Origin of the sequence: Pseudomonas sp. Irchel s3a18, assembly GCF_900187535.1 — a bacterium.
Taxonomy (GTDB): domain Bacteria; phylum Pseudomonadota; class Gammaproteobacteria; order Pseudomonadales; family Pseudomonadaceae; genus Aquipseudomonas.
This window is the reverse complement of record NZ_FYDV01000006.1, coordinates 1-57671: the sequence shown is the minus strand read 5'-3', so window position 1 is coordinate 57671 and position 57671 is coordinate 1. Positions and strand designations below refer to the sequence as shown.

Sequence of the window (57671 nt, the reverse complement as noted above, 5' to 3'; positions counted from 1 at the left end):
GCATGTTCATGTCCTTCGTTGCAGCACGCGCAGCATCATGCCGCCTGGCATCTCGCCTGCCATGCAGTGATTGGCGTCCATATCGGTGTAATAGCGACTGATATCGTTCAGCCAGTCCTTTAGCTGGATGATGGCCTCGACAGACGCATCGCGGTTGCAGACACCGATAATGTCGCTGGTAGGAAACAGCTTCTCCGCACAGAGCAGCGCGGATATACCATCTGCCACCACCAGCCAGGCAGCGTGTACGGCTTCGTCCTGAAGTGCTCGCTCGTTGAGGAAACGCAGACGCCGTATATATTTCCGTTCGCTGTGATGCAGGGTCAGCAGATCGCCCAGCGGAAGCCGATGGTCAGCGGACGCGAAGCCCGCCGTATAAAATTTCTGCATATAGGTGGAGTCACGCGCGGCCCCCTGTCCGACCAGCACCAGACCGTCATAGGACCGGCGAAGGTTTGCCTCCAAGATAGGGCCGACGCAGCCTGGCAGACTGCTGTACGCGGAGGGCTCCAGCGCCTTCCCGTCCGGAGGCAGCTGCGGTAAAGGACAATTGCGCAACTGCCAGCCGATGGCATTGTCCCGCATGATGTAGCGGCTGCAGGCCCCGTTCGGGTTTGGGATGCTTTTGCCCTTGCGTTTGATGACCGGCCGGTGTGTGGCGATCTCGAGAACAATAATATCCAAGTCGCCATCGTAGGCAACAAAACGCCAACGGGTATCGTCAACGGTATTACGCACATCCCACGAGAGCTCCTCTGAAGAGTTCTCGCGGTGCATATGGACTGCCACACGCTCACGGCAAGCCCGCGATAGAAGATCGAAGTGCGTATCCACGTGGTTTGATGTCGTGCGTTCAAGGTCGCGCCGCAACGCGCCCAGCGCGATGATACCTGCAGCCTCCGAGTCGCACGGCATCGACAACAGGCCGATCCGACGAGCACTACTGACACTCAGGCGCCATCGGTAACCCAGACCAAGCGCGGCAGCTGCCCATGTAGGGACAGCGTCATGTACCGTATGCGCTTCAAAATACTGCATCCAAGCATCCTGAGGTTCTCTAGCATCCTAAGCAGCTGTGATAGCTCCATCCAGTCACATCAATGGGAATTCACCACCACGCGTTCTATAAGCTGCGCCATCATCAGCTTTTTCTCACGTAAACACGAGATCCCTGGGAACTATTGTCACCGGCGTACCGCTTGAATCCAATCTACACGGCGCACAGGAGCAGCCAGGCGACACCGGGTCCGCAGTGCACCGCACCTAGCTTCCAATCTTTACCCTTAAAATGGCTTAACCCCGACTACGATGTCTCTTTGCAGGACCTCGCCCATATGCTTTCTATCTACAAGGATCGCCGACTCCGCCCTCCCATACGCCCACTCCACACGCAAAATCAAAGTAGGGGGACAAATGGGGGGACGAAAATACACAAAAACATAATATCTATAGTAATCAAATAGTTAACAAATCTATAAAGCCGCCCACAAGCCGAATTCTATCTGCCAGTGCGTTCATCGATTGAGCAGTGCTCAAGTAACCTGTTTCGGTATCGTTCATGCAGACCAGCCCCAATGGGCTATGTTCAAGCCCAATCTCCTGGTACGCGGCCCAAAACACCTCTTGGTGTTCGTCGTCGCAGCTGTCCGCATACGCCTCGTTTATCTGCGGCACGCAGTCAAATTGTAGCGGTCAACTAATCCCGGACACGACGTTAAGTTTTTCTTCCACCCTTGTAGGGGCCAACCCATCGTTGAATTGATGGGGACGTATCCAGTTGTACTGACGCATCAAGAAATGACTGATATCGCGTTGGGCCTCTTGAGCAGTTCTGTAGCCCACGGTCGGTATCCATTCGGCTTTCAAGCTGCGGAACACGCGCTCCATAACCATGCGCACTCAGCCCCTGCATCCGCACTGGTCTCAGGTTCGAATCCCACACGATCGAGACAAGGGTCGTAATCAAACCAATTTAGCCACTACGTTACTGACTGGGACATGACATGAAGAATGGTATTCCAAATGGTATTCCACAAGAAAAAACAAACTGAAAATATTATTTAAAATCATAATCTTATATTATGAGTTCAGATTACCCAGGCACCAAACAGTAGTCTAGACCTGTCTCAGACAGTCTACGAAACACCCCAAGAAGCCCGCCCTGTGCGGGCTTTCTTGTTTCTGGCCGCATCTCCTTATCTACGCCTATAAACACTGCCCGTGTATCCCGCCGTGTACCTCTCAAAAAATTGAGTTGTAAACCCACTGTCGGCGTCCATCACCCCCGCATCTCTCCTGGACTCCCCCCCAATCGCTGCCTGAAGGCAGTGGCCATATGCGCTTGGGAGGAGAATCCGCAGGCTTGGGCGATGTCCGCCAAGCGGTCCATCGAGCCGCGCAACATGAGCCGGGCCCGGAGCAGGCGTCTGTCGATCAGGTAACTGTGCGGGCTCTTGCCCGTTGCGGCTTTGAACGCGCGCATGAAGTATCCTTCGGACAATCCCAGCAACCCCGCCATTGCCTGCACACTCAGTGGCCCGTCGAGCCCGGCGTCAACGAACTCATCAAGCAGGCGCAGGCGTTTGGCGGTCATGGAGCCCCGGGGCAGCGTCGGCATCGCTTCGCCTCCCTTCACCCGCTCAGCCAATGCCAGTGCCCAAGCCTCCCAGTCGTCTTCCACCGAGGCCCGCAACAGTGCTCCGCGCATTCGCTGCGCAAGGATAATCGCCGGCCGGTCGATGAGGTTGTTGAAAGCACGATCCCCCATTAAGGGCGTGCCATCGGTTCGGATGACCCGTAGATATTCACCGCCCTCGGGCGACTCGGAAAACACGTCACACCCGGCGGGTACGAATGCCAGGCCGTTGGGCGTGGCATTGAATGGGCGCACCCGGTCGCTGCCAATGGCGTGTATGCCTCGCTGGCTGTCGAAGGCAAAGCCAATGGCCGCCTGGGTCGCTACGTATCGGCTTTCGTAGGCGGCGCTGGGTAGCAATTCGATCGCCCACGGCCCTGCTTCGGCTCGACGGACCGGTTCGTGCAGGAGCGGTGACGGTAAGCAGCTTCGGCGATTCATGAACACCATACTACTGAAGGGCAACCACAAAGATCAGGTCAGTTTTCTGAAAGCCAGCGGCCCGTGTCGCTGCCTAGACTGGGCAAAACCTCAGGGAGAATGCCCATGCACAACGTGACCCGCGACGACATCGAAGACGCTGCCCGCCAGGTGTATCAAGTAATGCCAGCCACCGCCCAGTACGCGTGGCCCCTGCTGGCCGAGCGGTTGGGCTGCACCGTTTGGGTGAAACACGAAAACCATACCCCGACAGGCGCCTTCAAGGTGCGCGGCGGCATTACGTTCATGCACTGGCTCAAGCGCACACACCCAACCACGGTGGGCATCGTTACTGCAACCCGCGGTAATCATGGTCAGAGCCTAGCCCTGGCTGCCCGGGCGCAGGGCCTGAGGGCGTTGATTGTGGTGCCGGTGGGCAATTCCGTAGAAAAGAACAACGCCATGCGCGGCTTTGGCGGCGAGGTCGTCGAGTTTGGCCGGGATTTCGACGAGGCCCGTGAAGAGGCCGCGCGCCTGGCCGAGACACAAGGCCTCTATCTGGTACCGCCCTACCATCGTGAATTGGTCAAGGGTGTCGCCACTTATGCGCTGGAACTGTTCAATGCGGCGCCGAACCTGGACAGTGTCTACGTCCCCATCGGCTGCGGGTCGGGGATTTGCGGGGTAATCGCGGCCCGCGACGCGCTGGGCCTGAAGACCCAGGTGATCGGCGTAGTGTCCACCGAAGCTGAGGCCGCGAAGTTATCGTTCGACGCTGGCGAACTACGGGAAACCGCTTCGGCAAATACCTTTGCCGACGGCCTGGCAGTGCGTAAACCGGTCCCCGAAGCCTTTGCCTGTTATGCCGCAGGCGCGGCACGGATCGTATCGGTCAGCGAAGAAGAGATTGCCGAGGCCATGCGCGTGTATTACACCGACACCCACAACCTGGTCGAGGGTGCGGGAGCTGCGGCACTTGCAGCGCTGATGCAAGAACGTGAAGCGATGGAGGGGAAAAGGGTCGGGGTCATTTTGTCCGGCGGGAATATCGACCGGCCGGTGTATGCGAGGGTGATAACGTGAACCCCTGTCGCATTTTGACGACCGGTTGCTCCACGCAGTGATCCGGCTTTGCGGCTCAGAAGCTCCGTGTCGTGCGCCTCCCCCTCGCCCTGTCGCGTGCGCGCTGCGATCCGTTGGAAGGGGGGGCTCTCCCGGACATCATCCCGATACAAGCCCCTTATTACCTGCCGCATTTGCTGCTGGCGGTACCCGCATTCGATGCTACATTCGATTCGCTGACGCAACGACTGGTCTGATAAGTCGACCTGACAAACATCAATGGATGACAGTCCAGTCTCCAGCGCTCGATGCTGGCGATCTAACCGCATGGATGCCTTTATGAAAATCAAAGCACTGACCCTCGCCTTTATCCTCACGCTCACGACTGGCTGCGCCAACTACAACGCGCGCAGTACCGGCGAAGGCCAGGACACCAGCACCGTCGGCAGGATTGCCTGTGACGCCGAACCCGCCAACCAGCTGGGCTGTTATGTGAAGCAATCGAAAGAGTGGAATTGGGGCGGCCTGCAGTTTGGCCTGGGCGCCAAGAAGTAAGGCGTTTCCAGTCCCGATACAGCTTTACCGCTGTTCACCCCCCAAGCCCCAAAAAAAAGAGCCCCATGCTCGCGATGAACGTTAACAATGACGCGCATTTTTGCATCAACGCATCGCTCTTGGGTTCATCGCAAGCACGCTCACGCCTACATCGGTGCCAGTGACTCAACACTTCTTCGCCTGATCCTGCGCCTGTGCCCACACGCGCTCTTCCTGCTCGCGCAGCTCGGGGGTGAACTCGGCGCCGAAATCCTCGGCTTCGAATACCTGGCGAATCTCGATTTCGGCCTCGGTACCAGGCATCGGGTTGGGGCAGCGCTTGACCCACTCGATGGCTTCCTCTTTCGATTTCGCCTGCCACAGCCAGTAGCCGGCGATCAGTTCCTTGGTCTCGGCGAACGGGCCATCGGTGACCAGGCGCTGGGCACCCGAGAAGCGCACCCGGGCCCCTTTGCTGCTGGGGTGCAGGCCCTCACCGGCGAGCAGGATGCCGGCCTTGACCAGTTCTTCGTTGTAGTTGCCCATCGCAGTCAACAGTTCCTGGCTCGGCATCTTGCCGGCTTCGGAATCCTGGCTGGCCTTCACAATGATCATGAATCGCATGGTGGTTTCTCCATTGGGTTGAGGGACTTACCTCTTGGTCGAATGACGGGGTTTGAAATCGACAGTCGCCATGAGAAAACTGACGTATCAGTGCCGGCTTTTTCCTGACACCGGTCCTTTCACTTGAGTCATGCCCCCTCAAGACACCACACCCTCATCTTGAATGACCTAATGTGTTGGCACCTGCTGGACCTGGTCCGGCCCCTGGAACTGCCTGACGGCTGGATCGGGGCAGTTGCATGCGCTCGGAAGCCGACTTTGCGGTCGATCACTTGCCCCAGGCCTCTATATGCCAGCAGTTCATCAATTGTTCAGAATTGCCCTCATATACTTTTTCGCAGCCCACCTCCCCCGCCCGCCCCCTTTCGGTAGCCTGATGCCCATGTCACGCCCCGCGCCGCTCTTGTTCCTGCTCGCAGCACTGCTGTTCTTCTTCGCCCTCGGCAATCACCAATTGCAAGGTTCCACCGAAGCCCGGGTGGCCGGTATCGCCATGCAGATGCACCTGGATAACGACTGGGTAACGCCGCGCCTGCTGGGGCAACCCTTTCTGGAAAAGCCGCCCCTGAGCCTGTGGCTGGACGCCGGGGCGATTCGTGCGTTTGGGGGCACGCCCTGGGCGGTTCGGTTGGCATCGGCCTTTGCCGGGCTGTTCAGCGTGATGCTGCTGTACGCCATGCTGCGCCGGTGGGGACGGCCGACGAACCTTGCCCTGGTCGCGGGGATCATGCTGGCAACCATGGCCAGCTACTGGGGTAACGTACGCGGGGTCGGTGAAGATGCCCTGCTGAGTCTCGGTGTCACCCTGGCGTTGCTGGCGTTCTACCAGGCGCATAAGCAACAGACGGGACAGCAACCCGCCACGGGTAGCTGGTTGCTGTTTGCCCTCGGCATTGCCATTGCCACGTTGAGCAAGGGCGTGCTCGGCCTGGCAATGCCGGGCGTGGTGATCTTCGCCTACCTGCTGACCGAGAGCCTGATCGACAAGCGCTTCACGCTGACAAGCTGGACACGACCGGCGCTGGTGACCGTGCTCGGTTTGATCCCCTTGCTGATCTGGCTTGTCCTGCTGTATCAGCGCGGCGGCTCACAGGCCTTGGCCGAAGTGTTGCTGACCAACAGCCTCGGTCGCTTCAATGGCTCGTTCGTCGAGGCCGGGCACTATGAGCCGTTTCATTACTACCTGGCCAAACTGCCGGAAGCGTTCCTGCCATGGAACATCCTGGTCTACCTGGGGCTGTGGCACTTTCGCAAACACCTGGCGAACAACCGCTACCTGTTGTTCTTTACCCTGTGGTTGCTGGCCCAGTTCGTGATGCTGACCCTGGCCTCCAGCAAACGCACCGTGTACCTGATGTCGCTGACACCGGCAGCAGCGGTCATCGCGGCGGAGTATGCCGCGGTGCTGTATGAGCGCCTGCGCCAACACACGGAGGCGTCAGGCCTGCTCGGGAAGCTGGCGCGTCATCGCCGTGCATGGGCAATCGGCCTGATCAGCCTGATCGTCATGGCGTATCTGTCTGCCGCCCAATGGGCCGCCCCGCGTGCCGACCGCACACTGTCGTTCCTGCCGTTGATCGAGCAGATCCAGGCGATGCAAGCCATGGGGCAGGACGTGGCGCTGTACCAGGCCAACGAACGGACAGCCGGGGCGAGCGTGTTCTACACCCAGGGCTTGCTCAAGAATTTGCAGACCGAGGAGCAACTGTCCACCTTCCTCGCGGCGTCCCCCACTCATGTGGCACTGATCGCCAGCGAGCGTGAGCCCGGCCCGCCCTTGAAGGTGCTGAAGACCATGAGGGTGAGCCGGCAGGCGTATTACTTCGTGGCGCAGTAAAATGAAAAAAATGCCGCCGAACTCAGCCCGACACCTGCACCTCGGTACCACCGACCCCGGCTGTCACCTTCTGCCGCACCGGCACATCCAGCCGCACGCGACCGTAAAACGCCAATGCCGTCAGCAAACAGGTGAGCCAGACAAAGATCCCCGCCCAGAAGGTGTGGGACATGTAGTGCCAACCCTGCAATACCCGCGTGGTACCAAAGATGAAGCCCAGCAGCAGCGAGCCCCACAGGATGGCTTTTGAATAGCGCCACTGGTAACGACGCGCCACGAAATACAGCGCAAGCAGGGTGAAACCACCGGAGGCATGCCCCCCCGGCCAGCAACGGCCGTCGCCCGCCGCCTTGAACAGCTGGAAGTTGTTGAACCACTCCATGTGGGCGATTTTTCCACCGTAGAGCGTGGTTTCAATCGGACAGTACACGCTGGTGTGCGCCTTGAGGAAGTGAATCACGCCTGTGCAAAGGGCGAATGCCAGCACCACGAACCAGAAATCCCGACGATGGTCAGTGGTAAACCGCAACACCGACGCTACCTTGGACCGCTCCAGAAAACCGCCCAGGCGCGGGTGTTTCTGCGGGTTGAAGCGCGGCCAGACAAACGACAGCAACGCCCCGATCAAGGCGACTTCGGCAGTCCAGTCCGGAATCACGCGCGTCCACTTGTGGGTGATTTTTTCAAAGAGTCGAATGTGGTCGATCGGGAACGTCTGGGTCAGCGGATCAAAGAACAGATTGCTGAAGGCAATGTCGATGTGGGTCATGTCGAACATCACAAATACCGCCGCGGCGCAGAGCAGCGGGATACCAAGGCTCACCCAATAGAATCGGTGACGCACAAAAGTCTGCATCGTTCGTCTCGTCTGCACGTTTATCGATTACTGCGAGAACATCGAGCGCCAGTCAGTGGCGTCGAGGAACCCCAGGAGGTGCGCCTTGGCGTTGCCCTTGGCGGTGGATAAAAACAGCGCCGTCCCATAACCGAAGCTTGCGCCCGGCACGTTCAGCTCTTTTTCCAGCTCCGCCATGCACTCACTGTGGGTGACCAGCACCAGGTTACGTCCCGCCACCTTGTGGGCCAGTGCATCCCGTAGCAGGGTGCCCTTGCAGTTGAACAGCCAGTCCTGGCCGCTCGTGACCGAGTTGAACATGTAGCTGGACGTCTGTACCGCACGGGTCACGGGGCTGTTGTAGAGGTCCGTGCGGGACAGCCCCAAGCGCTCGAATTGTGCCCCCAACCCCACCGCCACACCCCGCCCACGGTCGGTGATGCCATCCGGGGCGTTCAGGCAAGTGGCCCTGGAATGATCACAACGTTCAACATGCCGTACCAACACAATCATCTCGCCAGCCGCCCAGTCAGCCTTCAGCCGCGTCAGGTCCGAGGCATTGTCCTGCGCCAGGTCCGGAACCGGTGCCGGCCGCAGCAGGTAAACCGCCGACAGCAGCACACACAGCCCCAGCAACAGCGCGATGACGGTGTTTTTGTAGCGCCTGATCTCCGTCAGCCCATGCGGGAGACTGGCACCCACCGACTCGATTCTTGACCTCACGACCCAACCGCCCCTGTGGCATTGCCTGCCAGATGAATGCATGTGTCGGCCTGATGCCGACGATGGCAGGACAATAGCGATGGGCAAGTCGGAGGCAGGTGAAATGAATGTAAAAAAAACCTGAGCACTGAGATTTTTCATCAGTGCCCGCTGACTGTTGGCAATCTGCTCATCTGCAATTTCTCGTAACGAAAACAGGTTCAGCTATCTCGCTGACTGCCGATACAGGACTTCTATACCCCTTGCTGGCTCCCAAAAAAAATAATCTTCCAGCCAACTGACGATCAAGAAGCGCAACGTTCCTGGAGGAATTTTCGATGAATAGCTGGTTTGCCAATATCAGCGTCAACCTGAAGCTGGGCCTGGGTTTCGGCCTGGTGCTGGCCCTTACCTGCATCCTTGCCCTGACCGGCTGGACCAGCCTGGGCGGGCTGATCGACCGCAGCAACTGGATGAGCGACATCACCCAGCTCAACGCGAGCCTGACCAAACTGCGCATTACCCGTTTGCAATACATGCTGGCCAACGGCGACGAGACCGTGGCGCAGACCGTGCAAACCTCCCTCGATGGCTTCAAGGCCCAGCAGCAGTCCCTGCTGTCGAGCTTCAAGAGCCCGGAAAACCTCAAGCTGCTCAGGGAACAAAGCGCCGTCATCGACGCCTACCAGCAATCCCTGAACAAGATGCGCAACGCCTACCGCACCGCCAACGCGGCGCGTCAGGCCATGGCTGAGAGCGCCGAAAGCGCCAACACCCTGATCAACGACATCAATACCCGCGTGCGGCAGATGCCACTGAGCGATGAGCGTTTCGAACAGTTCCAGGTCATCACCGAGGCCAAGGAGCAGTTCTTGCTCGCCCGTTACGAAGTACGGGGCTACACCGCCGACAGCAACCCGGCCACTGAGCAAAAGGCTGCGGTACAACTGGACGCGGCCATTGCCAGCCTCAAGGCACTGAACAGCCACTTCGCCGACACTCAGCCAGACGCCTTGCGCCAGCTCGAACGCGTACTGACCAACTACCGCAGTGCGTTACAGGCCTATAAGGCTGCCAACAGTGAGGCCGTCCAGGCTCGTCAGGAAATGACCGTCCAGGGCAGCGACATCGTCAGCCGTAGCGACGCGCTGTATCAGATCCAGCTGGATCGCCGCGACACCGAAAGCGCCCGTGCGCGCACCCTGCAACTGATCAGCACCCTGTTGGCATTGCTGGTGGGTGTGCTGGCGGCGGTGGTCATCACCCGGCAGATCACCCGTCCGCTACGCGAAACCCTGGCGGTGGTCGAGCGCATCGCCAGCGGCGACCTGACCCAGGACGTACGCGTGACTCGCCGCGACGAACTCGGCGTGCTGCAACAAGGCATCGCCCGCATGGGAGTGACCCTGCGCGACCTGATCAGCGGCATTCGCGACGGCGTAACCCAGATCGCCAGCGCCGCAGAAGAACTGTCCGCCGTCACCGAAGAAACCAGCGCCGGGGTCAACAGCCAGAAAGTGGAAACCGATCAGGTAGCCACCGCGATGCACGAAATGACCGCCACCGTGCAGGAAGTCGCGCGCAACGCCGAGCAAGCCTCGCAAGCGGCCGCCGCGGCAGACAGTGAAGCCCGTGACGGCGACAAGGTGGTCAACGAAGCGATCACCCAGATCGAACGCCTGGCCAGCGAGGTGGTGCGTTCCACCGAAGCCATGACCGTGCTGCAACAGGAAAGCGACAAGATCGGCAGCGTCATGGACGTGATCAAGGCGGTGGCCGAGCAGACCAACCTGCTGGCGCTCAACGCCGCCATTGAAGCGGCGCGCGCCGGTGAAGCCGGTCGTGGCTTTGCCGTGGTGGCTGACGAAGTCCGTGGCCTGGCCCAGCGCACGCAGAAGTCCACCGAGGAGATCGAAGGCCTGGTTGCCGCGCTGCAGAACGGTACCCAGCAAGTGGCGACCGTGATGAACAACAGCCGCAGTCTCACCGACAGCAGCGTCGCGCTGACCCGCAAGGCCGGCGCGTCACTGGAGAACATCACCCGCACGGTGTCGAACATTCAGTCGATGAACCAGCAGATCGCCGCCGCAGCCGAGCAGCAAAGTGCGGTGGCCGAAGAGATCAGCCGCAGCATCATCAACGTGCGCGACGTCTCCGAACAGACCGCCGCCGCCAGCGATGAAACCGCGGCGTCCAGCGTTGAACTGGCGCGCCTGGGCAATCAGTTGCAGATGATGGTCAGTCACTTCCGCGTCTGATCCAGGCACGACGGGCCTGGAGACTCCACACACGACGAGTCCTCAGGCGCGCCGACCCCGTTCTCTGTACTGATTCCCGAGTGGATCGTTAACGGTCATGCCCTGGTTCCTCCAGGGCCTGGCCGAAATCTGTGGATCGCTCAGGTGATCAGTCCGCCGCTCAAATCTCCCACGGATTGATCACTTCAACCCCGGGAAACTCAAAGTCGCGAACATTGCGAGTCGCAATCGGAGCACCGTGGGTTCGGCAAATGGCGGCTATCTGTGCATCCGCCATTGACGCGGCCCGACCGTTTGCTTCGCGGCCCGCCACCAGCGTCGCGTACTCGACGGCTGCATGGGCATCAAAAGCCAATATTCTTCCGGCAAAGTCTTCTTCGAACATTGCCATCGCATGAGCTTCAAGTTTCTGTTTGCGCTTACCGAATGGGAGCCGGGCAATGCCATGGAGAATTTCTGCCACGGTAATAGCGCTGATTGCCAGATCCATCGCCGGTTGCGCGTCGACCCAGGCCAACACCTGTACATCAGGCTCGGCCCGCATGAACTCTGAAAGAACGTTGGTATCGAGCACAATCATTCGGAGAAATCCACGGCTGTCGCTTTCTCCTGGCGCGAGGGCAAATCGAGCTCAACCCCGCCACTGGCGCTGAACCTGCCGCGAATCCTGCTTCCAAGCCCGCCTGCCCGATCAACAGCGGCCAGCGCTCTTCCCAGAATCAGGCGAGCCTCCTCCTCCATCGAATGCCCATTGTGGGCGGCGGCAATCCGCAATTGTTCCTTGATCTGGTCGTCAAGGTTTCGAATCGTGATGCTGGCCATGATGCCTCCTGCAATCAATGAAATCATTGATTGAAGCTAACACGACTTGCTCCTCGAGGACACGCGGCGCCGCCGAACGGCGGCGAGTCCGATAGACCTGTAGGAGCGAGCGTGCTCGCGATGAACTCAAGTGTTACGCGTTCTTTCTGAAAACACGCGTTATTGTTGACCTCCATCGCTGGCAAGCCAGCGCCTACAGGTGTTGCATCAGACCCGTCGTTTACCGCGTCCCGCGCTGACGCAAGGCCGACGGCATGAAATACGCGTCCTCCGGCACCGGCTGGGCGAAGTCCACGGTTTGCGTCTCTTCGTTATCCAGGTTCTGCACGTAGTAACGCCGCGCCTGCAGGTCGTGGAACACGTCCATCGCGCTCCAGGTCGTCGGCAGGTCGTAGAAGTTCTTCAGGTAGCCCATCGACACCCGCCACAGCTCCCCTCGCCCGTCGTACTGGTCCACCACCGCGGCGCCCCAGCTGTCTTCGTCGAGAAACAGCACGCGCTTGGAGTAAATGTGTCGCGAACCCGGCTTGAGCGTGCCTTCCACCACCCAGACTCGGTGCAATTCATAACGGGTGTACTGCGGGTTGAGGTGCCCCGGCTTGAGCAAGTCCGCGTACTTCACCTCGGGGCTGCCGACCTTGTAGTTGTTGTAGGGAATGTAGACCTCTTTCTTGCCAATCAGCTTCCAGTCGTAACGGTCCGGCGAGCCGTTGAACAGGTCGGTATCGTCCGCTGTGCGCAGGCCGTCCGAGGACGCGATCGGGGTGTCATACGCCAGGTTCGGCGCACGGCGCACGCGGCGCTGGCCGGCGTCGTAGACCCAGGCCTGACGCGGGTCCTTGAGCTGGTCCAGGGTCTCGTGCACCAACGCCGCGCCGCCCGCCAGGCGGGCCGGGCTCTTCACGAAGGCCAGGTAGTAGAACAGGATGTTCTTCAGGTCCGTGTACTGCCCGCCCGGGCGGTAGTAGGTGAACATCCCCTCCTGCTGCGAGGTCACCAGGGCGAAGCTGCCGTTACGTTGTACCGGCGCTTCGGACGCGCGGCGTACCACGTAGATCCCGCGATAACGGGTGATGTGGTTCCACAGCGCCTCGACACCGTCCTTGGGCACGGGGAACGGCACACCACCATAGGCATCGGCAAAGCCGTTGCCGCCGTCGAGCAGCTTGGCGCTGGTGGCGTTCTTGAAGGTGTTGTCATACAGCCACTGCGGCGCGGAACCCGAGCGACGGCTGGTGTACACCGGCATCTGGAAGGTGTCGGGGTAACTGTTGAACAGCGCGATCTGGCCCGCGCTGAGGTGGGCCTTGTACTGCTCGAGATTCGCCTTGGTGATGGTGAACAACGGCTTGTCGCCCGGGAACGGGTCCAGGTGATGCTGGCCCGGGGTATAGCCCTTGGGCGCCTGGGTGATGCCGCCGTCCCAGGCCGGAATAGTGCCGGCCGCATTACCGGCACGCTCGGCGCCCAGCGGCGTCAGCTTGGACTTGAGTTGTTGGGCGTCCTGGGGGGACAGGGCAGCCAGCGCGCTGCCAGCCGCCAGGCTCAGGACCAGGGCCAACGTGGTCTTGATCAGTCGCGGTGTGTGAAGCATGGACATTCTCCGAAATAAAGGCAGGGCAGCATCGCCCGCAAGCCAAGGGGCCTGAACACTCACAGGAAATACTTGAGGTTGAAGCCGACGTTGTCACGGTCGCGAATACCGTTGTTCTGGCCTCCGCCGTAGAACTCGGTGTACTGCAACTCGGCCTCCAGCTTGTTCTGGTAGTTGGCCTTGACCCCCAGGGTGTAGGCCTTGCGACCCTCGATGGTGTTGCCCGCCTGATAGCTGTTGCCCTTGAAGTCATCCTTGTAGACGACATAGGGCGAGACGTTGACCCCGGCATACACGTCGTTCCAGGTGCCGTTGAACATCGCGGTGTAGCTGTAGGAGTTACGGTTGACCTGGTCACCACGATCCCCACCGGACACATAGGAATAGTTGCCGGTGCCGGCGTAGTAACGGTTGCTGCCGTCATAGGCGGTGTACTGCAGGTTGCTGCCGCGCAAATGTTCGGAGGCCAGTTCGAACACGCCGAACAGGGAGTCGAAGGACAGGTTCGGGCCAAAGTTGTAGATGCTGCCCAGGGAGGTGTTGAACGATTCCACCCGCTCACCGTTGTTGATCTGGCTGTCGAGCTGGACCATCTGCCCGCCGATGTTGATGGTCTGGCCGGCCGCCGCCGCAGCGGCACCATTGGCCAGGTCGCCGATCAGGTCGTTGGTGGCCGCGACGCCGATGGGCAGGTTGGGCCGATAGGCCACTTCGCCAAACACCGATGCCTGGCCCAGGGTGGTGTTGAAGCTGAAGCCGTACATGCGAATGTCTTCGGCGTAGCGCCGATGCGCCTGAATGTTGCCCAGCACATCCACGGTGGCCAGGCCGTTGGCCAGCTCCCCGGCCTGGCTGCCGGCCACCCCGGCCAACAGGTTGGTCAGGGCATCCATGTCGATGCCCTGGTAACCGCCCAGGTCAGCGGAGATGGTCGGCTCCTTGGCATGGTAGTTGACCAGGTACACGCCGAACTCGGTGCTGTTGAGCTCCTCGGCGATGTAGCGAAAGGCGAAGCCGAACTGACCATCGTTGCGGGCGTTGTAGTCCTTGCCCACGGAGGCCACCTTGAGGGTATTGCCGAACGCCGGCGTCACACCGTTGGCGTACAGGCCGGTAGTCCCCAGCACCTGGCTCAATACCGGGTTGTTGCCCAGCGCGCTGTACAGATCGATCACGTTGCCGAAACCGGGCACCGGCGTATCCAGCGCGGTGCCGGTGAAGTTGTTGTAGGCGGTGTTGCCGCCGTCGGCGAACAGATCGGTCTGAGAGTAGAAGGTGCCGACCGGGTCGATGCGGGTTTCCTTCCAGTTCGTCTGGTAGAAACTTTCCATCGTCAGGTTGTCGCTCAAGCCGATGTTGAAGCTGACTGCCTCTACCGGCATCAGCACTTCCTTGACCTCGGCTCCCGGCAACCGGTACTTGGCCGCGTCCACCGGGTTGGTGGTGTTGACCCCGCCGCGATAGAAAATGCCCTCGCCCCAGTTGAACACCTGGCGCCCCAGGCGTGCCGTCACCGGCATCGCGGCCACGTCCCAATTGCCGTAGATATAGGCGTCGAGCATCTCTACCCGGCTGCCGGCGATGTCACGGGTCTGATCGGTGAAGTGGTCGTCGTTGGGGTAGCTCTGGCTCGGCTGCGAGGGGCTGTTGTTGCGGTAGTAATCGTTGCGCTTGTCCATCAGCTGGGTGTCATAGAACGCGGTGCCGCGCATGAACATCCCGTAGTTCTGATAGTTGGCTTCCAGCTCCGAGGTGATCTTGTACACCTCGGAAACCAGCCCGGTATCGAAGTTGCGATTACCGTCGTTGGTGTTGACGTCATCGTTGCTCTTGTCCCGGCCCTGGACCCGCCACAGGCGGCCATAGGACAAGGTACTGTCGAACGAACCGGTCACCTCTTTGTCCAGCAGGCTGAACTCCATGGCCTGCACCCCGTCGACGGCGCACACTTGCAGCAGCCCTGCCAACCCTATCCCCGCCGACAACGTGCCCGGCACCTTCGCGCTGGACAGGCGTGATCGAATGCTCATTGTGTGTTCCTCCCTTCCCTGCTGATCTTGTTGTTTTTGTATCCGTGCACCCTCGCCCAACGGCTCAAGGCGCAGCGGTATCGCCCTGGGCCGGGGCCAGGCCAGCACCGACATAGATCCGGCTATGAGCCCCGAAATGCCCCAGCAGTTGGAACAGTTGCTGATTGAGTGCCGGGTGGTCGAACGCTTCGGGCTGCAACTGGTTGCCGGCGCTGAAGCTCAGGGGGGCCGGGGTCGTGCTCAGCCATTGCCCGATCGCGGCATCAAACTCAGCGGCCTGGGCGACGGACTGGGCCGAGACGACCTCACGCAGGTAGTCCACCGAATACGGCGGGTAAGCGGCGTCTTCGCGGGTGTCGACGTAAGCGCTGAGCATCGGGTGCGCCTGGCCCGCACGCTGCAGGCGCTGGAGCCAGGCGAACTGATACTTCTCCACCTCGGTGTGCCGGGTGGCGACCCGTTCAATGGCCTCGTGCTTGTCGCTGTCATAGCCGGCCAAGGCCTTGGCCTCCATCAACAGCATGCTGTCGAGCTCGACACCCGGCAGCGGTTTGGCGTGATACGGCTGGGTCAGGTCCTGAACGTAGTGCAGGCCCCAGCCAAGAAAGCGATAGCCCCAGTAGGCATGCCCCGTGGCGAAGGCCAGGCGCGACAAACTCAGGTATTGATAGGCCCGCCAGTCCGGCCAGTTACGCTGCAGAAAGCCGGCTGCGGCGTACACCACCGGGCTCTCATGGAAAAAGCCCATGTGGAACGGCGCCTGGGAGCTGTACTGGAAACGCGGATCGCCAAAAGGCTGCGGGCCGAAGCCGTACAGCGCAGCCACGTCACCTGGATTGTCACTGAACAGGTTGATGTCGTGACCGTAGTCCGGCTCGTCGGCGGCGCTGGCGAGCACCGCCACGGGCGATACCTTTTCCCCGGCCGTCAGGCGGATGAATCGCTGCTGGTTCCAGGGCGAACGGGTTTGCTCGACCATCACCTGCTCGGCCGTGAGTTGCTCACCTGCCACCGGGATTTGCCCCGGCATCGGCTGGATCACCATGGCCAGATGGATCTGCGGATTGACCCGCAAGGCGCTGAGAAATGCCTGTCGCAGATTGTCCCCGGGCACGGGTGGCAGCTTGAGGTTGTCCGGGCGCGGCGGGTATTCGGGAAAGTGCTGACGGGCGAAGCGCTCCTGCTCCTCCAACAATTCGCTCACGCCCGCGTACTGCTGGGCGAGAAACTGCTCCAGGGGCTCGACCTCGACCAGCGGTGCGTCGCGCAAGGCGGCCACATCCTGCAACGCCAGGTAGCTGCCCACCGTATGGTTGGACCAGCCCCAGGCCGTGGGGGCAGCCGCGCCGAGCAGCAGCAAGAGAAACGTCAGCTTCATTGGCTTTTTGATCTTATTGGATGAGCACAGGGGCTGAGCCTAACAACCGACCCAGGCCATGGCACTGTCCAATCTCGCCAAAAAAACTCTCCGATAGCGCCACGGCAAACCGGCAAAAAACGCCAGGCCAGAGCGAGCCACCCGACTCGCTAACGCCCGTGAAACCGTCTTCAGGCCGGGTAGCCGGTGATCTGCCGAATGCTTTGGTACAAGGGCTTGAGCTGGCGGTACATGCGCAGGTACACCTCGTTGTACAGCCGCTGATAGATCTGCTGCGCCTCGGGCCTGGGCATGAACACCTCGCCGACTCGGGTCATGCCGGCAATGGCCGAAGGGAAGTCTGGATACAACCCAAGCCCCACCGCACAGGCAATCGCCGCCCCCAGGCCGGAGGCTTCGTAGACGTGGGGGCGCTCCGCCGGCAGGCCGAATATGTCCGCGGTCAGCTGCATCGCCGCATCGCTCTGGGAGCCCCCGCCAGCCACCCGCAAGCGCTCGATGGTGACGTTCGTACGCTTCTCGATGCGCTCCTTGCCCTGGCGCAAGGCATAGGCCAGCCCTTCGAGGATCGCCCGGTAGATGTGCGCCCGGGTATGCACGTCGCCAAAGCCGATCATCGCCCCCTTGGCTTCCACACCCGGCTCGCGGATACCCGGCGACCAATACGGCTGCAGCATCAGGCCCATGGAACCCGGTGGCACTGCATTGACCAGCGCGTCGAACAGTTGCTCCGGCTCCACGCCCTGTTCCTTGGCCTGCTGCATTTCCCGCAGGCCAAACTCGTTCTTGAACCAGCTGACCATCCAGTAGCCGCGATAAATCATCACCTCGCAGTGGTAGTGATCCGGCATCGCCGCCGGGTAAGGCGGGATCAGCGGGATGATTTCCCGGTAGCGCGAACGGGTGGTGGTGATCGTCGCGGTGGTGCCATACGACAGGCACACCGTTTTCTCGTCGAGCACACCGGCGCCCAGCACTTCGCAGGCCTTGTCGGCACCGGCGGCGATCAGTGGCAGGCCCTCGGGAATGCCGGTATGCCGACTGGCCTCGGCGCTGATGTGGCCCAGGGTTTCACCGGGTTTGTGCAGGCTAGGCAGTTGCTCGGGGCGCACCGCCAGCGCCTGCCATTTCCAGTCGGAGGGCGCGGCCCAGCGCAGCCGCTTGAAGTCGAACGGCAGGTAGCCCACGCAGCAGCCCACCGAGTCGACAAAACGCCCGCACAGACGGTGGGTGAGAAACCCCGAGAGCAACAGGAATTTGTCGGTGGCCGCCCACACATCGGGTTGGTGGCGAGCGACCCAATTGGCCTCGGCCTGGGCGCGAAAATAGTCCACGGTGGCTTGCGCGCCGACCAGTTTGAACAGCCAGCCCCAGGGCCCCTTGATCCCGCCTTCGACCTCGGTCTGGCGCTGGTCGAGCCACAGAATCGCCGGACGCAGGGCCTTGCCCTGGGCATCGACGTTGATCAGGGTGCCGCGCTGGGTGGTCAGGGACACACCGCCAATCTGCTGGCGATCGATACCAGTCTGCTGCCACAGTTGCTGGCAGGCCTCCCCCAGTTTGGCCCAGTAATAGTCCGGGTCCTGCTCGGCCCAGCCGGGCTGGGTCGAGTAATAGGCCTGCAACTCGACCTTGCCTTTGCCCAGCAGATTGCCCTGCAGGTCGAACAGCAAGGCGCGTACGCTTTGGGTGCCATTGTCGATTGCCAACAGGTAGCGCTTGTTCTGGTTATCCATGGAGCTCTCTTCAATGGGCATTCAGTGCGTGGCATCCGGCAAACCATGATGGCGTTGCCACAACGCCCGGTAACGCAGTTCTTCCTCTTGCCAGCGCTCGTCATCCCAGCCCAGCCGGGGCTGGCACAGACGACGAATCGCCGGCAGCTCGTCCGCCGCGCCCCTGGCCAGCAACAACCCGACTCGGGTGCGGCGCAGCAGCAAGTCATCCAGGTGCAGGACCATCTCCGCCTCGCAGGCAAAGGCCAGTTCCGCCCACAAGGTGTCACTGCCGCCCACGGTGTCGCCGCCCAACTGTTCCAACAGCTGCGCCAACCGTGGCAGATCGCGGCCATGACGTCCGGCCAGGCGTCGCCACTGACGGCCACTCAGGCCTGGGATCGGCAGTCCCGGCACGGCGGCAAACACCGGCGCGCCGTCATCGCTGACAGGACGTCCGAGCATGGCCGCGCAGGCCTTCAACACCTCAATGGCCTGGGGACGAAAGGTAGTCAGTTTGCCGCCTGCCAGGGTCACGCAGCCGGGCTCCTGCCACAGCACATGCTCACGGGCTTCATCCGAGGGCTTGCCCTGCTGCTCGCCACTGGCGCTGCCCACCACCGGGCGCACGCCCGACCAGGTCGAGAGCACATCGGCGGCAACCACCTCGGCCCCCGGGAACTGCCGGGTGCACGCCTCCAGCAGATACTCGAGTTCCTCGCCGCTGATGCTCGCGCTCTGATCCAGGTCCTCGCGATGATCCAGGTCGGTGGTGCCGACCACGGTGGCACCTTCCCAGGGGAACACAAACACCGGCCGGCGATCGCGCGGGTGCAAGAAAGTGAACGCCTGTGCCACCGGCAGACGCCAGCCCGGCAACAGCAGATGACTGCCACGCAACGGCCGCAGCTGCCGGCCAGCGCTCGCCGGTCTTAAACGCTCGGCCCAGGCGCCGGTGGCCACCGCCAGCGTGCGACAACGCAACTGCAGCGACGCCCCTCCTTCACAATCCTCGACCTGCACCCCGCAAACCCGCCCATCTTCGCGCAACAACTGCTGTACCCGCACGCCGTTGAGCGCCAACGCGCCATCGGCCCGGGCCTCGGTCAGCACGCGCATCACCAGGCGGGCGTCATCGGTCAGTGCATCGACAAAACAGGTCCCGCCCAGCAGATCGTCTTGCGCGACGCCCGGTGCCAGATAACGCATTTGTTGTGCGTCATAAAAGTGATGGCCACGCCGCCCGGCCAAAGCGTCATAGACCGTCAACAGCCCACCCATCACCCGGGGGCCGGGAAAGCCGCCACGGTAATGGGGCATCAGAAAACTCATGGGCTCCACCAGCCCCGGGGCTTCTTCGAGCAGGCGCTGGCGCTCGTGGACCGAGTCGCGGGTCAGGCGCCACTGGCCCTTGGCGATATAGCGCAAGCCGCCATGGACCATTTTCGAAGAACGACTGGACGTGCCCCAGGCAAAGTCGCGCTGCTCCAGCAGCAGGCAACGCCAGCCGCGACGCGCCGCTTCACGCAGGATCCCGGCGCCGCTGATACCGCCGCCGATGACGATCAGGTCCCAGGTTTCGTCCGCCAGCGTCGGCAACACCTGCCGTCGCCACGCCGCATTCCAGTCCAGGCTCATGGCCGTCACTCCTGCAGCAGGGTGCCAGGGTTCAGGCGCCCGGCAGGATCGAAATGCCGGCCCAGGGCCTGAAGGGTATCCATGGCCAGCGCGCCTTTTTCCCGCAGTAGGTACGGCGCGTGATCCTTGCCCACGCCATGCTGGTGACTGATGGTGCCGTGGTTGTCGACGATGGTCTGGCTGGCCGCCTGCTTGAGCGCCTGCCAGCGCGCCAGCGTGGCCGGGTAGTCGGCCGCCGGACGGAACACGTAGGTGGTGTAGATGCTCGAGCCTTCACCGTAGACATGGGACAGGTGGGTGAACACATGGACCCGCTCACCTTCGGCGGCCAGGCCATCGCGCAGGCTGTTTTCGATGCGGTTGAGCAGGTTGTCGACATTGCTCCAGTCGGTCGCGGTCTCCAGGGTGTCCACCACGTAGCCGGCGTTCCACAGGTTCTCGCGCAGATAGGGAAAGCGGAAGCGGTTCTGCGCCCATTTCTTGCCCAGCAGGGTACCGGTGAACACCCCGCCAAAGGCCTTCAGGTGTTGCCTGGCCTGGCTCAGGGACAGGGCATTTTGCCGCCGGTTACCGGTCACGCCAAAGGTCAGCAGGCATTTGCCCGCGCCGGCACCGCGCAGGGCCAGGTACTTCTCCAGCCAGGCGATCTGCTGCGGATGGCCCGCCAGGGCCAGCTGGGTTTCGGTTTCCACGGCGTTGGACAGGCGCAGCATCGACAGCGGCACGCGGGCCTGGGCCAACTGGCGGATGGCTTGCAGGGCGCGGTTCCAGTCGGGCAGGAACACACCGTAGAAGCGTTCATCGGCCGGCAGCGGGCTGACCCGCACCTTGACCTGGGAAATGATCCCGAAACGGCCCTCGCAGCCCAACACCACTTCGCGCAAGTCCGGGCCGGCCGCCGAGGCCGGGAACGTCGCGATTTCCAGTGGCCCGGCGAAGGTTTCCAGGGTTCCGCCCGCGAACAACTGCTCGATACGCCCGTAGCGCAAGGACTGCTGGCCACTGGAACGACTGGCCACCCAGCCGCCCAGGGTCGACAGCTCCCATGACTGCGGAAAATGCCCCAGGGTGTAGCCCCTTGCGCGCAACTGACTCTCCACCTGCGGCCCGGTGGCACCGGGGCCGAAGGTGGCCAGCAGGCTCTGCTCATCGAGATCGAGCAAGCGACTCATGCGCGCCAAGGACACGGTCACCACCGGCCGTGTGGACAGCGGCGGGTTGATGTGCCCGGCCACTGACGTGCCGCCGCCATAAGGGATCAGGCACAGGTCCTGTTCCTGGGCCAGCGCCAGCAACTGGCGGATCTGTTCGGCACTCTGCGGGAACGCCACCGCATCGGGATAAATGCCTGGCGCGCCTTCACGCAGGGCCAGCCAATCCGACAGGCTCTGGCCACGGGCATGCAGCAAGCGGTCGTGGGCACCGACACTGTAGTGCGGGTGTTCGTTGAGCCGCGAAGCCGGCACCCTGGCCAAGGCCGCCTCAAGCGTGGCATCGGGCAGCGCCTGGCCGGTGCCGACCCGTGCCGCGAGAAACCCCGCCCCCTGGGCCGGCAACTCGACCACCGTGGTTGCATCCCCCCAGCCGTTCCAGCGTCGCATGCGTGTGTCCTTTTCCGGTTCTTATAGGTGACATTTCAGGCGCCTATACTAGCCAGCCGCCCGGACCTGTCACGGTCGCATCGGGCCAGTTCGAGTAGCCAATTGAGTCAACCCGCGCAGCCGGCTCCAACCATTTACTTTAGCGGTGGTTTCAAATTACCTTTCAGGGTATTCGCCCGCGCCAGCGCGTGCCTCGATCAAAGGAACCCGATCATGCAATCCCTTGGCTACACCTCGGTTCCCCCGCTGCTCAAATACGTGCGTCACGCCGAACAGCTGGGCGTGGCCATCGAGCCTGCGTTGGCGGCGGCCGGGTTGCAGGCCCGACAATTGAGCGACAACAGCCTGCGCTTGCCGGGCGAAGCCCATGAACGCTTGCTCGACTACTTCTGCGAACACTCGGGCGACCCGTTGTTCGGGCTCAATTCGGCGCGTTTTGTCCTGCCCAACTCCTGGAGCGTGCTGGGCTACATCACCATGAACTGCGCGACCCTGGGCGATGCCATGAGCCGGATCATGCCCTTCGAGAAGCTGGTGGGCGACATGGGGGTCAGCCGCGCCGAACTCCAGGGCGACCACGTGCACCTGATCTGGACCTGTCGCCATCAACGCCCGCGAATCCGTCGGCACCTGGTGGAAAATGTCCTGGGGTCCTGGCTGCAATATGCGCGCTGGATTGCTGACACCCAGCTCTCACCCGCCGCGATCTGGTTCGAGCACGGCATGCCGGCGGACACGGACCTGGCGCAATACGAGCAATTCTTCGACTGCCCGGTGCTGTTCAACCGGCCGTACTCGGCGCTCATTACCCCGCTGCCCTACCTGCAGTTACCCCTGCGCCAGGCCGATGCGCAATTGCTGCGCACCCTGGAGGAACACGCCCTGGGTTTAATGGCCACGCTGGAAGACGCGTCCCTGGAGCAACGGGTGAAGAACATCCTGCGCCAGTTGCTCAAGGAAGGGCTGCCGCGCAAGGAACAGGTGGCCGAACAGTTCGCCGTGTCGGTGCGCACCCTGCAACGCCAGTTGCACCAGGCCGGTACCACTTACCAGCAAATCCTCGATGACCTGCGCCAGGAACTGGCCGAGCACTACCTGCTCAACAGCGCCTTGCCGATCCAGGACATCGCCCAGTACCTGGGCTTCACCGAACCGCGTTCGTTTCACCGCACCTTCAAAAGCCGACGCGGGATGCCACCTGGCGAGTTCCGCCAGATGCACCGCGCGCCGGACGAAGCCTGAGGCTCAAACGCAGATCGCGTTGGTGAACACCAGCCGGTTGCCGAACGGATCGTTGATCGTCATGTCCTGACTGCCCCAGGGCATGGTCTGGATCTCGGGATGGGCATAGCGATAATCCTTGGCCAGCAACTGCTGGTGGAACGCTGGCAGTTCATCGGTCTCGATGCGCAATGCCGACCCCGGTGTGGCGTCGCCATGATGTTCGGACAAGTGCAGCACACAATCGCCCCGCGACACCTGCAGATACAGCGGGAAATTCGCCTCGAAGCGGTGCTGCCAGTCGAGGCTGAAGCCTAGAAAATCGACGTAAAACTCCAACGCCTTGGCCTCGTCGAAGATCCGCAGGATGGGGGTGGTTTTTCCAAAACGCATGATGCTGCTCCCTGGGTGAAGGGGCTCATCCTATACAAGGAGCGAGCCTTGATACGATCGCCAAATCGTTCCCACGCTCCCGCGTGAGAACGATCATGGCGGACAGGCGTTACTTCACGACTTGACCCACACCCCGCCCGCGAGGGTCGGAGGCGGTTTCCAGGGCGCTGCCATTGACGCGGATCGCCTGGATATCGCCCATTTCCCAGCCCTGGTCTTCCAGGGTGTAGCCCATGGTTTTCAGCTCATCGGCGACCTTGCCGGTCAGGGGCGCGTAGGCGTCGAAGTAGATCGTGTCCTTGGGCAGCAACTGGTGATGGACGCGTTGCGCGGCCACGGCTTTTTCCAGCGGCAGGTTGTAGTCATACAGGTTGTTCAGCACCTGGAAGATCGAGGTGAAGATCCGCGAACCACCCGGCGTGCCGAGTACCAGCGTGACCTTGCCATCACGGGTCACCAGGCTGGGGCTCATCGACGACAGCATGCGCTTGCCCGGAGCGATGGCGTTGGCGTCGCCACCGACCACACCAAAGGCGTTGGCCACGCCGGGCTTGGAGCTGAAGTCGTCCATTTCATCGTTGAGCAGGAAACCCGCGCCTTTGACCACGACACCGCTGCCGTAGTCCCAGTTCAGGGTGTAGGTGTTGCTCACCGCATTGCCATCGGCATCAACGATGGAGAAGTGCGTGGTCTGGTGCGGCTCCAGGCCCGGACGGACTTTCTCGGTCGGCGAAATGGCGTTCGGGTTGACCTCGGCGGCGCGTTTTTTCAGGTACGCCGGATCGGTGAGTTGCTTGACCGGCACGTCGGAAAACGCCGGGTCGCCAAGGTAGTCGGCACGGTCGGCGAACACGCGTTTTTCGATTTCCGCGAGCAGGTGAATGTATTTCGCCGAGTTCAGTTCGACGCCCTTGAAGTCGGCGGCGCGGTCTTCCTTGATGGCGATCAGTTGCGCCAGGGCGATACCGCCGGAGCTCGGTGGCGGTGCGGTGTACAGGGTATTGCCGCGCCAGTTGACCGTCAGCGGCTCACGCCAGTTGACCTTGTAGTCGTTCAGGTCCTGCTTGCTGATCAGGCCCTTGTCGGCCTTCATCTGCGCGACCAGCAGGTCGGCGGTCTTGCCTTGGTAAAACTCGCTGGCGCCCTTGTCGGCGATCCGCTCCAGGGTCTCGGCCAACTCGGGTTGGCGGAAGGTTTCGCCGGGCTTCATGCTGCCAAAGTAATCGGCGAAGTTGGTCGTGCCGTTGAACAGTTTCAGCGCATCTTCGCGGTACTGGTACTGTTTGTCCGCGACTTTGAAGCCGGTCTTGGCGTAGCCGATGGCCGGGGTAATCAGCTCGCTCCAGGGCAGCTTGCCGAACTTCTTGTGGGCTTCCCACAGGCCCATCACCGTGCCCGGTACGCCGGCAGCGCGCGCGCCGACCAGGCTGAGGTTCTCGATGACCTCGCCCTTCTCGTTCAGGTACATGTCGCGGGTCGCGGCTTTGGGCGCCGTTTCGCGGTAGTCGAGGAAGTACGGCTTGCCGTCGATGAACAGGGTCATGAAACCACCGCCACCAATGTTCCCCGCTTCCGGGTAGGTCACCGCCAGGGTGAACGCGGTGGCCACCGCGGCGTCGACGGCGTTGCCGCCTTTCTTCAGCACTTGCGCCGCGACATCGGCGCCGTACTGGTTCGGTGCAGCCACGGCACCGCCTTCCAGCATTGCAGCAAACGACGACGAACTGGCGGCAATCGCCGCCGCCAGGGCCAGGGTCTTGAACAACACAATACGCATGGAATCCATCCTTTCTTGTTATAGAGGCAGGAGGAACCTTAGGCTTTGTAACAAGGTTTGGGCAAGTCCACCTTGTGCTGAATTCACACCACCACCGAAGCCTGCTACAGGGCCCGGCCCGACAATCCAACTGCGAACCGATCCTTGCTGAAAAAGCTCCGTTCTACCCCATTCACGCTTGCGCGAAGATCATGCGTCAGCCCTCGAACACTTCACTCGCATAACCGGCCAGCTTGCCCTGGATGAAGTCGAGAAAGCACTGAATCCGCAGGGCCAGTTGCGAGTTGCGGTAGTACACCGCATTGATTGGCTGGCGATAGCCGCTGTTGGCTTGGGCCAGCACCGGCTTGAGGCGTCCGGCCTTGATGTCTTCGATCGTCATGAAGTGCGACAGGCACGCAATGCCCTGCCCCTCCAGCGCCAGATGACGCAAGGTTTCGCCACTGGAGGCGCTGATGCCCGGTTGAATCTGCCAGCGGTCACCGTGCGCGTGGCGCAGCGGCCAGTGGTTGAGGGTTTCGGTCTGGGTGAAGCCCAGCAACCGGTGCCCGGTCAGCTCAGCAACGCTGCTCGGTGTACCGTACTTTTCCAAGTAGGCCGGGCTGGCCAGGATGTGCAGCGGACTGCATCCCAGCGAGCGCGCATGCAGGGTCGAATCCGCCAGGGCACCGATGCGGATCGCGATGTCGGTGCTCTGCTCCAGCAGATCGATGATCAGGTCGTTGCTGTTGAGTTCCAGTTGGATGTCCGGGTACAGGCGGCAGAACTCATCGATGTAGGGCACGATGACATGCAGCATGAAGGGCGACGCGGCGTTGATCCGCAGCCGCCCCGACGGCGTCTGGTGCCGCGACGACAGGCGCTCTTCCAGCTCGTCCATCTGCTCGAGGATCCGCTTGGCCTGCTCGAAGAAGTACTTGCCCTCCTCGGTCAGGTCCATGCGCCGCGTGGTGCGGTTGATCAGCGTGGTGTCGAGCTTGGCCTCCAGTCGCGACAGCGTGCGGCTGACCGCCGAGGGCGTTTGCCCGACCTGCTCGGCCGCCGCGGAAATCGAACCGCACTCGATCACGCAGACGAAAATCTGCAACTCATCGGATCTGGCTTTCACGTGTGCCCCTTCAATCAAAACAGGTCTGATAGTAGCTGGATGCGGGGCAGAACGCAGGTCACGCCGGCAAGTTGAACACCTGCTTGAGGTGCTGCTCGTAGCGCGCGATGTCGGCTTCAATGTTCGGACGCTTCATCACGTCGACACACAGGAAAGTCGGCAAGCCGGTCATGCCAAGGAACTCATTGGCCTTGTGAAACGGAAAATACACCGCGTCCACACCCTTGGCTTCAAAGAAGTCGGTCGGATCGTCGAAGGCTTGCTGCGGGGCATTCCAGGTCAGCGACAGCATGTACTGCTTGCCGTGGATCAGGCCACCACTGCCGTACTTCTGCAAGGCGTCGGAACGGGTGCGACCGTCACTGGCATAGAGGCTGCCGTGGCCTTCGGTGAAGACTTCGTCGATGTACTTTTTCACTGTCCAGGGTGCGCCCATCCACCAGCCTGGCATCTGGTAAATGATCACATCGGCCCAGAGGAACTTGCTGACTTCATCGCTAATGTCGTAACCCTCGTCGATGTGGGTCACTTTGATATCGACACCGCCACGGTCCAGCACGCTCAGGGCGGCTTCGTGCAGGGTGGCGTTGTAGCGGCCGTCGGAGTGGGCGAATTTCTTGCCGCCGTTGAGCAATAGCACTTTTTTCATGGGGAGCCTCATCATCTGGGTCCGATGCGCCGCGTGGTGGATCACTCGCGCAATCGGGGAAGGTTCAATTCGATGACGGCAGGGTATCGATCGACACCCCCGTGAATAAGCCCTGCTTCGGCAAAATACATTTGACCTATACGCACGAATAGCCAGTCGATTGTTGCCGTAGAATTTCCTCCCTCCCTTCCAGAAGAGTGCTCCATGAGCCCACACCACGGTTTCATCCTGCACGCCAAAACCCGCCCGGAACACGCCGAGGCCTTTGAAGCGCTGTTCCGTGCCTACGTCGAGCCCAGCCGCGCCGAACCGGGTTGCATCGAGTACCACATGCTGCGCGACCAGCAGGACCCGACACTGTTTATCTTCTATGAGATCTGGCAATCCCGGGCCCATCTGGAGGTGCACTCGAACCTGCCGCACATGAAGGCGTTTTTCGACACACGCATGGACTACCTGGAGCGTGACTTCGACATCCGTCCCATCGAGATGCTCAGCCCCTCATCCGCTAGCCGTTGACCAACAGGTGGCCACCGAGCACGCCCAGGCCAATGAAAAATATCCGCTTGAACAGCCTGGTGCTGATGCGCTGGCGCAGCCATTGCCCCAGCAACATGCCGAGCACAGCGGGAATCAGGGCCAGCAGCGAGGCACTCAGTTCGCCGCTGCCCAGCGCGCCGCGCCACGACAGGCCGGCCGCCAGGGCCAGGGTCGACACGGTGAATGACAGGCCCAGCGCCTGCACCAGTTGATCCTTGCTCAGCCCCAACGCTTGCAGGTAGGGCACCGCCGGAATCACGAAGACCCCGGTAGCCGAGGTGATGATCCCGGTCAGCACGCCGCACAGCGGGCCGAGCCAGCGCTCACTGGTGCTACCGACCTTGAAGGCAGGCAGCAACAATCCGCTCGACGCATAGAGTAGTAACGCACCACCCAACGCGCGCACGACCCATTGTCCGCCGTCGACACCCAGCCACAGGGTACCGGCGCCAGTGCCGATAAAAATCGCCAGCAGCATCGGCCACAAACGTGTAAGCAACGTCTGCAGGTGCCCACCAGACGCCAGTTGCCAGACGTTGGTCAGGGTCGCGGGGATGATCAACAACGCCGCAGCCTGTGTCGGTGCCATAGCCAGACCGAGCAGTCCCATGGCGATGGTCGGCAAGCCCAGGCCGATCACGCCCTTGATCATTCCAGCCATGAGAAAGGTGGTAACGACCAGCAATGACAAGGCTAGGCCGAGGTGTTGGTAGAATGCCAGAAGTGTATTCATGGCCGTATGGTGGGGCTTTCGGCTGCCCCTGAAAATCTGCCATATACTGAGGCTGACTCTTGTTATGACAGAGTCAGGTAATCTGTCGGGGCGATCGGCCGGCTCTGGTCTGCTGGCGAATGCAGTACGCGATATGCCTGATAAACCGCCTTCGCTGGCAAGCCAGCTCCCACAATGAACCAGCCCCCCATGCACTTCGACCTGATTGACCTGCAGCTGTACCTGAACACCCTCGATGCCGGCAATATCACCGCCGGTGCCGTCCGCAGCCACCTGTCACTGGCAGCGGCCAGTGCACGCATCCGGGCGATGGAAGCATCGCTGGGCATCACCCTGTTCGACCGCGGTCGACGCGGCATCAGCCCGACCCCGGCCGGCAAGGCGCTGGCGCAACATGCGCGAGTGATCCTGCTTCAGGCCGAACGCTTGCAGCAAGACCTTGCCGAATACGCCAAGGGAGTGAAAGGTCAGGTGCGCTTGCTATGCAACACCACGGCGATCACCGAATACCTGCCCGAACTGCTCGCCGGTTTTCTGCGCGAACACCCCAACCTCGACATCGACTTGCAAGAACGGCCAAGCCAGCGCATCACCCACGCCTTGCGTCAGGGTGCCGCCGAGCTGGGTATCGTGTCCGATGCGGTGGACACCGCTGACCTGGAAACCCGGCCGTTTCGCGATGACCCGCTGGTGCTGATCTGCCCCAACGATCACCCGCTGGCCGACACTCATTCACCGGGTTTCAGCAAGACCCTGGCTCACGATTACGTCGGGCTGAATGCCCACAGCGCGCTGGCGATTTATCTGGAGGAGCAAGCGCTGCATGCCGGGCTGCGCATGCAGATCCGCATCCGGGCCGATGGCTTTGACGGCGTCATGCGCATGGTCGCCCATGGCGCGGGGCTGGCGATCGTGCCGCTGGCGGCCGTGCAACGTTATGCCGACGGGCACGCGTTCAAATACTTCGCCCTGCAGGAGCCCTGGGCGCAGCGAAAGCTGCTGCTGTGCGCTCGCTCATTCGACGCCCTGCCCCGGTATGCCCAGGCCCTGCTGCAGGCCTTGCAGCCGCAGCAGGGTGTCTAGCCGATCAAGCCTCGTCAGGCACGGGATCCTGCGTTGCACTGGCCCGGCTCTTGCGGAAAAACACCCCGTAGACCAACGACAGAATCAGCAGAAACGGCACGCCAAACACCAGGGTCATCTTGAACGCGTCGGTGAAGTAGGTGGTGATCATCACCGCCCCCATCAGCACCAGTCCCAGCAGCGTCGAGTAGGGAAACAGGCGCATGCGGAACGACAGCTTTCGCTCGCCGTGACGCTGGTGATATCGGCGGAAACAGTAGTGCGTCAGGAAGATCATGAACCAGGTGAAGATGGCGCCGAACATGGAGATCGCCATCATCAAGGTGAAGGAGCTTTCCGGGTACATCACGTTCAGCAAGGTCGCCAGGGCAATGCCAGAACTGGACAGCAACAAGGCATTGAACGGGATGCCGCTCTTGCTCAACGCGCCCATCGCCTTGGGCGCGTAACCGCCACGGGACAGGCTGAACATCATGCGTGTGGTGATGTAGAGCTGGCTGTTCATCGCTGACAAGGCGGCGATCAGGATCACGAAATTCATCACTCCGGTGGCACCGGGAATGCCGATGGTTTGCATCACCGTGACGAACGGGCTCTGGGTCTGACCGGCCTGTACCCAGGGCACGATCGCCAGCATCAGGGCCAGGGTCAGCAGGTAAAACACCACCAGCCGTACCATGGTCGCGCGGAAGGCTTTCTTGACCGCCCGCTCCGGGTCCTCGGCTTCACCGGCCGCCACCGCGATCATTTCCACGCTCAGGTAGCTGAAGATCGACACGATTACTGCCACCCACATCCCTTGCAGGCCATGGGGGAAAAAGCCGCCGTGAGCGGTGTAATGCTGCACGCCGTAATCCGGGTTGCCGGAACCGAACACCACGTACACCGCCAGGATGATGAAGCCGACAATCGCCGCGATCTTGATGGTCGAGAACCAGTACTCGAAGGTACCGAAGGTCTTCACGCTGATGGCGTTGAGCACGATCAATACACTGGAGAACGAGACGATCCAGATCCATTCAGGCACGTTGGCGAACCAGTACTTCATGTACATCGCCACCGCTGTCACTTCCGTGCCGACCGCCAGCACAATCGCCGCCCAATAGGCATAGCGCACCAGGAACCCGGCCAGGGGGCTGACGTAGAACTCGGCATAGGCGCCGAAGGAACCGGAAGTGGAATGGGCCACGGTCATTTCCGCCAGGCAGCCCATCAACAGCAACGTGATGATCGCGCCAATGGCGTAGCTGAGCAGCACGCTCGGTCCGGCATAGCCGATGGCATAGGCACTGCCCATGAACAGCCCGGTGCCGATCGCCCCGCCAATGGCGATCATGCTCATCTGTCCGGAAGTGAGCTGACGCCTGAGGCCATGCTCGCGGTTGGAAATCGTGTCAAAGCCGCTGGCTTCGCTCATGTGTCTGTCCTCTGAATACTTGTTTTTTTAAGAGCACATCGTGGGTAAAAACGGATCCCCCCCTGTAGGAGCGAGCGTGCTCGCGATGGACCCGAGAGCGCCGCGTTCATTCAGAAAGCGCGCGTTATCGTTAAAGTCCATCGCGAGCACTCGAACGTCGACCGGCTGCTCCTACTGGTTGTCCGGTGCCAGGAACTCAGGTCACGCTGTGACGAACCTGGAACTGCGCTTGCGCCCAGGTCTTCTGGTCGAGAATGTCACCCAGGATCTGCACCGCATCGAACACTTCGGTGAAGCTGGTGTACAGCGGGGTGAAACCGAAGCGCATGATCCGCGGCTCACGGTAGTCACCGATCACGCCTTGGGCGATCAGGGCCTGAATCACCGCGTAACCTTGCGGGTGTTCGAAGCTGACATGGCTGCCGCGTCGGGCGTGCTCACGTGGGGTGATCAGCTTCAAGTCGTGGGCGGCACAACGCTCCTCGACCAACGCGATGAACAGGTCGGTCAGGGCCAGGGATTTACGGCGCAGGCTGGCCATGTCGGTCTGGGCGAAAATGTCCAGGCCGCACTCGACCATGGCCAGCGAAGTGATCGGCTGTGTGCCGCACAGGTAACGGGCAATGCCGCGGCTCGGCTCGTAACCCGACGCCATGTCGAACTGGCGGGCGTGGCCGAACCAGCCCGACAACGGCTGCGTGACCAGATCGCACAGCTGCGGCGAGACCCAGACGAACGCTTGCGAACCCGGGCCGCCGTTGAGGTATTTGTAGGTGCAACCGATGGCGTAGTCCGCACCGGCCTGGCGCAGGTCCACCGGCACCGCGCCAGCCGAGTGAGCCAGGTCCCAGACCGCCAGCGCGCCACATTCGTGGATCAGCGTGGTCGTGGCCTGCATGTCGTGCATATAGCCGGTCTTGTAGTTGACGTGGGTCAGCATCACCACGGCGACGTCTTGGTCAATCGCCTGCGCCAGCGCTTGCGGGCTGTCCACCAGACGCAGGCTGTAGCCCTGTTGCAGCAAGTCCATCAGCCCTTCGGCAATGTACAGATCGGTGGGGAAGTTGCTCGACTCACTGACAATCACCCGCCGCTCAGGCGCTCGCGAGGCTTGCACGCGCAAGGCCGCGCCGAGCACCTTGAACAGGTTGATCGAGGTGGTATCGGTGATCACCACTTCGCCTTCACCGGCACCGATCAGCCCGGCCAGGCGATCGCCCAGGCGCTGCGGCAGATCGCGCCAGCCGGCGCTGTTCCAACTGCGGATCAAACCATCGCCCCACTCCTGGGCAATCACCGCCCGGGCGCGCTCAAGGGCCGCAACCGGGCGGGCGCCCAAGGAGTTGCCGTCGAGGTAGATCACGCCCTCGGGCAGGGCAAACTGATCACGCAAAGGGGCCAGGGAGTCCTGCGCATCGAGCGCCAGGCAATCGTTTCTTGTGGTCATTGTCGGTCCTGTTCTTTAAGTGACATGCGGCCGGTGGCTACCGTATTCCGGGGTTTTCCATGCCTGCACGATGAGCAAATAATGAACGAACCTTTGCAGAATTTTCGTGCAAAGTGGCAGGTCATATAGTAGTTATCTCGAAGATAATTCGAATCCAACTCAAAAAACCGCGGATTTATTCAACCCATGACACTCGACTCCACAGACCTGCGGATCCTGCATTACCTGCAGCAGGATGGCCGTATCAGCAACCAGGAACTGGCGGAGAAAGTCGCGCTATCGCCCTCGGCCTGCCTGCGTCGTTTACGCCTGCTGGAAAGCGAGGGGATCATCACCGGTTATCGCGCCGAACTGAGCGCCGAACGCTTGGGCGTGGAGCTGGAAGCCATCGTCCATGTGTCCCTGCGCCAGGACATCGACGACTGGCACGAGACCTTCATCAAGAAGGTCCAGGACTGGCCGGAAGTGACCACCGCCTACGTGATTACCGGTGCCAGCAACTACGTGCTGCGGATCCAGGCACGCAACCTCAAGCACTTCTCGGATTTCATCGTCAACAAGCTCAACCGCACGGCGGGGGTGACCGATATCCGTTCGGAAATCGTCCTGCAAAAAATCAAGGAACGGGTCAACCTGCTCGATCTGGTTGCCCGCAAGTAAGACACCGACTCACTCAAAGCCCGCGCATACGCCGGGCTTCGTGACGCTGCACGGTGGCGCTGGGGGATTCGTCGAACAGCTTGCGGTACTCGGCGGAAAAGCGGCCCATGTGGGTAAAGCCCCAGGCCATGGCGATCTCCGAGATATTGCGCGCCTGGCCATGCTCAAGCAGATCCTGACGCACCGCGTTCAACCGATGTTTCTTCAGATAGGCCATCGGTGACAGGGCGAAGTACTTCCTGAACGCTTCGAACAACTTGAACCGGGAAACCCCCGCCGCCGCTTCGATATCTTCCAGGTGCACCGCTTCGCGGGCGTTGTCGTGGATGTACTGCTTGGCCCGGACCAGATAGTGCGGCACCTTCACCGCCAACACCTGGCGCAGCTCCTCGGAGTAATTGTTCGGCTGGGCGAGGATCAGGCCCTTGATCAACGAGCTTTCGAGGTCCCGTGTGAAGGTCACCTGATCGAACAGCACATTGCTGTGCTCCAGTTCCGCGATGAAATACCGCGCCATGCGCCACCACGCCGCCGACGCGCCATCAACCGCGTCCATCACCGGTTCGAAGCGCAGCGGCGCATCCAGCGGGTGCTGCAGGATCCCTTCCAGCGACTCGCTCATGGCGGCGCGAGTGATCACCACCTGAAGCTTGCGACAGTCACCGGAGATCGCCAGCATCTGGCTTTCATTCGGAGAAATGATCACCCCTTGATCGCGGTTGGACTTGAGCAGCGTGCCGTCCTTGCGCAGCTCCTGCTCGCCCACCAGCGGCAGGCTGAGGCTGTAGCTGCTGAAGTGTTCGGCATCTTCGATATCGACGGTCACATCGGTGCCGTACTCGATCGTGCCCAGGGTGGTGGCCATGGACTTGAACACATTGGCGCTGTGATGAAAGCGGATCCGCTCCGGCGTCGTGGTTTCAAGGCGATGCGGGCCGCAGATCCCCGACATCCAGGTCCTGGCCCCTTCAAGGTCATAGTGATCGATACGAATATCGCGAAACTGCGGATCAGCTTTGCTACTCATCACGGCGCACCCACGGCAATATTTTTTTCAGCGCGCTCTGACGGCGCACCTCTGGCGTGAAGCGAGCAAGTTCCAGACCACTCAACGCGCCTGCTGACCCGATGGATAGCAATCGCCAACTATGTGGATAAGGCACGCCCCGGATCACGGTGCATGCCCCTGAACAACGCTCCAGGCTGGGCAAAACAGTACCTCAATGCGCCGCACCGGGGCAGCCGTTCATCGAATGGTGCAGGCGCGTGGGTATTCGCTGCCCAATCCGATGCGAGTGTTACCCCTAACGCCGATCACTGTAGGAGCACGCTCGCGATGGACGTCAACGATACGCGTGCGGTCTGAATAAACGCGTCGCCCTTGAGTTCATCGCGAGCGTGCTCGCTCCTACAAATATCCGTGTTCAAGCCGTGCCTCGCTCAACGAACTATGTGGACTACCTTCGCCGACTAAGCGGATAGACCCTCCCCCTCCCCTCTCTCTCTAATGTGCTCATCGATTGGCCTGAATAAAAAAGGGGCACACCCATGAGTGGCGAAAAAAACTTCGAGCAATGGAAAACCTTCATTGAAGGCTGCCTGGACTTCCGTCCGGCAGAGGGCGTGTTCCGCATCGCCCGGGACATCTTCACCGAGCCGCAGCTGTTCGACCTGGAAATGGAGCTGATCTTCGAGAAGAACTGGATCTACGCCTGCCACGAAAGCGAGCTGGCCAATAACCACGACTTCATCACGATGCGTGCCGGGCGCCAGCCGATGATCATCACGCGCGACGGCGACGGCCAGCTCAACGCACTGATCAACGCCTGCCAGCATCGCGGCACCACGTTGACCCGGGTCGGCAAGGGTAACCAGTCGACGTTCACCTGCCCGTTCCATGCCTGGTGCTACAAGAGCGACGGCCGCCTGGTCAAGGTCAAGGCGCCTGGCGAGTACCCCGAAGGGTTCGACAAGGCCACCCGAGGCCTGAAGAAAGCCCGCATCCAGAGCTACAAGGGGTTCGTGTTCATCAGCCTGGACGTACACGGCGATAACAGCCTGGAAGACTTCCTCGGTGACGCCAAAGTGTTCTTCGACATGATGGTCGCCCAGTCGCCCACCGGTGAACTGGAAGTGCTGCCCGGCAAGTCGGCCTACACCTACGACGGCAACTGGAAACTGCAGAACGAGAATGGCCTGGATGGCTACCACGTCAGCACGGTCCACTATAACTACGTGGCCACGGTGCAGCATCGCCAGCAGGTCAACAGCGACAACGGTACCGCCACGGGCAGCACCCTGGACTACAGCAAGCTGGGGGCCGGCGACGCCAATACCGACGACGGCTGGTTCGCCTTCGACAACGGCCACAGCGTGCTGTTCAGTGACATGCCCAACCCGACGGTGCGCTCCGGCTACAGCACGATCATGCCGCGCCTGATCGACGAGCACGGCCAGGAAAAAGCCGAATGGATGATGCATCGGCTGCGCAACCTGAACATCTACCCGAGCCTGTTCTTCCTCGACCAGATCAGCTCGCAGCTGCGCATCATCCGCCCGGTGGCGTGGAACAAGACCGAAATCATCAGCCAGTGCCTGGGGGTGAAGAACGAGTCGGACGCCGACCGCGAAAACCGCATTCGCCAGTTCGAGGACTTCTTCAACGTCTCCGGCCTCGGCACACCGGACGATCTGGTGGAGTTCCGTGAAGCCCAGCGCGGTTTCCAGGCTCGCCTGGAACGCTGGAGCGATATTTCACGCGGCAGCCACCGCTGGGCCACGGGCGCCACGCCCAACAGCGAAGCGATCGGTATCGCCCCGGCCATGACCGGCACCGAGTTCACCCATGAAGGGCTTTACGTCAACCAGCACAGCAACTGGCAGCGCTTCCTGCTCGATGGCCTGGACGCGAAATCCCTGAAGCTACGTGAGGTGTGAACATGAATGCGCAATTGCAGTACCAGATCGAGCAGTTTTTCTACCGCAAGTCCGAGCTGTGCGACGCCAAGGAGTGGGACGCCTACCTCGCACTCTTCGACGAGAACAGCGAGTTTCACCTGCCGCAGTGGGATTCGGAGCATGTCTACACCCAGGATCCCAAGCGCGAGATGTCACTGATCTACTACGCCAACCGCTCGGGCCTGGAAGACCGGGTGTTCCGCCTGCGCACCGGCAAGGCAGCCTCTGCCACACCCTTGCCGCGCACCCTGCACCAGATCAACAACGTGCGCATCAGCGAACTGCCACAGGGTGAACTGGAGGTGCGACTGAACTGGCACACCCTGTTCTATCGCCTGGCGACCTCCGAGCAGTTCTACGGCACCGCGACCTATCGCCTCAAGCCGCACCACGACAGCTGGGTCATTGCCCGCAAGCATGTGCTGCTGCTCAACGACACCATCAACTCGGTGCTCGATTTCTACCACCTCTGACACCCTGGAGACCGAGGCATGAACCACAAGGTTGCGTTCAGTTTCGCCGATGGCAAAACACTGTTTTTTCCCGTGCACGCCAACGAGATATTGCTCGATGCGGCGCTGCGCAATGGCATCAGGATTCCGCTCGATTGCCGCGAAGGGGTGTGTGGCACCTGCCAGGGACGCTGTGAGTCCGGCGACTACAGCCAGGACTATGTGGACGAGGACGCCCTTTCCAGCCTGGACCTGCAACAACGCAAGATGCTCACCTGCCAGACCCGGGTAACCTCCGATGCGGCGTTCTATTTCGACTTCGCCTCCAGCCTGTGCAATGCCGCCGAGCCCGCTCGACTCAACGGGACTGTGACGCAGGTTACCCAGGTATCGGCCAGCACCGCGATCCTGCACCTGGACTTGGGTGCCAGCGCCCAGCCGCTGGACTTTCTACCGGGGCAGTACGCCCGCCTGCTGATTCCGGGCACCGCGAACCTGCGCTCCTATTCATTCGCCAACCGCCCGACCAGCAGCAATCAGTTGCAGTTCCTGATTCGCCTGCTGCCGGACGGCGTGATGAGCAACTACATTCGCGAACGCTGCCAGGTCGGCGATCAGATCGCCCTGGAGGCGCCGCTGGGCGCTTTTTACCTGCGCCACATCACCCGGCCGCTGGTGCTGGTGGCGGGTGGTACGGGGTTATCGGCCCTGCTGGGCATGCTGGATGAAATCGCCGAACGCGGCTGCGAACACCCCGTGCACCTGTACTACGGCGTGCGCGAGGCGGCCGACCTGTGCGAGGGCGAACGCATCCGGGCCTATGCCCAGCGCCTTCCGGGGTTTCGCTACACCGAGGTGCTCAGCGAACCCACGCCCTGCTGGACGGGCAAGCGCGGTTACATCGCCGAGCACTTCAATGCCAGCGAACTGCGCGATGCCCCGGCCGACCTGTATGTCTGCGGGCCACCGCCCATGGTCGAGTCGATCAGGACCTGGCTGGCGAGCCAATCCCTGGAAAACGTGCAGCTTTATTATGAAAAGTTCACCGAAAGCAACGCCTGACGCTCACAAACGGGCGGTAATTGAATAAGCTGTCGGGGTGCAACAAGGCCGGATCAAAACAACTAGAAGGTAACCAGATGGCGGATGAAAGACAGCAACAAGGCGAACTCAAACGGGGGCTGAAAAATAGACACATTCAGCTGATCGCATTGGGCGGTGCAATTGGTACCGGGTTATTCCTGGGTTCCGCTGGCGTGCTCAAGTCGGCGGGGCCCTCCATGATCCTCGGCTATGCGATTGCCGGGTTTATCGCCTTCCTGATCATGCGCCAGCTGGGCGAAATGATTGTCGAGGAGCCGGTCGCCGGTTCCTTCAGTCACTTCGCGCATAACTACTGGGGTGGTTTCGCCGGCTTCCTGTCGGGCTGGAACTACTGGGTACTGTACGTACTGGTGGGCATGGCGGAACTGACCGCGGTCGGCAAGTACATCCAGTTCTGGTGGCCCGAGGTGCCGACCTGGGTCAGTGCCGCGGTGTTCTTCGTGCTGGTCAACCTGATCAACACGATGAACGTGAAAGTCTTCGGTGAAATGGAGTTCTGGTTCGCGATCATCAAGGTCGTGGCGATCATCGGCATGATCGCCCTGGGCTGCTACATGCTGTTCAGTGGCACCGGAGGCCCGCAGGCCTCGGTGAGCAACCTGTGGGACCACGGCGGGTTCTTCCCTAACGGCACCACCGGCCTGCTGATGGCAATGGCCTTCATCATGTTCTCCTTCGGCGGCCTGGAGCTGGTGGGTATCACCGCGGCTGAAGCCAGCGAGCCACGCAAAGTGATTCCCAAGGCGATCAACCAGGTGGTTTACCGCGTGTTGATCTTCTACGTCGGCGCACTCACCGTGCTGCTGTCGTTGTACCCATGGGACCAACTGCTGCAGACCCTTGGCGCGTCCGGCGATGCCTACAGCGGCAGCCCGTTCGTGCAGATCTTTGCCCTGATCGGCAGCGACACCGCCGCGCAAATCCTCAATTTCGTAGTCCTCACCGCCGCGCTGTCGGTGTACAACAGCGGCGTCTACTGCAACAGCCGCATGCTGTACGGCCTGGCAGAACAGGGCGATGCGCCGAAAAAGCTGATGAAGCTGAACAAGCAAGGCGTTCCATTGCTGGCGCTGGGTGTGTCGGCACTGGTCACTATGCTGTGCGTGGTGGTCAACTACGTGGCCCCCCATGGAGCGCTGGAGTTGTTGATGGCCCTGGTGGTTGCCTCGTTGATGATCAACTGGGCGCTGATCAGCCTGACGCACCTGAAGTTCCGCAAGGCGATGAAGCAAAAAGGCATCGTCCCGGGCTTCAAGGCATTCTGGTCACCGTACACCAACTACCTGTGCCTGGCCTTCATGGCCGTGATCATCTGCGTCTTGCTGATGATTCCAGGCATTCGGGCATCGGTGTTCGCCATCCCGGTCTGGGTCGCGATCCTGTTCGTGGCCTACCGGATGCGCGTGGCTCGCACTCGCGCCTTATCGGTCACTCAATAAGCGTTCGCCAGTCAGTAAAAAGCCCCGGTATTCACTGAATGCCGGGGCTTTTTATTGACCGATCAGAGGGTCGACCGCACTCGCCACAGTTCTGGGAACAACACAGTGTCGAGCATCTTGCGCAGGTAGCCGACGCCTTCCGTACCACCGGTGCCCGGCTGGAAGCCGATGATCCGTTCAACCGTGGTGACGTGGCGGAAGCGCCACTGGCGGAACGAGTCTTCGAGGTCGATGAACTTCTCGGCCAACTGATACAGGTCCCAGTACTGCGTAGGGTCTTTGTAGACCACACGCCAAGCCGCTTCGACTGTGGCGTCATGCGCAGTCGGCTGGGTCGGGTCGCAGGTCAAACGCTGCGGATCAATCGCCAGCCCCGCGCGGGCCATCAAGTGAATCGCCTCGTCATACAGTGACGGTGTGGCGATCGACTTCTCCAGTTCCGCCAACAGTTCCGGGCGGTGGGCATGCGGGCGCAGCAGCGTTGCACTCTTGTTGCCGAGGATGAACTCGATCTCGCGGTACTGGAACGACTGGAAGCCCGACGACTGCCCCAGGAACGGCCGGATCGCGTGGTATTCGGTTGGGGTCATGGTCGCCAGCACGGTCCAGGCATGCACCAGCTGATCGAAAATCCGCGACACCCGCGCCAGCATCTTGAACGCCGGCGGCAGCTCACCCAAGCGAACGTGTTCGCGGGCAGCCTTGAGCTCGTGCAGCATCAGTTTCATCCACAGCTCGGATGTCTGGTGCTGGATGATGAACAGCATTTCGTTATGGTCCGGGGACAGCGGATGCTGGGCGCTGAGAATCTTGCCCAGGTCCAGGTAGTCGCCGTAACTCATGGAGTCGGAAAAATTCAGCTCGGCGTTATGCCATTCGTCTGTCGGGTTGCCCGGTGAATAGGGACATTGGCTCATCGAACCGACTCCTCAGGTTGCAGTGTAGGGAGTGGACGCAGGATCGCCCGAACCGGGCTGGCGTCCAGATTGGCGAAGCGCAGCGGTAGCGCGATCAGCTCGTAGTCGCCTTCCGGCACCTCATCGAGCACGATGCCCTCGAGGATCGCCATGCCATGGCGGGCCACGGCGTTGTGCGCATCCATGGTCTTGGATTGCTGGGGGTCCAGCGACGGCGTATCGATACCGATCAAGCGCACACCCAGGCTCGACAGCAGCTCGACGGTTTCCTTGGCGACCGCCGTGAAGTCCGGGTCCCAGGTCGCCAGGGGGGCCTGTCGATAGGTGCGCAGCAGCACGCGCGCCGGCACATTGGCCAACCGGCCTTGCAGTTGCCCGGGCTGAACCAGGGCGCCGCTGTCCAGGCAGTGCAGGACGCGGCACGGGCCCATGTAGACCTCCAGCGACACCTCGCCAATCGGCGCGCCGTCGGGGCGGTAATGCAGCGGTGCATCGACGTGGGCCCCGGTGTGGGGAGACAGGGTAACGCGGCCGACGTTGACCGGGCACTCGGGCCCGAACGTCCACACGCGCTCTTCCTGAAACGGCGTATCACCCGGCCACGTGGGGGTTGCGGTGCTCAAGGGGGGACTGATGTCCCACCACGATGGTGTAGTTTTCATTGTTGGAATCTCGGCCTGCTCACCCGTGAATGATACGAGTGAAACCCGTCAACTTTCTTGCGAAATCCTTCGGCAACGGCCAAATGTTTCGCACTTAATGCTAAAAAAACGGAGTTTATCGGATAGAAATTTCAATGGATGCTACAGCTGCTATCCAAGGATCTTGACTCTCCCCCAAGGGGTCGACTTTATCCTCCTGGTTTTACCTTCCAGGGAGAAGCACATGGGCAAACGGATACTGGTGATTCTCGGCCACCCTTCCAGTAACAGTTTTTGCGGCGCCCTGGCCGACCGCTATGCGCAGGCGGCAAACAGTGCCGGGCATGAGGTTCGCGAGCTGCGCCTGGGCGCCTTGAGTTTCGACCCGATTTTGCGCGAGGGCTACCAGCAGGTTCAGCCGCTGGAAGCCGACCTGTTGAAGGCTCAGGCGGACATCACCTGGGCCGAACACCTGACCTTTGTGTACCCGATCTGGTGGGGGGCGATTCCAGCGTTGCTCAAGGGCTTTTTCGACCGGGTGTTCCTACCTGGCTTCGCCTTCAAGTACCGTCCCGGCAAGGCCTTTCCAGACAAGCTGCTGCAGGGTCGTACCGCCGACCTGCTGGTGACCATGGACACACCGCCCTGGTATTACCGCTGGATCTATCGCATGCCCGGCGTGCATCAAATGCGCAAGACCACCCTGGCCTTTTGCGGCATCAGACCGCTGAACACCCTGACCTTCGGCCCGGTGCTCAACTCAACGCCACGGCAACGGAACAATTGGTTGATGCAGGCGCAGGCTATCGCTGAGGGCTAAGTCTCGGAGATAATCGGCGGTGTCATCCGGGACACTCACGAAAAAGGGACTTTTCATGTACATCGGTAAAGCGGCAAAGCTGTCGGGCACCACCATCAAGAGCATCCGTCACTACGAAGACATCGGCCTGCTACCGCCCGCGCAGCGTCAAGGCAAATACCGCATTTACGACCAGCACAGTGTCGACCTGTTGAGCTTCATCAAATGCGCCCAGCAATTGGGTTTCAAGCTCAAGGAAATGCAGGTGATGCTTCAGGACCACCGCGACCAGACGCCACCTTGGGACCTGGCCCTGCAGGCCATCGTCGACAAAAAACAGCAACTGGCCGACAGCATCGTGCAACTGACCCAGCAACACCAGCAACTGTCCAAGCTCCAGGCGAGCCTGGCGCACGTGCAACAGCAGTGCCCGCTCGAGCGAGTGTGAAGCCGCGCGCGTTTCTGGATAGCTCAGTGTCGAGCACAGACAACTGACCCGCGGATGGACGCTATAGGGTGCGACTTCAGTCCTGCCTAACGCTCGGAGTCAGCATGTCCAAACCCATTACCGTCCTGCGCGATACCCATCCGCTGCCCGTCCTCGATGCCTGCAAATGGGAAAAGCTCGAAGGCGATCCGCACACCGTCAACCTCAACGCCTACACCAGCGAGGATGGCAGCAAGATCATGGGCACCTGGATCTGCACACCGGGTAAATGGCGAGTGGACTACGTGAAGTGGGAGTACTGCCATTTCCAGGAAGGCTACTGCGTGATCACCCCGGACGGCATGGAACCGATCCACCTGCGTGCCGGTGATATCTTCGTCGTGGAGCCGGGAATGAAAGGCACCTGGGAAGTGGTCGAGACCGTGCGCAAGTATTTCGTGTTCGCCTGAGCACAAAAAACCGGGAGCCCACCCGACGTGGGCTCCCGGTAAAGATCTCGTGTAGATACACACCCCAGAATGTAGGAGCGAGCTGGCTCGCGATGAACTCAAGAGCTACGCGTTTATCCAGAAAATACGCGTTATCGTTAACGCCCATCGCGAGCCAGCTCGCTCCTACATTGGGCTAAATGTAAAAAACCGGGGGACCACTCGATGCAGTCCCCCGGAAACACCCCTACTGAGGTTTGCGATAGCCGTTGATGATCGCCGAGAAGTCCTTGCCGCCTTCACCGCGCAGGCTCATGGCCTGATACAGCTGCTGGGCCACCGCCCCGAGCACCACCGGCTGGTGCACCTGGCGCGCGGCTTCAGTGGCCAGCCCCAGGTCCTTGAGCATCAGTTCGGCACCGAAACCGCCGGTGTAGCCACGGGACGCCGGGGCCGTTTCAACCACGCCCGGCCACGGGTTGTACATTTCCGAACTCCAGCAACGGCCGGTGGAGCTGTTGATGATCCCCGCCAGCACGCCCGTGTCGATCCCCAGGGCATCGCCCAGGGCCATGGCTTCACTGACGCCGACCATGGAGATCCCCAGCAGCAGGTTGTTGCAGATCTTGGCGATTTGCCCGGTGCCGACTTCGCCACAGTGCACGATGTTGCGGCCCATCTGCGCCAGCACCGGTTGCAGGGTGGCGAACAGTTCCGGGGTAGCACCGACCATGAAGGTCAGTGTGCCGGCCGCCGCGCCACCGGTACCACCGGAAACCGGTGCATCGGCCATGCTCACGCCTTGTTTGGCTGCTGCGGCGGCGACATCGCGGGCGGTCTGCGGATCGATGGTGCTGCAATCCACGGCGGGCACGCCCTTGGCGATCCCGGCCAACACGCCGTCTTCACCCAGCCAGACGCTGCGCACATGCACGGCGGCCGGCAGCATGGTGATCACCAGTTCTGCACCTTGCGCGGCTTCACGGGCCGTCGCGCTGATGGTACCGCCCAGCTGTGCCAGCTCCGCGAGCACGGCTTTGTTCAGGTCGACCAGGTTCAGCGAATGGCCGGCCTTGATCAGGTTGCGCGCCATCGGCGCGCCCATGTTGCCGAGACCGATAAAAGCGATTTTCATGTCCGGCTCCTCAACGCAGGTTGATGGTGGTGTTCACACCGTCATTGACGCTGTCATCGTCGAACCAGCGGCTGGTGACGGTCTTGGTTTGAGTGTAGAACTGCACCACTTGCTTGCCATACGGGCCCAGGTCGCCGAGCTTGGAGCCACGGGAACCGGTGAAGCTGAAGAACGGGACCGGCACCGGAATCGGGATGTTGATGCCGACCTGGCCTACGTCGATTTCATTCTGGAACTTGCGCGCCGCTGCTCCGCTCTGGGTGAACAGGCCGGTGCCGTTGCCGAACGGGTTGGCGTTGACCAGGGCAATGGCCTGATCCAGGGTGTCGACCTCCAGCACCACCAGTACCGGGCCGAAGATTTCCTGGGTGTAGATCTGCATGTCGGTAGTCACGCCCGAGAACAGGGTCGGACCGACAAAGTTGCCCTGCTCGAAGCCCGGAACGCTGACATCGCGACCGTCCAGTTCAAGCTTCGCACCTTCCTTGATGCCGCTTTCGATCAGTTCCAGAATCCGTGCCTTGGCGCGCTTGGAGATCACTGGGCCGACATCGGTACCCGGCTCGCTGCCTGCGTTGACCTTGAGTTGTTGCGCCAGGGCCTTGAGGTCTGGCAACCACTGCTTGGCCGCGCCCACCAGCACCACCACCGAGGTGGCCATGCAGCGTTGACCGGCCGCGCCGAAACCTGCGCCGACCAGGGCGTTGAGCGCTTGCTCACGGTTGGCATCGGGCAGCACCACGGCGTGGTTCTTGGCGCCCATCATCGATTGCACGCGCTTGCCGTGCTTGCCAGCCAGGTCGTAGACATGGGTACCGACCGCGGTCGAACCGACGAACGAAACGGCCTTGATGTCCTTGTGGGTGCACAGGGCATCCACCACGTCCTTGCCGCCGTGCACCACGTTGAGCACGCCAGCCGGTACCCCGGCCTCAATCGCCAGCTCCACCAGCAGCAGGGTCGACAGCGGGTCCTGTTCGGAAGGCTTGAGGACGAAGGTGTTGCCGCAGGCGATGGCCATCGGGAACATCCACAGCGGAATCATCGCCGGGAAGTTGAACGGCGTGATACCGGCGCACACACCGATCGGTTGGCGCAGGGTGTAGGTGTCGACGCCACCGGCGACGTTTTCAGCGAACTCGCCCATTTGCAGGCTGCCGATGGAGCAGGCGTGCTCGACCACTTCCAGGCCACGGAAAATATCGCCTTCGGCGTCGGCAATGGTTTTGCCTTGCTCGGCGCTCAGGACCACGGCGATGCGTTTGGAGTGTTCGCGAATCAGCGCCTGGAGCTTGAGCATGATGCGCATCCGCGCGCCAATCGGGGTCAGCTTCCAGGTCTGGAAGGCGCGATGGGCCGCACTGATCGCCGCGTCAACTTCCTCGGCCGTGGCGAACGGGACTTTGGCCAGCACTTGCTGGGTCGCCGGGTTGACGATGTCGTGCCATTCGGTGGTCTTGGACTCGACCCACTGACCATCGATCAACAGCTTGACGGTCTGCACGGTGGTTTCGTTGGGCGTAAGCGATGCGTTCATGCTGGTCTCCGGAACTTGTAATTATGCTAGGAGCCAAGGCGAGCAAGTCGCCTTGAGATGAGGCGTGTACCGCGAAATGGTTATCGGGCTGTTTTTGGAGTATAGATGTGCAAACTTCTAATAAGAACGCACATAAAAGCCGGTCCAACATGCAAAAAAACATCACATCCCTGGGCTCCCTGAACTGGGACGACCTGAAGTTTTTCCTTGAAGTCGCCCGCACCCGCAAGGCCAGCACCGCCGCCAAGCGCCTGGCCGTGGACTACACCACGGTGTCGCGGCGCATCAGCTCGCTGGAAGGCTCCATGGGTACCTTGCTGTTCGAGAAGTCCCGGACCAACGGCTTTGTCCTCACCGCCGAGGGCCAGCGTTTGCTGGGGTATGCCGAATCCATAGAAAGCACGCTGCACATGGCGTGCGAACAGGTCTCGGGTTCGGGGGTGGCGTTGTCCGGCCACGTCAGGATGGGCTGTACCGAGGGTTTCGGCAGTTTCTTCATCACCCCGCAGCTCAGCCACTTCGTCGATGCCTACCCGGCGATCTCGGTGGACATCCTGCCGTTGCCGCACTTCATCAGCCTGTCCAAGCGCGAAGCCGACATTGTCATCGCCCTGGAGCGCCCGGAACACGGCCCTTACGTCTGCTGCAAACTTTGCGACTACCGTTTGCAGTTGTACGCGACCCAGGACTACCTCGACCAACACCCACCCATTCGCCGTCCGGCTGATCTGGGCCAGCATCAGTTCATCAGTTATGTCGACGACCTGGCCTTCAGCTCGGAGCTGCTGTACCTGGCCAACGTGCTGCCCGGCGCCAGCGCCAACCTGCGCAGCACCAGCGTGATTGCGCAGTTTGTCGCGGCGCAGCAAGGCCGCTCGCTGGCGATCCTGCCGTGTTTCCTGGCGGCCCAGGACCCACGGCTGCTGCCGGTATTACCGGAGGAGATCACGATCACCCGGCAGTTCTGGATGTACTGCCGCGAAGACCTGCGCAAGCTCAAGCGGATCACCCTGCTCTGGGACTATATCCGCGCCGTGACCGAGCAGAATCAGGCGCTATTGATGGGTGAGACCCGAACGATGCGATTCGCCGACTAGTCGGCGCTGACCACGATCGCCACCCGGCGGTTCTCGGTGCGTCCGGCAGCGCTGTTGTTGGGTGCCACCGGCTCGCTGCTGCCCAAGCCACGCAGTTGAATGTTCTCTTCGCGCATGCCAACGCGGGTCAGTACCGTGGCCACACTCTTGGCCCGGCGCAGGGACAGTTGCTGGTTATAGGCTTCCTTGCCCGAGGCGTCGGTGTGGCCGTCGACTCGCACGCGCTCGATGCCGACGCCCAGCAGCGCCTTGCCAATCCGCTCGACGATGTCAGTGCTTTGGACGTTCAGGCGCTCCACGTCACTGCCAAACAGCACCTTGCCCGACAAACCGAACTCCCAGCCTTCCTCGGTCAATTCGAACCCCTGTTGTTTGAGCACGGTGATTTGCGCGGGGGTGAGGCCTTTTGGCGGCGCGGTCTGGCACCCGGTCAAGGCCAGCATGGCCATGAACAGGGTCAGGGTCAGGGTGAAGAGTCGAAGGGAACGCTGAGTCAGTGAAAACAAGGGGGTTAGCTCCTGGTTTGAACGTTGACGGCAAGGTGCTCCGACCGTGCCGTGTATTGCCCGCCTCGAGCGAGGCTTTTGGCGTGATACATCGCCGCATCGGCGGCATTGAGCAAGGCGCCGGGGGTGGTGCCATGATCGGGGAAAATCGCGATGCCCACGCTCAGTGAGGTCAGGACCGAGTGACCGCCTGGCAGCTGAACCGGTATCTGCATGCTGTCGATTATCTTGCCGGCAATCCGTTCGGCATCTTCGGTCCTGTGCAACGGCGTCAGCAGCACGGCAAACTCATCGCCTCCCAGGCGTGCCACCAGGTCCTCTTCACGCAACTGCGCCCGGACCCGGTTAGCCACCGCCACCAACACCGCATCCCCCGCGGCGTGGCCGAAACTGTCGTTGATCTCCTTGAAGCGGTCACTGTCGAGAAACAGCACCGCCACCCGCTGATTGTGCTTGCTGCCGTTGCGCAAGGCGCGGATCAAGCGGCCTTCAAAGAAGGCCCGGTTCGGTAGCCCGGTCAGGCTGTCGTGGCTGGCCTGGTGAGCCAGGGTTTCATTCTCGCTTTGCAAATTGGTCTGCCAGGACTCCAGTTCATCGAGCAGGGCATTGAAGTCATTGCCCAGGCTGTCCAGTTCGGCGATACGCGCCGGTGGCACACGCTGGTCAAACGCGCGCTCGATCCGTGCGGCATGGGCGACATCCGCCCAGCGCCGTAACGGGCCGATGATTCCTTGCAGTTGCCGGCGCGCCAGGAACATCGCCACCCCGGCACTCAGCGCGGTGCACAGGACGATCCCGGCCAATCCACTGAGCAGGAAGCGCATCAGGCTGGCGCCATGTCCGGTCAGCAGAATACTGCCGACTGGCTGATCCTGATGGACGATGGGCAGGCGGATGGGTTCTTCCAGCAGGGCGCGGGAAATCTGCATTTCAAGCTCAGACACCAGTCCGGTTTCCGGCCGCTGCCAACGCGCCAACAACTGGCCTCTGGCGTCGAACACCTGGGCATCGGCCACTTCTTCCGTGGCGGCGATCAATGCCAGTGCCTCGGTCGCCGCCACGTTGTCGTTGAACACCACCGCCGCTTCCACGGTGTAGCTGATGGAGCGAGCGATCAGGTGCAGGTTGTGATCGGCGTACACCCGCAAGGCCAGCACGCCCATCGCAGTCAGGGACAAGCTGGTCATGGCCACGCCGACCAGGGCGACGATCAGGTTGCCACGGCCAATGACCGAGCGCAGCGTCGGGCGCGCGCTTCTATTGAACAGGCTCATGGGGCCGCCTGTTTACGGCGTGACAGTTGCAAGACACTGGGGTGAATGCGCACGCCGCTGCGAGCCACCGAGTCGAGGTTGACCTCGAATGACACATGACTGTCGGTGACCTGCAGGCAGAACAGGCTGCCGACCGTGCATTGATCGCCACCCTCGCTGATACTCAGCACCGGGCGACCGCTCAATCCGGCAAACAGCGTGCTGCGCTCTTCGGGGGTCAACTTGCCGAGGTAGACCGCATCGCACTCACTGACAATGCCCGGGTCACCGGCCAGCAGGCGGCGCACGATCACCGGGCGCCCGGTGGCCTGGGTCGTGCCCTTGACCAGGTCGTCGGTGTATTCCGTGGGCCCGATCACGCAGAGCCGCAACCGGGTCGGCTCTACCGGCCAGCGCGCATAACTGAGAATGCCCAGCACGACCTGGGTGACGGATTTTGCGCGTTGATCGGCCATGCTCACAGGCGTTTGCGACTGAGCGAACAGCGGAAGGCTGAACAAACAGAACATCCCGGCCAGCCAGAATCGCTTCCAGCCCACCATGCATTCTGTCGTCCAGACAGTCAGCTTCATGCAGGAATTCTCTTTGGTCGTGACGAAAATGATGCCGCAACGATAGCACAGCACAGAAACAGCGGCGAGGCCACGCAGTGCGCGGCCCGACTGACTATCCGGTGTTTCCAGCACCCGCGCCCCATGGAAAAGCTGATCGATCAGTCATCTTTCATAGCCATCAGCCCAATTCCAGCATCAGCCCGCTCAAGCGCTTGACCTTACGCCGCACCGCCTCCTCGAACACGCCGCTGCGGGGTTCTATCAGACTGAACCAGTCCTTGGCCCGGGTAATGCCGGTGTAGATCAGCTCCTTGGTCAGCACCGGGTTCAGCGCATCCGGAAGGATCAGCGCGGTGTGGGCGAATTCCGAGCCCTGGGACTTGTGCACCGTCATGGCATACACGGTTTCCACATCGTTCAGCCGGCTCGGTAACACAAACCGCACACCACCCTGGCCATCGTTGCGGGCAAAGGCCACACGCAGCACCTGGCGACCGGCATCCTGCCCATCACGCTCTGGCAGTTTGAGGGCAATGCCGATGTCGCCATTCATCAGGCCCAGGCCGTAGTCGTTGCGCGTCATCAGCACGGGCCGGCCTTCGTACCATTGCTGGTCGCTGTCGATCAGTCGGGCCTTGAGCAACGCGGTCGTGATGCGCTGGTTCAGCCCTTCCACCCCCCATGGCCCCTTGCGCACGGCGCACAGCAACTGGAACGCATCAAAGGCGTGCAAGACATCGCGGGCCCAGTTCTCCCAGCAAGCATCGTCGGGGGCGGCGTCCAGGGGCGGTCGCTGATTGCGCAGCAGGCTCAGGTAATGCCGATACCCTTTCGGGCCGTCCCCCTGGCCATCGAGCAGCAGGCGCTCCAGTGCCCTGTCCTGCTCGCCCTTGAGCGCCAGCACATGCAGATCGACATGGCTACGGGCCGCCAGCAACTGACGTGCGTGCTCGGCGTTCTGTTGATTGACCCAGCGCGCCAGCTGACCGATGCCGCTGCCCTCACCGAAGCGCCGCGAGTGGCGCAACATCACCACTTGCTGGGCCAGCGGGTGACGGCCATCGAGGTCTTCCTGCAGCTCGCTGCCGCTCAGCTGTTCACCGCTGACCGCTTCCAGCCAGTCACGGGTCTGTGGACTGTACCAACCGGCCTCGGCATCGCGACACAGGTCACCGAGCACGGCGCCGGCCTCCACCGAGGCCAGTTGATCCTTGTCACCCAGCAGCACCAGGCGGGCATGGGCCGGCAAGGCGTCGAGCAGGTTGGCCATCATTTCCAGGTCGATCATCGACGCCTCGTCGACCACCAGCACATCCAACGGCAGCGGATTGCCAGCGTGATGCCGGAAATGCCGGGTGCCCGGACGGCTGCCCAGCAGACGATGGACCGTGGTCACGTCAGAAGGGATCTTGTCTCTGACATTGTCGGCGACCTGCAGCGTACGGACTTGCTGGCTGATGGACTCGGTCAACCGCGCGGCAGCCTTGCCGGTCGGCGCCGCGAGCCGAATGCGCAACGGCTTTTGCGCCTCCACGGCGGGCGCCTGGAGCAGCGCCAGCAAGCGCACGACGGTGGTGGTTTTACCGGTGCCTGGCCCGCCAGTGATGATGCTGAATGCACCACGGGTGGCCAGGGCACAGGCCAGCTTCTGCCAATCGATCGGGGCACCGGCCTTGACCGGTCCAAACAACCCGTTGAGGCGTTCGGACAGATCAGCCGCGACAGGTTCATGGGCCACCAGCCGTTCGCGCAATGCGCTGTCGATGCGCCGCTCGTACGCCCAGTACCGTCGCAGGTACAGGCGCTTGCCGGACAACACCAACGGCCGGTGCCGGGTCTCTTCTCGCCCATCGGCGGCCAACGCCACCAGCGGGCTGGACGCCAGCACCTTGCACCAGTGGGCGCCTTCCACGGCTTCCAGCAATTGCGAGGGCAGCAAGCGGGTACCGGTCTGCACCTCGCCTTCCGGCGGCAGGGACAGGGCGAAGTCCGGCTCCTTGAGCGTCTCGAACAGGTCAAGGCAGACGTGACCGTGCCCCAACTGGTGACTGGTCAATGCCCCCGCCAGCAACACCAAGGGGTCACCGTCCGGGTCGCGCTCATGGAGGAAGGCGACAAAGGCCTTGTCCAGCGCCCGCAGCCAGCCGCGCTCGACCCAGCGCTCAAGCAACAGCAACAAGTCCTCGGCACGGCTCAGGGGCGCCAGTTGCGCCAGACTCTCGGCCGTCAGGGGTGTGGGTAGCAGGTCAGCGAAGGAACGATTCATAGCAATACACCCTGCTCCCAGGCGGCTTCGGCCCTGGGTTCTGGTTGGCCCTGGAACAAGCGGTCCAGGCGTTCGATCAAGGTGCGTGGCGGACGGGTGAAATACACGCCCTGGCTCGGTGCCTGAGTGCCCCGCAGGAACAGGTACAAGGCGCCGCCCATGTGGCGGTCGTAATCGTAGTCGGCGAGCCGTGCCTTGAGCTGGCGATGCAGCGCCAGCAGGTACAGCACGTACTGCAGGTCATAACGGTGATCGAGCATCGACTGCTCCATAGCCTGCTCGGTGTAGGCCGAGTCGTCGGCACCCAGCCAGTTGGATTTGTAGTCGGCCACGTAGTAGCGCCCCTCGTGCTCGAAGGTCAGGTCGATAAAGCCCTTGAACATGCCATTGAGTTTCACCGGCTCGGCCGCTACTCGGGCAGCACCACCATGGGTGTATTGCCGCACCAGCTCATCGAGTTTCACCACATCGACGGTGTGGCTGGCGAACCAGAACTCCATCTCCACCCGGTACTCGGTCAATTGCCCTAATACCACCGGCGATTGGTCCGCGCCCAGGCGCAACGGTGCCTGGATCAGGTGTTCCAGCCAGCCACTCAGGGTCGTGATCCAGCCTTCCCAGCCGCGGCGGTTGCAACGGCGGGCAATGGCGTCTTCGATGGCCTGCTGATCGGCGCTGAAGCCCTCGTTGCCGGCCCACTCCAGCAGGCCATGAAGAAAGGTGCCGGGATTCGGCCCACGGGGAAAACGATGGATATCACCGCCACTGACGAGCACCTCACGGGGGGCGTCCGGGTCAAGGCGCTCGTCATCGAAGAGTTTTTGCGCTTGCGGGCTTTCCGGAGCCTCGTCGCCAGCACCCGCCAGGCGATCGCCAATGCGCAGCGCACTGTAGGAGGCGATCCACCAGTTTTCCGCCGCCCTGCGCTTGGGCTCTCGCGGTGCGAGTAACTTCGCCTCGTTGCGCGGTGGGTGATAGCGCTCGTCGTTGGCCTCGGGCATCTCGCCAATGCTCAGCGCCACGCAGTCGTGCTGCATGTCTCGCAGCCAACACGCCAGGCCCGCCGATTCAGCCAGTTGTTCGCCCCCGCCGAGTACATAGCCCAGCGCAGAGAGGTGCAGCACCGAGCTGTTGCTGTTGCCACGCTTGAGGTCGCTGACGCCGAGCCAGCACGCATGCCGGGCCCGGGTCAGGGCCACGTAGAGCAACCGCAAGTCTTCTGCCAGGCGCTCGTGGTCGGCCCGTGCAATCAGCTCGGGCGTCGGGCTCATGGAGACCTGAGACTTGCCGTGTTCATCGTGGTAATGCAACGGCAGGCGACTGCCGTCCACCGGCTTGGCCGAACAAATGAACGGCAGGAAGACCAAGGGGTACTCAAGGCCCTTGGACTTGTGGATGGTGACCACCTTGACCAGTTGCTCGTCGCTTTCCAGGCGCAGGATCTGCTCTTCACCCGCCTGCCCGGACAACGCCAGGTGCTCGGACAGATGCCGGATCAGGGCCTGCTCGCCATCCAGCTCGGCGGCGGCCTGCTGCAGCAGTTCCGAGAGGTGCAGCAGGTTGGTCAACACCCGCTCGCCATCGCTGCGGGCAATCAACGCCTGAGGCAGTTCGAAGTCGTGGAGCAGGCGCCGCAACATCGGCAGCACCCCCTGAGTCCGCCAGATCAGCCGATACGCACGAAACTGCATGACGCGCCGTTCCCAGGCCAACTCATCCTGGTTCAAGCGTTCCAGCTCTATCAATGACAGGTTAAGGGTGATGCTGGCCAATGCCGCACGCAGCGGACGCTCGACATCCGGCTCGGCACAAGCCTTGAGCCAACTCAGCAGGTCATGGGCTTCCTGGGCGGCGAACACTGAGTCCTTGTCCGAAAGGTAGACACTGCGCACACCTCGCGCCGACAACTCATTGCGCACAGCCTGGGCCTCCTTGCCATCGCGCACCAGAATCGCGATGTCGGCCGGCAGCAAGCCCACGAGCGCTTGCGCGTCGCGCACGAAACCCGCCCGCCCCTGCTGGCCACCGTTGAGTAACGCGGTAATTTCACTGGCGCACGCGGCGGCCAGTTGCTGTCGATAGACGGCACCCGACAGGGGCTGTTCGCTGGACAGCTGCCAGACATTCAGCGCCGGCACCGCCTGGCCGTCGACCTGCAACGACTCCTTGCGGCCCTGGGACGCTACCGGCGAAAAGGGGACGGGGTTCTCGCCGTCCGGCTCACGGAACAGAAACGCACCCCGCCCCTGCTCTCGACATTCAGCCCTCTGGAACACATGGTTCACCGCATCGACCATGCCGTGGCTGGAGCGGAAGTTGGTGCCCAGGGTATGCAAGCGTCCGCTTGTCGCCTGGCGTGCCCGCAGGTAGGTGTAGATATCGGCGCCCCGGAATGCATAGATCGCCTGCTTCGGATCGCCGATCAGAAACAGCCCGCTCTCCGGGTTGTTGTCCTCAATGCGATAGATGCTCTCGAAGATGCGGTACTGCACCGGGTCGGTGTCCTGGAACTCATCGATCAACGCGACCGGGAACTGCTCACGGATCAAGGTCGCCAGGCGCTCACCGCCCTCGGCTTGCAACGCCGCGCGCAGGCGCAGCAACATGTCGTCGAAGCCCATTTCGGCGCGACGGCGTTTCTCGTGTTCAAAACGCGCGCCGATCCACTGCGCCGCATGTTTCAACACCGCGGCGTCCGGCGTCGGCAGTGCATCCAGATGGGTTTTCAAGCCGGACATGGCGTCCAGCCCTGGATGAGTGGGGGCCTGGCCTTTCCAGGCTTCGGCCATGCCATCGGGGGTCAGGCGAGTGAAGCCGGTGCCGATGTCCAATTGCTCAAGGCTTTCATCCTCGGCCCAGGCGCTGATTTTCTCGAACCAGGGCTCGAAATAACGGGCTTGCATCTTGCGACCGTCAACGGCCTTGCTCGCCACGCCCTGCAGGCAGATGTCACGCAACTCGGGGGCCCATTGCACCCAGGGTGCCTTGAGCGCCACCAGCGCCTCACGTCGTGCCTGCAAGCACTCGCCAATCAACTCGGCCGGTGCCTTGCCCTCTGCGCTGTCACGCTCACTGTCGAACAGTCCACGCACCCGCGACAACAAGGCCGCCGGGCCGCCCCAGTTGGAGCGCACCCAGTTCAGCGCGTCGCCCTGCATCGGATAGCAATACAGGCGCCAGTAATCGCGCACCACTTCGCCGAGCAGGTCGCTGTGATCGGTCTCAAGGGATTGGGTAAACAGGCTGCCGCTGTCGAATGCGTGCTCACGCAGCATGCGCTGGCACCAACTGTGGATGGTCGAAACGGCGGCCTCATCCATCCATTGCGCGGCAATGTCCAGGCGGTTCGCACAGCCGGGCCATTGTTCGACGCTGTACTGCCCGCGCAAGTCGGCGATCAGGCTGTCGGGGGCCGGTGTTTCGTCGCGGAAGAACTGGGCGGCTTCCGCCAGTCGGGTGCGGATACGCTCGCGCAGCTCCTTGGTGGCCGCATCGGTGAAGGTCACCACGAGAATTTGCGGCGGCAGCAGTTCGCGGCCAAAACCGCTGAACTGATCGCCGTGCCCCAGCACCAGGCGCAGATACAGCGCCGAAATGGTGAAGGTCTTGCCGGTACCGGCACTGGCTTCGATCAGTTGGCTACCACGAAGCGGGAAGGCTAATGCCAAGGGGACTGTTGCTGTCATGCAGGCGATTCCTCGCGGGTCACGGAACGCCAGGAGGCTTCGAGCAGCGGACGGTAGAGCGCGTCACACCAGGCCTCGAAGGTTTCATCGGCAATCAGGGCGTTGTAATCGGCGAACTGGCGTGCCAGCGCGGGGCTTTCCCGTCGCTCGCCTTCGCTGGTCAAGCCATCGCCCTCGTAGGCCTTGCGAGCCGCGGCCTGTGCTTTGACCGGATCGGTCTGGCCCAGCCAGGCGAACGCAGTCTTGACCGCCACCGGCAGGGGCTGACGCATGCCCGACTGCCAGGCCTGCAGCAGATCGCCAAGGATCTTCAGCGCGGCGTTTTCGTCCAGCGGGGCCAGTAGCAGGGTGTCGTCACTGGCGACCAACCCCGTGGTCATCGGCAAGCCGCACGCACAGGCCACCAGATGGTTGATCCACGGCCGGGTCAGCCGATGCCATTTGCGCGTCTTGATCGAACCAATGCTGTTGGGGATCGTCGTGACCGACAATAAGCCACCGTCGGCCCGTTGATGAAGCCCACTGAGCCAGCCCTCCAGACTCACGCCATTGAGCTGCAGCGAAACCGGCAGCGCGCTGGTGTTCGGTGTGGGCCACAACGCCAGCAGCTGTTGATAACGCTGCACCAGATCCGGCAGCGGCTCGATCAACTCACGCTGCAGGCACTCACCGAAACCGGCCATCGGCAGCAAGCCACTGTGTTGCAAGCGCTGGGCCTGGAGCTGCAAGGCTTGCTCGGGTTGATCCGGATGGCTCAGCGCCGCTTCAAGCAGGCTGTCGCTCAGGCTGTAGCGCTGCAAGGCATCGAGCACGAAGGGCTCTTCGTCTTCCAGGGGTGCCTGGGCCGATTCGAAAAACACTTTGAGGCGCTGACTGAAAAAGTGCCGCACCGGGTGGCGCAGGAAATCCTGAAGCTGTGCCAGGCTCAGCGGCTCTTCCTGAACATAGGGATCCAGCAGGACCGACGCCTGGGTGTGCGGGCGATCCTCATGCAATAGCTGCCATTCCCGGGCGTAGCTGAACAACTGATCACCTTCATGGAAGTAGCGTGCACTGAAGGGCTGCAGCGGATGCTCCTGAGTCATCGCCGCCAGCAGCTCTTGCTGCTCATCCACAAGCCTCCAACCATTGGCCAGGTGATCACGCAACTGACCGATAAGCACCGATGCCGGGCGCTCGCTGTTGTCGCGAATACTGCGTCCGACCCAACTGATGTAGAGCTGATCGCGAGCCGAGAGCAAGGCTTCGAGCAGCAGGTAGCGGTCGTCCTCTCGCCGCGAACGGTCACCGGGGCGGTAGTCGCTGCCCATCAGGTCGAAGTCCAGTGGCGGTTGCGCACGCGGGTAATCACCGTCGTTCATACCCAGCAGGCATACGAGCTTGAACGGGATGGCGCGCATCGGCATCAAGGTGCAGAAATTCACCGCACCGGCCAGGAACCGCTGGGACAAGCGCCCCTGGTCGAGACCGGCCAACCAGGCTTCACGCACGACGGTCAGCGGCAGCTCGTCATGCAGGCCAACCGACTCGCAGGTCTCCAGCCAGGTTTCGCGCAGCAACTCGAGCTGGGCGAGCAGGTAGTCGTCGTGCTCATTGCTGGCCAGGAAAAACACCTGCATCAGGGCTTGCAGGCGCGCGCCCCATTGCTCGGGCGACGCCGGTCGTGACAACTCCTGGTGAGCAATCTGCAAGGCATCGAGCAAGGCCACCAACGGGCCGATCAGGGCCGCATCCAGGCCGCCGATTTCATCGTAGGGTTCGATGCCATCGCAGGCCTCGCCACTGCCCACGGCATAGCCCAGCAGCATGCGGCGCAAGCCAAAGCGCCAACTGTTTTGCTCGAGCTCACCTGGCAGCCCCAGGCCGGCACGCTGCTCGGCATTCATGCCCCAGCGAACACCCGCGCCTTCTATCCAGCGATGCAGCGTCGGCAGGTCGCGCTCTTGTACCCCGAATCGGGCCCGCAAGGCGGGCACGTCCAGCAAGTCGAGGATTTCACTGACCGGGAATCGGCTATCGGGCAACTTGAGCAAATGCTCGACGGCAATCAGCAGCGGGTCACGGCCACGCTGGCCCTGATCCGTCAGGGTGAAGGGGATAAAGCGCCGATCCTCGCGCTCAAGTTGGCCGAACACTGCCCGAATGTGAGGCGCGTAGCTGTCGATGTCCGGCACCATCACGATCACATCCCGTGGGCGCAACTGAGGGTTGGCACTGAAGCGCGCAAGCAACTGGTCATGGAGAATCTCCACTTCACGTTGTGCGCTATGAGCAATGTGAAAACGAATCGACTCGTCCTGCGTGAGGTCGATGGCCGGCCACAACTGGCGAGTTTCATTCAGCGGACGCAACTCCAGGATGTCGTCCTGCAGTTGGTTGAGCAGGGTGAGCGGCGGGGTATCGCTGAACAGGTCGATGCGGCCGTCGCGAAATGCCGAACGGTAGCTGTTGGGATCGTCGTAGCTGTCGAGCAGGTTGATGTAGTCACGACCTTGCTTGCCCCAGGCCGCCAGCAACGGGTGTGCGTGCTGGTGCAGGGTCTGCGGGTCAAGCACCACGGGCATGCCGGCCTTGCGCGCCTGACGTTTGTATTGGTGCCTTAACAAGTCCTTATCGGCGACGATGTCCGCCCAATGGTGACGACATGGGTTATGCACACACAAAAGGACCTGGCTGAAACGCGCCAATCCAGCGAGGGCTTCCAGGGCTTGGGCGGGCAGTGAAGAGATACCGAAAACGATGACCCGGGACGGCAAACCACGGGGGGCTGTGTCCAGGCGGGTGATGGTTTCAATGAAGCGCTGGTGAACACCGGCACGGCTTTGCGCCATGCCTTGCTCACCCACATCCAGCAGTAACGCACGCCATAACTCGGCCTGCCAACAGTTAGCCGGTGTCAGGGGTTTGCTCTCGCCTCGGCCATTACGAAGCTGATGACGTCCTGCTGCCCAGTCTTCCAGCCAGTCCGCGCGGTAGACCTGATACTGGTCGAACAAGTCCGCCAGGCGCTCAGCCAATTGATAGCGCTTGCGCAGATCGGTGTCGTTGGTCAGAAAGCGTTGCAGGGGTTCGAAGTGCGGCTGATTGATCAACTCCGGCAGTAGCCGCATCAAACGCCAGGTCAGGGGTGCCTTGTCCAGCAAGGATTTGGCGGGGATCTCGTCGCGTCCCAGCACCAGCCGATAGAGTTGCCACATAAAGCTGCCAGGCAACTGCACATCAATGGCCGCTGCAATGCCACAGCCGCCCATATCGTCGTCTTCAGGGTCTTCGGCCAATGCCAGCTTCAGCCATTGGGCGATGCCGTTGCTCTGCACCAGAGCAATTTCATTTTCCAGAGGCGCGAGCGGATAACGCCGCATCCAACTGACTACCAGACTACGCAGTTCATCCAGGCGATTGCCGTGGACCACCATAAAGCCAGCGCTGAGCAGCGAGGCGTCCGCCATGAGAGCTTCCTTGGAAATGTGCAAAAGCCAGGGTCGAACCTTAGCATTGTCAGGTGCCTGTGACAGCCTGAAGCAATCCGATGCCATGGCAAGCGAGTGGAAACTTTTTCGCGCACAAAAACAAAACCCCTACCTGCATCAGCAGATAGGGGTTTCGGAATTTAATCTTGACGATGACCTACTCTCACATGGGGAAACCCCACACTACCATCGGCGATGCATCGTTTCACTGCTGAGTTCGGGATGGGATCAGGTGGTTCCAATGCTC

48 protein-coding genes, 1 rRNA gene and 1 pseudogene (1 of these 50 running past the window's edge) are annotated in these 57671 nt (G+C 61.8%); 16 read left to right on the top strand and 34 right to left on the bottom strand.

The features are described 5' to 3' along the window. The 4 genes and pseudogenes from CKW29_RS10740 to CKW29_RS10720 all read right to left on the bottom strand — a co-directional run. Nucleotides 1-4 carry the 5' portion of a hypothetical protein gene (locus CKW29_RS10740; RefSeq protein ID WP_095148429.1) on the bottom strand. It extends 1604 nt beyond the left edge of the window, so only the first 4 of its 1608 coding nucleotides appear in the window; the start codon lies at nucleotides 2-4; the stop codon falls past the left edge of the window. A 2-nt stretch (nucleotides 5-6) separates the two neighbouring features. Further along, entirely contained in the window at nucleotides 7-1038 is a 1032-nt protein-coding gene (locus CKW29_RS10735; RefSeq protein WP_143496860.1) for a hypothetical protein, read from the bottom strand. 654 nt (nucleotides 1039-1692) lie between these two features. After that, a pseudogene (locus CKW29_RS10725) lies at nucleotides 1693-1887 on the bottom strand (IS3 family transposase); the annotation flags it as partial. A gap of 391 nt (nucleotides 1888-2278) precedes the next feature. Beyond that, a complete protein-coding gene (locus CKW29_RS10720; protein WP_371850792.1) occupies nucleotides 2279-3085 on the bottom strand; it encodes a helix-turn-helix transcriptional regulator in 807 nt (268 codons plus the stop codon). A gap of 96 nt (nucleotides 3086-3181) precedes the next feature. Here CKW29_RS10720 and CKW29_RS10715 point away from each other — a divergent pair, with 96 nt between their 5' ends. Both CKW29_RS10715 and CKW29_RS10710 read left to right on the top strand, forming a co-directional pair. Beyond that, entirely contained in the window at nucleotides 3182-4138 is a 957-nt protein-coding gene (locus CKW29_RS10715; RefSeq protein WP_095148426.1) for a threonine dehydratase, read from the top strand. Nucleotides 4139-4456: 318 nt separating this feature from the next. Beyond that, entirely contained in the window at nucleotides 4457-4672 is a 216-nt protein-coding gene (locus CKW29_RS10710) for a hypothetical protein (protein WP_095148425.1), read from the top strand. 165 nt (nucleotides 4673-4837) lie between these two features. On the opposite strand, the gene CKW29_RS10705 is transcribed toward CKW29_RS10710, so the two are convergent. After that, the gene (locus tag CKW29_RS10705) at nucleotides 4838-5275 is read right to left on the bottom strand and encodes a YciI family protein (protein WP_095148424.1); all 438 of its coding nucleotides are present in this window, start codon (nucleotides 5273-5275) and stop codon (nucleotides 4838-4840) included. 382 nt (nucleotides 5276-5657) lie between these two features. Here CKW29_RS10705 and CKW29_RS10700 point away from each other — a divergent pair, with 382 nt between their 5' ends. Continuing rightward, entirely contained in the window at nucleotides 5658-7112 is a 1455-nt protein-coding gene (locus tag CKW29_RS10700; protein ID WP_095148423.1) for a glycosyltransferase family 39 protein, read from the top strand. A gap of 22 nt (nucleotides 7113-7134) precedes the next feature. Here CKW29_RS10700 and CKW29_RS10695 read toward each other — a convergent pair whose 3' ends face one another. Continuing rightward, nucleotides 7135-7968, bottom strand: coding sequence for a phosphatase PAP2 family protein (locus CKW29_RS10695; RefSeq protein ID WP_177452425.1), 834 nt, complete (start codon nucleotides 7966-7968; stop codon nucleotides 7135-7137). 27 nt (nucleotides 7969-7995) lie between these two features. After that, the gene (locus CKW29_RS10690; protein WP_095148422.1) at nucleotides 7996-8670 is read right to left on the bottom strand and encodes a histidine phosphatase family protein; all 675 of its coding nucleotides are present in this window, start codon (nucleotides 8668-8670) and stop codon (nucleotides 7996-7998) included. 317 nt (nucleotides 8671-8987) lie between these two features. On the opposite strand from CKW29_RS10690, the gene CKW29_RS10685 reads away from it, so the two are divergent. Beyond that, entirely contained in the window at nucleotides 8988-10907 is a 1920-nt protein-coding gene (locus CKW29_RS10685; protein WP_095148421.1) for a methyl-accepting chemotaxis protein, read from the top strand. A gap of 160 nt (nucleotides 10908-11067) precedes the next feature. Here CKW29_RS10685 and CKW29_RS10680 read toward each other — a convergent pair whose 3' ends face one another. From CKW29_RS10680 to CKW29_RS10645, 8 genes are all read right to left on the bottom strand, one after another. After that, nucleotides 11068-11487: a type II toxin-antitoxin system VapC family toxin gene (locus CKW29_RS10680; RefSeq protein WP_095148420.1), complete on the bottom strand. Its 420-nt coding sequence runs from the start codon at nucleotides 11485-11487 to the stop codon at nucleotides 11068-11070. Beyond that, complete coding sequence (locus CKW29_RS10675) at nucleotides 11484-11729, bottom strand: plasmid stabilization protein (protein ID WP_095145097.1); 246 nt, start codon at nucleotides 11727-11729, stop codon at nucleotides 11484-11486. The genes CKW29_RS10680 and CKW29_RS10675 overlap by 4 nt, the downstream gene beginning before the upstream one ends. Nucleotides 11730-11949: 220 nt before the next feature. Beyond that, the gene (locus CKW29_RS10670) at nucleotides 11950-13323 is read right to left on the bottom strand and encodes a DUF1329 domain-containing protein (RefSeq protein ID WP_095148419.1); all 1374 of its coding nucleotides are present in this window, start codon (nucleotides 13321-13323) and stop codon (nucleotides 11950-11952) included. Nucleotides 13324-13382: 59 nt separating this feature from the next. Continuing rightward, nucleotides 13383-15353 carry a DUF1302 domain-containing protein gene (locus CKW29_RS10665; RefSeq protein WP_095145099.1) on the bottom strand — a complete coding sequence of 657 codons (1971 nt, stop codon included), beginning with the start codon at nucleotides 15351-15353 and terminating at the stop codon, nucleotides 13383-13385. A 64-nt stretch (nucleotides 15354-15417) separates the two neighbouring features. Then, nucleotides 15418-16731 carry a phospholipase gene (locus tag CKW29_RS10660; protein WP_095148418.1) on the bottom strand — a complete coding sequence of 438 codons (1314 nt, stop codon included), beginning with the start codon at nucleotides 16729-16731 and terminating at the stop codon, nucleotides 15418-15420. A 170-nt stretch (nucleotides 16732-16901) separates the two neighbouring features. Continuing rightward, complete coding sequence (locus CKW29_RS10655; protein ID WP_095145101.1) at nucleotides 16902-18467, bottom strand: FGGY-family carbohydrate kinase; 1566 nt, start codon at nucleotides 18465-18467, stop codon at nucleotides 16902-16904. Between the two features lie 21 nt (nucleotides 18468-18488). Beyond that, complete coding sequence (locus CKW29_RS10650; protein WP_095145102.1) at nucleotides 18489-20084, bottom strand: glycerol-3-phosphate dehydrogenase/oxidase; 1596 nt, start codon at nucleotides 20082-20084, stop codon at nucleotides 18489-18491. A gap of 5 nt (nucleotides 20085-20089) precedes the next feature. Continuing rightward, complete coding sequence (locus CKW29_RS10645; RefSeq protein ID WP_095148417.1) at nucleotides 20090-21685, bottom strand: FAD-binding oxidoreductase; 1596 nt, start codon at nucleotides 21683-21685, stop codon at nucleotides 20090-20092. Nucleotides 21686-21898: 213 nt separating this feature from the next. Here CKW29_RS10645 and CKW29_RS10640 point away from each other — a divergent pair, with 213 nt between their 5' ends. Then, on the top strand, nucleotides 21899-22927 hold the full coding sequence (locus tag CKW29_RS10640; RefSeq protein ID WP_095145104.1) for an AraC family transcriptional regulator: 1029 nt from the start codon (nucleotides 21899-21901) through the stop codon (nucleotides 22925-22927). Between the two features lie 3 nt (nucleotides 22928-22930). On the opposite strand, the gene CKW29_RS10635 is transcribed toward CKW29_RS10640, so the two are convergent. The 4 genes from CKW29_RS10635 to CKW29_RS10620 form a co-directional block, all read right to left on the bottom strand. After that, nucleotides 22931-23299, bottom strand: a complete 369-nt coding sequence (locus CKW29_RS10635; RefSeq protein WP_095145105.1) for a glyoxalase superfamily protein — start codon at nucleotides 23297-23299, stop codon at nucleotides 22931-22933. A 109-nt stretch (nucleotides 23300-23408) separates the two neighbouring features. Beyond that, nucleotides 23409-25076 carry a gamma-glutamyltransferase gene (gene ggt / locus CKW29_RS10630; protein ID WP_095148416.1) on the bottom strand — a complete coding sequence of 556 codons (1668 nt, stop codon included), beginning with the start codon at nucleotides 25074-25076 and terminating at the stop codon, nucleotides 23409-23411. A gap of 196 nt (nucleotides 25077-25272) precedes the next feature. Further along, nucleotides 25273-26184 (bottom strand): LysR family transcriptional regulator, encoded by a 912-nt coding sequence (locus tag CKW29_RS10625; protein ID WP_095148415.1) that lies wholly within the window; start codon nucleotides 26182-26184, stop codon nucleotides 25273-25275. Nucleotides 26185-26242: 58 nt separating this feature from the next. Next, on the bottom strand, nucleotides 26243-26833 hold the full coding sequence (locus CKW29_RS10620; RefSeq protein ID WP_095148414.1) for an NAD(P)H-dependent oxidoreductase: 591 nt from the start codon (nucleotides 26831-26833) through the stop codon (nucleotides 26243-26245). Between the two features lie 204 nt (nucleotides 26834-27037). Between CKW29_RS10620 and CKW29_RS10615 the strand changes: the two genes are divergently transcribed. Next, entirely contained in the window at nucleotides 27038-27352 is a 315-nt protein-coding gene (locus tag CKW29_RS10615; RefSeq protein WP_095148413.1) for a putative quinol monooxygenase, read from the top strand. Here CKW29_RS10615 and CKW29_RS10610 read toward each other — a convergent pair. Then, nucleotides 27342-28106 carry a sulfite exporter TauE/SafE family protein gene (locus CKW29_RS10610; RefSeq protein WP_095148412.1) on the bottom strand — a complete coding sequence of 255 codons (765 nt, stop codon included), beginning with the start codon at nucleotides 28104-28106 and terminating at the stop codon, nucleotides 27342-27344. The two genes, CKW29_RS10615 and CKW29_RS10610, sit on opposite strands and share 11 nt — an antisense overlap. A 189-nt stretch (nucleotides 28107-28295) precedes the next feature. Between CKW29_RS10610 and CKW29_RS10605 the strand changes: the two genes are divergently transcribed. Further along, nucleotides 28296-29189: a LysR substrate-binding domain-containing protein gene (locus tag CKW29_RS10605; RefSeq protein ID WP_095148411.1), complete on the top strand. Its 894-nt coding sequence runs from the start codon at nucleotides 28296-28298 to the stop codon at nucleotides 29187-29189. 4 nt (nucleotides 29190-29193) lie between these two features. Here the strand turns inward: CKW29_RS10605 and CKW29_RS10600 are convergent, their stop codons facing one another. Together CKW29_RS10600 and kynU are read right to left on the bottom strand one after the other, a co-directional pair. Continuing rightward, nucleotides 29194-30606: an amino acid permease gene (locus tag CKW29_RS10600; RefSeq protein ID WP_095145110.1), complete on the bottom strand. Its 1413-nt coding sequence runs from the start codon at nucleotides 30604-30606 to the stop codon at nucleotides 29194-29196. A 196-nt stretch (nucleotides 30607-30802) separates the two neighbouring features. Further along, nucleotides 30803-32053 (bottom strand): kynureninase, encoded by a 1251-nt coding sequence (gene kynU, locus CKW29_RS10595; protein ID WP_095145111.1) that lies wholly within the window; start codon nucleotides 32051-32053, stop codon nucleotides 30803-30805. Between the two features lie 186 nt (nucleotides 32054-32239). Between kynU and CKW29_RS10590 the strand changes: the two genes are divergently transcribed. Then, nucleotides 32240-32713: an Lrp/AsnC family transcriptional regulator gene (locus tag CKW29_RS10590; protein WP_095081759.1), complete on the top strand. Its 474-nt coding sequence runs from the start codon at nucleotides 32240-32242 to the stop codon at nucleotides 32711-32713. A 13-nt stretch (nucleotides 32714-32726) separates the two neighbouring features. On the opposite strand, the gene CKW29_RS10585 is transcribed toward CKW29_RS10590, so the two are convergent. After that, complete coding sequence (locus CKW29_RS10585) at nucleotides 32727-33740, bottom strand: AraC family transcriptional regulator (RefSeq protein ID WP_095145112.1); 1014 nt, start codon at nucleotides 33738-33740, stop codon at nucleotides 32727-32729. Nucleotides 33741-34261: 521 nt separating this feature from the next. Here CKW29_RS10585 and antA point away from each other — a divergent pair. The 4 genes from antA (at nucleotide 34262) to CKW29_RS10565 (ending at nucleotide 38666) form a co-directional block, all read left to right on the top strand. Next, nucleotides 34262-35650 (top strand): anthranilate 1,2-dioxygenase large subunit, encoded by a 1389-nt coding sequence (gene antA, locus CKW29_RS10580; RefSeq protein ID WP_095145113.1) that lies wholly within the window; start codon nucleotides 34262-34264, stop codon nucleotides 35648-35650. Nucleotides 35651-35652: 2 nt separating this feature from the next. Continuing rightward, the gene (antB, locus tag CKW29_RS10575; RefSeq protein ID WP_095145114.1) at nucleotides 35653-36144 is read left to right on the top strand and encodes an anthranilate 1,2-dioxygenase small subunit; all 492 of its coding nucleotides are present in this window, start codon (nucleotides 35653-35655) and stop codon (nucleotides 36142-36144) included. Nucleotides 36145-36162: 18 nt separating this feature from the next. Beyond that, a complete protein-coding gene (gene antC, locus CKW29_RS10570; RefSeq protein WP_095148410.1) occupies nucleotides 36163-37185 on the top strand; it encodes an anthranilate 1,2-dioxygenase electron transfer component AntC in 1023 nt (340 codons plus the stop codon). Nucleotides 37186-37262: 77 nt separating this feature from the next. Further along, the gene (locus tag CKW29_RS10565; protein ID WP_095148409.1) at nucleotides 37263-38666 is read left to right on the top strand and encodes an amino acid permease; all 1404 of its coding nucleotides are present in this window, start codon (nucleotides 37263-37265) and stop codon (nucleotides 38664-38666) included. Nucleotides 38667-38728: 62 nt separating this feature from the next. Here CKW29_RS10565 and kynA read toward each other — a convergent pair whose 3' ends face one another. Beyond that, entirely contained in the window at nucleotides 38729-39583 is an 855-nt protein-coding gene (gene kynA / locus CKW29_RS10560; protein ID WP_095145117.1) for a tryptophan 2,3-dioxygenase, read from the bottom strand. Further along, complete coding sequence (kynB, locus tag CKW29_RS10555) at nucleotides 39580-40245, bottom strand: arylformamidase (protein ID WP_095081768.1); 666 nt, start codon at nucleotides 40243-40245, stop codon at nucleotides 39580-39582. The genes kynA and kynB overlap by 4 nt, the downstream gene beginning before the upstream one ends. A gap of 223 nt (nucleotides 40246-40468) precedes the next feature. On the opposite strand from kynB, the gene CKW29_RS10550 reads away from it, so the two are divergent. The 3 genes from CKW29_RS10550 (at nucleotide 40469) to CKW29_RS10540 (ending at nucleotide 41920) form a co-directional block, all read left to right on the top strand. Beyond that, nucleotides 40469-41044 (top strand): NAD(P)H-dependent oxidoreductase, encoded by a 576-nt coding sequence (locus CKW29_RS10550; protein ID WP_095145118.1) that lies wholly within the window; start codon nucleotides 40469-40471, stop codon nucleotides 41042-41044. 55 nt (nucleotides 41045-41099) lie between these two features. Beyond that, a complete protein-coding gene (locus CKW29_RS10545; RefSeq protein WP_095145119.1) occupies nucleotides 41100-41471 on the top strand; it encodes a MerR family transcriptional regulator in 372 nt (123 codons plus the stop codon). A gap of 104 nt (nucleotides 41472-41575) precedes the next feature. Then, the gene (locus CKW29_RS10540; RefSeq protein ID WP_095081774.1) at nucleotides 41576-41920 is read left to right on the top strand and encodes a cupin domain-containing protein; all 345 of its coding nucleotides are present in this window, start codon (nucleotides 41576-41578) and stop codon (nucleotides 41918-41920) included. Nucleotides 41921-42146: 226 nt separating this feature from the next. On the opposite strand, the gene mmsB is transcribed toward CKW29_RS10540, so the two are convergent. Beyond that, on the bottom strand, nucleotides 42147-43034 hold the full coding sequence (mmsB, locus tag CKW29_RS10535; RefSeq protein WP_095081776.1) for a 3-hydroxyisobutyrate dehydrogenase: 888 nt from the start codon (nucleotides 43032-43034) through the stop codon (nucleotides 42147-42149). Between the two features lie 10 nt (nucleotides 43035-43044). Next, complete coding sequence (locus CKW29_RS10530) at nucleotides 43045-44571, bottom strand: CoA-acylating methylmalonate-semialdehyde dehydrogenase (protein WP_095145120.1); 1527 nt, start codon at nucleotides 44569-44571, stop codon at nucleotides 43045-43047. Between the two features lie 149 nt (nucleotides 44572-44720). On the opposite strand from CKW29_RS10530, the gene CKW29_RS10525 reads away from it, so the two are divergent. Further along, nucleotides 44721-45668: a LysR family transcriptional regulator gene (locus CKW29_RS10525; protein ID WP_095145121.1), complete on the top strand. Its 948-nt coding sequence runs from the start codon at nucleotides 44721-44723 to the stop codon at nucleotides 45666-45668. Here the strand turns inward: CKW29_RS10525 and CKW29_RS10520 are convergent. The 7 genes from CKW29_RS10520 to rrf all read right to left on the bottom strand — a co-directional run. Further along, nucleotides 45665-46117 (bottom strand): OmpA family protein, encoded by a 453-nt coding sequence (locus CKW29_RS10520; RefSeq protein WP_095145135.1) that lies wholly within the window; start codon nucleotides 46115-46117, stop codon nucleotides 45665-45667. The genes CKW29_RS10525 and CKW29_RS10520 overlap by 4 nt on opposite strands. A 62-nt stretch (nucleotides 46118-46179) precedes the next feature. Next, the gene (locus tag CKW29_RS10515) at nucleotides 46180-47448 is read right to left on the bottom strand and encodes a diguanylate cyclase domain-containing protein (RefSeq protein WP_095145122.1); all 1269 of its coding nucleotides are present in this window, start codon (nucleotides 47446-47448) and stop codon (nucleotides 46180-46182) included. Then, a complete protein-coding gene (locus CKW29_RS10510; RefSeq protein ID WP_095145123.1) occupies nucleotides 47445-48020 on the bottom strand; it encodes a YfiR family protein in 576 nt (191 codons plus the stop codon). The genes CKW29_RS10515 and CKW29_RS10510 overlap by 4 nt, the downstream gene beginning before the upstream one ends. Before the next feature lie 160 nt (nucleotides 48021-48180). Next, nucleotides 48181-50268, bottom strand: coding sequence for an exodeoxyribonuclease V subunit alpha (recD, locus tag CKW29_RS10505; protein ID WP_095145124.1), 2088 nt, complete (start codon nucleotides 50266-50268; stop codon nucleotides 48181-48183). Then, nucleotides 50265-53954 (bottom strand): exodeoxyribonuclease V subunit beta, encoded by a 3690-nt coding sequence (gene recB / locus CKW29_RS10500; protein WP_095148408.1) that lies wholly within the window; start codon nucleotides 53952-53954, stop codon nucleotides 50265-50267. Before recB ends, recD begins: the two co-directional genes overlap by 4 nt. Continuing rightward, nucleotides 53951-57403 (bottom strand): exodeoxyribonuclease V subunit gamma, encoded by a 3453-nt coding sequence (gene recC, locus CKW29_RS10495; protein WP_095145126.1) that lies wholly within the window; start codon nucleotides 57401-57403, stop codon nucleotides 53951-53953. Before recC ends, recB begins: the two co-directional genes overlap by 4 nt. A gap of 165 nt (nucleotides 57404-57568) precedes the next feature. Further along, nucleotides 57569-57671: ribosomal RNA gene (gene rrf, locus CKW29_RS10490) — 5S ribosomal RNA — on the bottom strand; the annotation flags it as partial.

Bases quoted from the DNA above. Each gene is read 5' to 3' on its own strand.
- CKW29_RS10735 (WP_143496860.1), bottom strand. From the start codon at position 1,038: ATGCAGTATTTTGAAGCGCATACGGTACATGACGCTGTCCCTACATGG.
- CKW29_RS10720 (WP_371850792.1), bottom strand. From the start codon at position 3,085: ATGGTGTTCATGAATCGCCGAAGCTGCTTACCGTCACCGCTCCTGCAC.
- CKW29_RS10715 (WP_095148426.1), top strand. From the start codon at position 3,182: ATGCACAACGTGACCCGCGACGACATCGAAGACGCTGCCCGCCAGGTG.
- CKW29_RS10710 (WP_095148425.1), top strand. From the start codon at position 4,457: ATGAAAATCAAAGCACTGACCCTCGCCTTTATCCTCACGCTCACGACT.
- CKW29_RS10705 (WP_095148424.1), bottom strand. From the start codon at position 5,275: ATGCGATTCATGATCATTGTGAAGGCCAGCCAGGATTCCGAAGCCGGC.
- CKW29_RS10700 (WP_095148423.1), top strand. From the start codon at position 5,658: ATGTCACGCCCCGCGCCGCTCTTGTTCCTGCTCGCAGCACTGCTGTTC.
- CKW29_RS10695 (WP_177452425.1), bottom strand. From the start codon at position 7,968: ATGCAGACTTTTGTGCGTCACCGATTCTATTGGGTGAGCCTTGGTATC.
- CKW29_RS10685 (WP_095148421.1), top strand. From the start codon at position 8,988: ATGAATAGCTGGTTTGCCAATATCAGCGTCAACCTGAAGCTGGGCCTG.
- CKW29_RS10680 (WP_095148420.1), bottom strand. From the start codon at position 11,487: ATGATTGTGCTCGATACCAACGTTCTTTCAGAGTTCATGCGGGCCGAG.
- CKW29_RS10675 (WP_095145097.1), bottom strand. From the start codon at position 11,729: ATGGCCAGCATCACGATTCGAAACCTTGACGACCAGATCAAGGAACAA.
- CKW29_RS10670 (WP_095148419.1), bottom strand. From the start codon at position 13,323: ATGCTTCACACACCGCGACTGATCAAGACCACGTTGGCCCTGGTCCTG.
- CKW29_RS10665 (WP_095145099.1), bottom strand. From the start codon at position 15,353: ATGAGCATTCGATCACGCCTGTCCAGCGCGAAGGTGCCGGGCACGTTG.
- CKW29_RS10660 (WP_095148418.1), bottom strand. From the start codon at position 16,731: ATGAAGCTGACGTTTCTCTTGCTGCTGCTCGGCGCGGCTGCCCCCACG.
- CKW29_RS10655 (WP_095145101.1), bottom strand. From the start codon at position 18,467: ATGGATAACCAGAACAAGCGCTACCTGTTGGCAATCGACAATGGCACC.
- CKW29_RS10650 (WP_095145102.1), bottom strand. From the start codon at position 20,084: ATGAGCCTGGACTGGAATGCGGCGTGGCGACGGCAGGTGTTGCCGACG.
- CKW29_RS10645 (WP_095148417.1), bottom strand. From the start codon at position 21,685: ATGCGACGCTGGAACGGCTGGGGGGATGCAACCACGGTGGTCGAGTTG.
- CKW29_RS10640 (WP_095145104.1), top strand. From the start codon at position 21,899: ATGCAATCCCTTGGCTACACCTCGGTTCCCCCGCTGCTCAAATACGTG.
- CKW29_RS10635 (WP_095145105.1), bottom strand. From the start codon at position 23,299: ATGCGTTTTGGAAAAACCACCCCCATCCTGCGGATCTTCGACGAGGCC.
- ggt (WP_095148416.1), bottom strand. From the start codon at position 25,076: ATGCGTATTGTGTTGTTCAAGACCCTGGCCCTGGCGGCGGCGATTGCC.
- CKW29_RS10620 (WP_095148414.1), bottom strand. From the start codon at position 26,833: ATGAAAAAAGTGCTATTGCTCAACGGCGGCAAGAAATTCGCCCACTCC.
- CKW29_RS10615 (WP_095148413.1), top strand. From the start codon at position 27,038: ATGAGCCCACACCACGGTTTCATCCTGCACGCCAAAACCCGCCCGGAA.
- CKW29_RS10610 (WP_095148412.1), bottom strand. From the start codon at position 28,106: ATGAATACACTTCTGGCATTCTACCAACACCTCGGCCTAGCCTTGTCA.
- CKW29_RS10605 (WP_095148411.1), top strand. From the start codon at position 28,296: ATGCACTTCGACCTGATTGACCTGCAGCTGTACCTGAACACCCTCGAT.
- CKW29_RS10600 (WP_095145110.1), bottom strand. From the start codon at position 30,606: ATGAGCGAAGCCAGCGGCTTTGACACGATTTCCAACCGCGAGCATGGC.
- kynU (WP_095145111.1), bottom strand. From the start codon at position 32,053: ATGACCACAAGAAACGATTGCCTGGCGCTCGATGCGCAGGACTCCCTG.
- CKW29_RS10590 (WP_095081759.1), top strand. From the start codon at position 32,240: ATGACACTCGACTCCACAGACCTGCGGATCCTGCATTACCTGCAGCAG.
- CKW29_RS10585 (WP_095145112.1), bottom strand. From the start codon at position 33,740: ATGAGTAGCAAAGCTGATCCGCAGTTTCGCGATATTCGTATCGATCAC.
- antA (WP_095145113.1), top strand. From the start codon at position 34,262: ATGAGTGGCGAAAAAAACTTCGAGCAATGGAAAACCTTCATTGAAGGC.
- antB (WP_095145114.1), top strand. From the start codon at position 35,653: ATGAATGCGCAATTGCAGTACCAGATCGAGCAGTTTTTCTACCGCAAG.
- antC (WP_095148410.1), top strand. From the start codon at position 36,163: ATGAACCACAAGGTTGCGTTCAGTTTCGCCGATGGCAAAACACTGTTT.
- CKW29_RS10565 (WP_095148409.1), top strand. From the start codon at position 37,263: ATGGCGGATGAAAGACAGCAACAAGGCGAACTCAAACGGGGGCTGAAA.
- kynA (WP_095145117.1), bottom strand. From the start codon at position 39,583: ATGAGCCAATGTCCCTATTCACCGGGCAACCCGACAGACGAATGGCAT.
- kynB (WP_095081768.1), bottom strand. From the start codon at position 40,245: ATGAAAACTACACCATCGTGGTGGGACATCAGTCCCCCCTTGAGCACC.
- CKW29_RS10550 (WP_095145118.1), top strand. From the start codon at position 40,469: ATGGGCAAACGGATACTGGTGATTCTCGGCCACCCTTCCAGTAACAGT.
- CKW29_RS10545 (WP_095145119.1), top strand. From the start codon at position 41,100: ATGTACATCGGTAAAGCGGCAAAGCTGTCGGGCACCACCATCAAGAGC.
- CKW29_RS10540 (WP_095081774.1), top strand. From the start codon at position 41,576: ATGTCCAAACCCATTACCGTCCTGCGCGATACCCATCCGCTGCCCGTC.
- mmsB (WP_095081776.1), bottom strand. From the start codon at position 43,034: ATGAAAATCGCTTTTATCGGTCTCGGCAACATGGGCGCGCCGATGGCG.
- CKW29_RS10530 (WP_095145120.1), bottom strand. From the start codon at position 44,571: ATGAACGCATCGCTTACGCCCAACGAAACCACCGTGCAGACCGTCAAG.
- CKW29_RS10525 (WP_095145121.1), top strand. From the start codon at position 44,721: ATGCAAAAAAACATCACATCCCTGGGCTCCCTGAACTGGGACGACCTG.
- CKW29_RS10520 (WP_095145135.1), bottom strand. From the start codon at position 46,117: ATGGCCATGCTGGCCTTGACCGGGTGCCAGACCGCGCCGCCAAAAGGC.
- CKW29_RS10515 (WP_095145122.1), bottom strand. From the start codon at position 47,448: ATGAGCCTGTTCAATAGAAGCGCGCGCCCGACGCTGCGCTCGGTCATT.
- CKW29_RS10510 (WP_095145123.1), bottom strand. From the start codon at position 48,020: ATGAAGCTGACTGTCTGGACGACAGAATGCATGGTGGGCTGGAAGCGA.
- recD (WP_095145124.1), bottom strand. From the start codon at position 50,268: ATGAATCGTTCCTTCGCTGACCTGCTACCCACACCCCTGACGGCCGAG.
- recB (WP_095148408.1), bottom strand. From the start codon at position 53,954: ATGACAGCAACAGTCCCCTTGGCATTAGCCTTCCCGCTTCGTGGTAGC.
- recC (WP_095145126.1), bottom strand. From the start codon at position 57,403: ATGGCGGACGCCTCGCTGCTCAGCGCTGGCTTTATGGTGGTCCACGGC.